A 57,171-nucleotide genomic window follows, 5' to 3' on the forward strand; every position below is an offset into this window, starting at 1 on the left:
CTTCGCCAGCGGCATGGCCGCCCTCACCGCCACTCTGCTCGCCGCCACCTCCGACGGCCGCCGCCACGTCGTCGCCGTCCGCCCCCTCTACGGCGGCACCGACCACGTCCTCGCCACCGGCCTGCTCGGCACCACCGTCACCTGGGCCCGCCCGCACGAGGTCGCCGCCGCCGTCCGCCCCGACACCGCACTCGTGGTCCTCGAGACGCCGGCCAACCCCACTCTCGACCTCGTCGACATCGCCGCCGTCGCCGACGCCGCCGGCGACGTGCCGCTGCTCGTCGACAACACCGTCGCCACCCCGGTGCTCCAGCGACCCGCCCGGCACGGCGCCGCGCTCGTCCTGCACAGCGCCACCAAGAGCATCGGCGGCCACGGCGACGTCCTCGCCGGCGTCGTCGCCTGCGACACCGGCTGGGCCACCCGGCTGCGCCAGGTCCGCGCCCTCACCGGCGCCATCCTGCATCCGCTCGGCGGCTACCTGCTGCACCGCGGCCTGCAGACCCTCCCGGTCCGGGTACGCGCCCAGCAGGCCGGCGCCGAGAAGCTCGCCGGCTGGCTCGCCGACCACCCCGCCGTCGTCCGCGTGCACCACCCCTCGCTGCATGACCCCGCCGGCCTCGTCGGCCGGCAGCTGACCGGCACCGGCAGCCTGCTCGCCTTCGAGGTACGCGGCGGCGCCCCCGCCGCGGCCGCCGTGGCGAACGCCTGCCGGCTGATCACCCACGCGGTCTCGCTGGGCGGCGTCGACACGCTCATCCAGCACCCGGCCTCGCTGACCCACCGCCCGGTCGAAGGGGAGGCCAAGCCGACCGGCGGGCTGCTGCGCGTCTCCGTCGGCCTGGAGGACCCGGAAGACCTGCGCGACGACCTCGCCCGGGCGCTCGCCGAACTCGGCTGACCGCTGCCGGCCTTGGCCGTCAACTCCCGGCGGTTGGGCCCGAGCGGTCAGGCCCGGCGGTCGGCGGCGGTTGCCGATGGCCGGCGAGGCTCAGCTCAGGACTTCGGGCCGACGTGCCGGTCGAGGGCGGCGACCGCCTCCCGGCGCGCCACCGAGAGGGACCACGGCAGGTTCATTCGCCAGGGGATTCCGAGCAGGTCGAGTGCCCACTGGCACAGCGACATGATGTCGGTGGACCGGTTGGAGAACATGTAGCGCGGATAGACGTACTCCCTGCCGCGGACGGTGACCCGGTTGGTGAACCGGCTGCCGTCGGAGTGGAACAGCCCACGCAGGAAGTGACCGGGGTGTGCGGTGACGATCTCCCGCTGCCAGTCGGCGAGGACGATCGGCCGCTGGTGCTTCTTGCCTGGGCCGTGCTGGGGGAACAAGCATGGCCAGTGCTTGCCGGTGCTCTGCACCGCGACGCAGCCGCGCTTCTGTATGCGCTGGACCTTGTTCGCCAGCACCGCTCGCATGGCGCTCTCGCACGCCTCGATGAGATGGGGCCATGAGTCGGAGCAGTAGATCCGCAGGACCGGCACCCGATCCGAGGTGACCAGGTGCCCGTCGCCGAGGTAGAGGCCGAGCAGGTAGGCGTAGGCGGCGGGATCTGTCTGATTCTCGACCGTGGGGGAACAGCGGAAACACCGGGCAGCGGTGCCGACGACGGCGGGTTCGGGCCGGTCGACGCACCAGTGCCAGACGGTCGTGTAGGGCAGGGAGAGGGCGCGGGCTATCGAGCGGATGTTGTCGCCACGAGCGCGGAGAGCGCGGGCGCGCGTCCGGAATTGGGGTGGATGCACACCCGGATCATCGAACAGGTGTATGACAGAAGTGCCGGGAGCGGGACTTGAACCCGCACGCCCTCTCGGGCAGATGCTTTTGAGGCATCCGAGTCTGCCGATTCCTCCATCCCGGCATCCGCCCCTCGGGCGGGTGTCGCTCACTGTACCCGACTAGGCTCATGCGGGAGCATGGGTGGTAGCCGTGCCGAGATCGATGGTGGGGGTAGGGCTCGTGGCCGAGACGCAGACGGATGCCGAGCGCAGGCGGGTACTGATCGCCGAGGACGAGGCGCTCATCCGGCTGGACCTCGCCGAGATGCTGGCCGAAGAGGGCTACGAGGTGGTGGGGGAGGCCGGCGACGGCGAGACCGCCGTCCGGCTGGCCGAGGAGCTCAAGCCGGACCTGGTCATCCTCGACATCAAGATGCCGATCATGGACGGGCTGGCCGCCGCCGAGCGGATCGCCGGCGCCCGGATCGCCCCGGTGATCATCCTGACCGCGTTCAGCCAGCGGGACCTGGTGGAGCGGGCCCGGGCGGCCGGCGCGATGGCGTACCTGGTGAAGCCCTTCCAGAAGAGCGACCTGGTCCCGGCGGTGGAGATCGCGCTCTCCCGCTACTCGGAGATCGCCGCGCTGGAGGCGGAGGTCGCCGGGCTGACCGACCGGCTGGAGATCCGCAAGACGGTCGAGCGCGCCAAGGGCGCGCTGATGACGACGTATGGGATGACCGAGCCGCAGGCGTTCAAGTGGATCCAGCGCACCGCGATGGACCACCGGATGACCATGAAGGAGGTCGCCGAGCGGATCCTCGCCGAGACCGCCGGCGGCGAGGTGGCCCAGCCGAGCGCCTGAGGTACGCCGGTTCGGGGGGCACCGCGCCGGCCCGGTGATCGATAGCATCGGATCCATGCGTGGTCGGCGGTTGATGGCGGTGCTGGGCGGGTTCGCCCTGCTGCTCGCCGGTTGCGAGGGCAGCACCGCGCACGATGGCGACAACCCGCAGCCGGTCAGCCCGGCCTGGCAGGAGCTGACCCTCCCGGCGCCACCGGGCCCGCCGGGGCGGCTCCTGCTGCGCGACGCGGTCGCCTGCGCCGGCCGCTGGTACGTGGTCGGCGGGGTGGCCGACGCCGCGGGCGCGACCCGGCCGGCGGCCTGGACGAGCGGGGACGGCACCTCGTGGAGCGCGGTGCCGATCGCCGCGGATTCCTTCTACGGCAAGCAGAACGTGCTCTACGCGGTTGGTTGCCGCGACGGGGTGGCCGCCGTGGTCGGGGCGAAGGTCGGCGGCGCGCACGGCTACCCGCGGGTGAGCACCTGGCGGCAGCGCGACGACGGCGCGCTGGTCGAGGTGGCGGCGTCGTTCGAGACGTACGGCGGGCCGACGGCGATCAACGTGGCGCGGCTGGCCGGCGGGCCGGCGGGTTGGTTGATCGTGGGCAACCGGTCCAGCGGCGCGGCGGCCTGGGTCTCGCCGGACGCGGCGGACTTCGTGCTGATCGAGGGCGCGCCGGAGCTGGCGTCCGACACCCGCGGGGTGAGCTGGGCGTTCGACGCGGTGGCCGGCGCGGGGGGTTGGCTGGCCGTGGGCGGCGTGCTGCCGGCGGGCCGGATCGACCGGGACCCGGCGGTGTGGACGTCGGCGGACGGGCGGTCCTGGCGGCGAACGACCCTGCCGGGCAGCGCCGACCACGAGGAGTTGCAGCGGGTGGTGCTGGCCGGCGACACGGCGGTCGCGGTGGGGTTGCGCGGCCGGACGTTCGGAACGTGGCGGCAGTCGCCGGGCGGTGACTGGGTGGCGGCGGGTGGCTTCGGTGCGCTCGGCGCGGGCGGGGTGCCGTCGGTGAGTTCGCTGGGCGCGGCCGGCGGTCGGCTGGTGGCCGCGGTGTCCGACGGGGCGCGGCACAGCCTGTGGACGTCGTCCGACCTCGGCGGCTCGTGGCACGAGGTGGTCCCGGCGACGGGGTTGCCGGCCGGGGCGGACCGGGACGTCAGCGTGCTGGCGGTGGGGGAGCGCTGGTGGCTGGCGGTGGACGACGGCAGCCGCAGCGGGTTCTGGTGGGCGCCCGCCGGGCCGGCGCCGGGGTGAACGGTCGGCCGGTCGCCGGCTGATCGATTCGGGTCACTGACCGGCCCGGAACCGGCCGGTGAGCCGGGGTCGGGCCGTCCCGCGATTCGGTCAGCCAACCGCCTAAGGACCGGTCAGGGGATTGACCTGTTACGGCAAATGTTTGGATCCCGTGCTTCTTCGTAACGGTTTCGCAGACCCCGGCTCCAGGCCTTCCGAGACGGTATGAGTGTCGGTACGCTCCGCCATCACGAGCCGTAACGCAGGGGGCGTCCCTGCGGGGTGGGTGGAACTGCGGGTTGCTGGCTGTCCCCGTTGGTGGGGTTGGTCGGGCCCGCATCTGGAGGAGGTCAGGAAGCCGTGAGGCGAAGCTATGTACGGGCGCTCGGCACCGCCGCGCTCGCCGCGACCCTGGTTGTCGCAGCTGGTTGCCAGGACTCGGGTGGCGATGGCGGCACCGCGTCCGGCGACTGTGGCGGCAAGATCGCGATCTTCGGCGCGTTCACCGGTGACAACGCGGGTCTGGTGATCCCGTCGCTGAACGGCGCGAAGCTCGCCGTGAAGCAGCACAACGAGAAGAACCCGGACTGCAAGGTCGAGATGGTCGAATTCGACACGCAGGGTGACCCGGCGCAGGCGACCCCGGTCGCCAACCAGGTCGCGGGCGACGCGTCGTTCCTCGGCGTCATCGGCGGTCACTTCTCCGGCGAGTCGGACGCGACCATGCCGGTCTACGAGGCCGCGGGTATGGCGATGGTCGCCCCGTCGGCGACCCGGACCGACCTGACCCAGAAGGGCAACAAGTCGTTCTTCCGGGTGGTCGGCAACGACGGCACCCAGGCTGGCGCGGTGTCGACGTACCTGAAGGCGCAGAACGCGTCGAAGGTCTTCCTCATCGACGACGGCAGCGCGTACGGCGCCGGCATCACCGCCGAGCTGACCAAGAACCTCGGTACCGCGCTCGCCGGCAGCGACAAGATCCAGGAGCGGCAGTCGCAGTTCGACGCGACGATCTCGAAGATCAAGGCCGCGGGCGCCGACTACGTCTTCTACGGCGGCTACACCCGTGAGGCTTCTCCGCTGGTGCGGCAGATGCGCCAGGCGGGCGTCCAGGCCAAGTTCGTCGGCCCGGACGGTCTCTACGACCCGGCGTTCCCGCAGGGTGCCTCCGGCGGTGCCGAGGGCTCGATCATCACCTGCCCGTGCCTCCCGGCCGACAAGGCCGGCGGCACCTTCTCCGCGGACTACCAGAAGGAGTACGGCCAGGCGCCGGGTTCCTACGGTGCTGAGGGCTTCGACGCCGCGCAGATCTTCGTGGACGCGTTCAAGGACGGCAAGAAGAGCCGGGCGGACATCCTGGCCTACGTGAAGGCCTACGACAAGCAGGGCGTGTCGAAGTACATCAAGTTCGCCGACAACGGCGACGTCGACCCGTCCAAGGTCGTCATCTGGTCGTACCAGATCAAGGGCACGGCGTTCGAGCCGCTGCAGGAGCTCAAGCTCAGCTGACGACAGCACGGAGTACGGCCGGGGTGTTCGCCCCGGCCGTACTCGATGCAAGGAGACCCCGGTGAATTTCGACGACCTCTTCGGCCACATCGGCCAGCACACCGTCGACGGACTGTCCAAAGGAGCGATCTACGCACTGATCGCCCTGGGCTACACCCTCGTCTACGGCGTCCTGCGTCTGATCAACTTTGCCCACTCCGAGGTGTTCATGGTCGGCACCTTCGCGGTGCTCGGACTGTGGACCGCGTTCGGCGTGGAGAACAACCCGCCGATCGGCCAGGCGGTGCTCTTCCTGGTGCTCGGCCTGATTGTCGCGGCGCTCGCCTCCGGCGGCACCGCCCTCGCGATCGAACGCATCGCGTATCGGCCGCTGCGGCGCAAGAACGCGCCGCCGCTCATCTTCCTGATCACCGCGATCGGCCTCTCGCTGGTGCTGGTCGAGGTCTTCGGTCTGGTGCTGCCGAGGCTCCTGGGTGACCTGGTGCCCTCGATGTTCGCCCGGGAGCGGATCATCCTCGGCATGCCGACGATCATCGAGCAGAAGACGCTGTTCACGATCGCCGGCACGGCGATCACCAACATCCAGCTGATCGTCTTCGTGGCCGCCGTGGTGATGATGGCGGTGCTGGACTGGTTCATCAACCGCACCCGGTACGGCCGGGGCGTGCGGGCGGTGGCGCAGAACCCGGAGACCGCCGCCCTGATGGGGGTCAACCAGGAGCGCGTGATCATGCTGATCTTCGTGCTCGGCGGCATCATGGCCGGCGCCGCCGCTCTGCTGTGGAGCATGCGGTTCGGCTTCACGCAGAGCAGCATCGGCTTCGTGCTCGGCCTCAAGGCGTTCACCGCGGCCGTGCTCGGTGGCATCGGCAACCTGCGCGGCGCGCTGCTCGGTGGCCTGGTCCTCGGCATCGTCGAGGTCTACGGCGCCACGCTCTTCAAGTCCAGTTGGGAGGACGTCATCGCCTTCATCGTGCTGATCGTGGTGCTGATGTTCCGTCCGACCGGTCTGCTGGGCGAGTCGCTGGGGAGGGCCCGCGCATGATCGACAAGATCAGGGACCTGGACCGCGGCCGGGTGGGCGCCCTGCACGCGGTCGGCGACCGGTGGCGCGCGCTGCCGAAGTGGCAGCGGGGCCTGGGGTTCGTCGCCTTCGTGGTGTTCCTCTACTACCTGCCGCTGCTCGGCATCCCGGGCCTGACCTGGCTGCGGACCGACTCGATCTCCGGCGGCAGCAACTGGGCCGGTGTGCTCTTCACCTGCGCCATCTACGTGCTGGTGGCGATCGGCCTGAACGTCGTGATCGGTCTCGCCGGTCTGCTCGACCTCGGTTACATCGGCTTCTTCGCCATCGGCGCGTACGCCGTGGCGCTGTTCGGCTCGGTGAACTCGCCGGTGGTCAAGTGGTTCCAGCGGGAGTTCGACCTGCCGCAGACGTGGGCGGTCACCTGGGCGGTCTGCGCGTTCATCGCGCTGGTGCTGGCGCTGATCTCCGGGGTGCTGCTGGGCTGGCCGACGCTGCGGCTGCGCGGTGACTACCTGGCCATCGTCACGCTGGGCTTCGGCGAGATCATCCGGATCGTCGCCCGGAACCTGGAGAACGTCACCAACGGCCCGCAGGGCATCTCGGCGATCCCCGGCCCGGAGGGGCCGCCGTCGGCGGACAACGGGGTCTTCGGCCTGGTGGACGTGAAGCCGTGGTACTGGCTGGCGTTGACGCTCGTTCTGGTGATGGTGTTCGCGGTGCGCCGGCTGGAGCACAGCCGGGTCGGCCGGTCCTGGCTGGCGGTCCGCGAGGACGAGGACGCCGCAGCGGTGATGGGCGTGTACCCGTTCAAGTTCAAGCTGTGGGCGTTTGCCATCGGCGCGGCGCTGGGCGGCCTGTCCGGCTTCCTGTTCGCCAGCCGGTACGCGTTCATCGACCCGACCCAGTTCAACGTGAACCTGTCGATCCTGTTCGTGGCGATGGTCGTGGTCGGTGGCTCCGGCAACATGGTCGGCGTGTCGCTGGGCGCGGTGCTGCTGGCGTACCTGCCGGAGCGGTTCCGGGAGGTCGCCGACTACCGGTGGCTGGCCTTCGGTCTGGCCATGGTGCTGGTGATGGTCCTGCGCCCGCAGGGTCTGATCCCCAGCCGGCGGCGGGCCCGCGAGTTGCAGGACCGCGCGGCGGAGGCAGAGGAGGCGCCCGCTCATGTCTGACCAGAGCACCAGCACCACGGCGCCGAAGATCCCGACCCAGGCCGGGCCGCGACCCGTGCTGCTCGAGGTCGACAACGTCACGCTGCGGTTCGGCGGCGTGGTCGCTCTCGACGGGATCAACTTCCAGATCAACGAGGGCGAGATCCTCGGCCTGATCGGCCCGAACGGCGCCGGCAAGACCACCACCTTCAACGTGATGACCGGGGTGTACAAGCCGACGTCCGGGGCGGTGCGGTTCCGCGGCGAGCGGGTCACCGGCCGCAAGCCGCACCAGATCAGCCGGCTGGGCATCTCCCGGACGTTCCAGAACATCCGGCTGTTCCCGGAGATGACGGCGCTGGAGAACGTCATGGTCGGGACGGATTCCCGGCACAAGACCAGCGTCCCCGGCGCGCTCTTCCGGCTCTACCGGCTGCGGCCGAAGCCGGAGGAGTTGCCGCAGGTCACGGCGGAAGCCGGGATCGCGCGGACGTGGCAGGAGATGCGCCGGACGTTCGCCAAGACCTTCGGTCTGTCCCGGCACATCCTTGAGGAGCGGGCGGCCGAGGCCAAGGCGATGGAGTTGTTGCGCTTCGTCGGCATCGCCGACCGGGCCAACGACGCGGCGCGCAACCTGCCGTACGGCTACCAGCGCCGGTTGGAGATCGCCCGGGCGCTGGCCACCGAGCCGAAGCTGATCTGCCTGGACGAGCCGGCCGCCGGCTTCAACCCGGCGGAGAAGGAGGAACTGCTCGCCCTGATCCGCAAGATCCGTGACAAGGGGCTGACCGTGCTGCTCATCGAGCACGACATGCGGCTGGTCATGGGGGTCACCGACCGGATCGTGGTGCTGGAGTTCGGCCGGAAGATCGCCGATGGCGCGCCGGCCGAGGTCAGCCGGGATCCGAAGGTGATCGCGGCCTACCTGGGGGAGTCCACCGATGACGCTGCTTGAGCTCGAGAACGTCACCGTCGCCTACGGCCGGATCGAGGCGCTGCACGGCATCAGCCTCACCGTCAACGAGGGTGAGGTGGTGGCCCTGATCGGCGCGAACGGCGCCGGCAAGACCACCACCATGCGGGCCATCTCCGGCACCCGTTCGCTCTCCGCCGGAAAGATCACCTTCAACGGGGAGGACATCAGCAAGCTCCGGGCCGACCTGCGGGTGGTCCGGGGGTTGTGCCAGTCCCCGGAGGGCCGGCAGATCTTCCCCGGCATGACGGTGATGGAGAACCTGGACATGGGGGCGTACACCCGGCGGGACTCCGCCGGCATCGCCGCCGACCTGGACCGGGTGCTGACCCTGTTTCCGCGGCTCGCCGAGCGGCGCAAGCAGGCCGGCGGCACGCTCTCCGGCGGCGAGCAGCAGATGCTCGCCGTCGGCCGGGCGTTGATGAGCCGGCCGAAGCTGCTGCTGCTGGACGAGCCGTCGATGGGTCTGGCCCCGATGGTGATCCGGCAGATCTTCGACATCATCGTGGAGATCAACCAGCAGGGCACCACGGTCCTGCTGGTGGAGCAGAACGCCCAGCAGGCGCTGTCCCGGGCGCACCGGGGCTACGTGCTGGAGACCGGGCGGATCGTGAAGGAGGGGTCCGGTCAGGACCTGCTGCACGACCCGGCGGTCAAGGAGGCGTACCTCGGCGTGGCCTGACCGCGTCGTAGCGCCGGCGGCCGTCCGTCCCGATGGGGGCGGGCGGCCGCCGCGTTTTTCCGTCCGGGCCCGGTGCCGCCGGGTCGGGCTTGTCGGTGGTACGGACTAGAGTCGCCTCCGTGACAGCTACGACGCCGCGCTTGCTCCTCGTCGACGGACATTCCCTGGCATACCGGGCCTTCTTCGCCCTGCCGGTGGAAAACTTCTCCACCACGACGGGTCAGCCGACCAACGCGGTCTACGGCTTCACCTCCATGCTGATCAACGTGCTGCGCGACGAGCAGCCCACCCACATCGTCGTCGCCTTCGACGTCTCCCGCCGCTCCTTCCGCACCGAGAAGTACGCCGAGTACAAGGCCGGCCGCAGCGAGACCCCGACCGACTTCAAGGGCCAGGTCAGCCTGGTCAAGGAGGTGCTCGCGGCGCTGCGCATCCCGGTGGTCGAGAAGGAGGGCTACGAGGCCGACGACGTCATCGCCACCCTCGCCTGCCAGGCCCGCGACCAGGGCATGTCGGTCCTGATCACCACCGGCGACCGGGACGCGTTCCAGCTGGTCGGCGAGAACATCACCGTGCTCTACCCGCGCAAGGGCGTCTCCGACCTGGCCCGGATGGATCCGGCAGCGGTCGAGGCGAAGTACGGCGTGCCCCCGCAGCGCTACCGCGACCTGGCCGCGCTGGTCGGCGAGACCAGCGACAACCTGCCCGGCATCCCCGGCGTCGGCCCGAAGACGGCGGCGAAGTGGATCACCACGTACGGCGGGGTGGAGGGCGTCGTCGCCCGGGCCGACGAGATCAAGGGCAAGGCCGGCGACAGCCTGCGCGAGCGGCTCGCCGACGTGATCCGCAACTACGACATCAACTGCCTGGTCTCCGACCTGGAGCTGCCGCTGCGCCCCGAGGACGCCCGCTGGGCCGGCTGGGACCGCGAGGCGGTGCACCAGGTCTTCGACACCCTGGAGTTCCGGATCCTGCGCGACCGGCTCTACCAGTACCTGGAGGCGGTGGAGCCGGAGGCCGAGGCCGGGTTCGACCTGGCCGGCGAGGTGCTCACCGAGCCGGGCGCGCTGGCCCGCTGGCTGGGCGCGCACGCTCCGGCCGGCACCCCGGTCGGCCTGGCGGTCACCCTGGACACCGGCCCCAACCGGCGGCACACGGCCACGGTGACCGCCCTGGCGCTGGCCACCGCCGGCGGGGCGGCGGCCTGGGTCGACCCGGCCCGGCTGGACGCCGGCGACGAGGCGGCGCTCGCCGGCTGGCTGGCCGACGCCGAGCGGCCCAAGGTGCTGCACGACAGCAAGCCGGCCGTGCTCGCCTTCGCGGCGCACGGCTGGTCGCTGGAGGGCATCGTCCGCGACACCCAGATCGCGGCCTACCTGGCCCGCCCCGACCAGCGCTCCTACGACCTGACCGATCTGGCGCTGCGCTACCTGCACCGCGAGCTGCGGGTCGACGCGCCGGACGACGGCCAGCTCACCCTCGACGGGCTGGGCGACGAGGGTGCGGTCGAGCAGAACCTGATGCTTCAGGCCCGGGCCACCCTCGACCTGGCCGACGCGATCGACGCCGAGCTGTCCCGCGACGGCGAGCAGTCGGCCCGGCTGATGGCCGGGGTGGAGCTGCCGCTGATGCGGGTGCTGGCCGGGATGGAGCGCACCGGCATCGCCGCCGACACGCACTACCTCTCGGAGCTGGAGGCGCACTTCGCGGCCGAGGTGAAGGCCGCCGCGCAGGGCGCGTACGCGGCGGTCGGGCGGGAGTTCAACCTGGGCTCGCCCAAGCAGCTGCAGGAGATCCTCTTCGGCGAGCTGGGGCTGCCCAAGACCAAGAAGATCAAGACCGGCTACACCACCGACGCCGACGCCCTGCAGTGGCTCTACGCGCAGAACCCGCACCCGGTGCTGGCCCACCTGCTGCGCCACCGGGACGTGGCCAAGCTGAAGTCCACCGTGGACGGGCTGCTCAAGTCGGTCTCCGACGACGGCCGGATCCACACCACCTTCAACCAGACGGTGGCGGCCACCGGCCGGCTCTCCTCGACCGAACCCAACCTGCAGAACATCCCCATCCGCACCGAGGAGGGGCGGCGGATCCGCCGCGCCTTCGTGGTGGGCGAGGGCTACGAGTGCCTGCTCACCGCCGACTACAGCCAGATCGAGATGCGGATCATGGCGCACCTGTCGTCGGACGAGGCGCTGATCGACGCGTTCAACTCCGGGGCCGACTTCCACGCCGCCACCGCCTCGTCGGTGTTCGAGGTGCCGGTCGCCGAGGTCACCGCCGACCAGCGTCGCAAGATCAAGGCGATGAACTACGGCCTGGCGTACGGGCTGAGCGCGTTCGGCCTCTCCCAGCAGCTCGGGATCAGCACCGAGGAGGCGCGCGGGCTGATGGAGAACTACTTCGCCGGCTTCGGCGGGGTGCGCGACTACCTGCACGAGGTGGTGGCCCGGGCCCGGCACGACGGCTACACCTCCACCATCCTGGGCCGCCGGCGCTACCTGCCCGACCTGGGCAGCGACAACCGGCAGCGCCGGGAGATCGCCGAGCGGATGGCGCTCAACGCCCCGATCCAGGGCTCCGCGGCCGACATCATCAAGGTCGCCATGCTGCACGTGGAGACCGCGCTGCGCGAGGCCGGGCTGCGTTCCCGGATGCTGCTGCAGGTGCACGACGAGCTGGTCTTCGAGGTCGCCCCGGGCGAGCGGGAGGCGCTGGAGGCGCTGGTGCGGCGCGAGATGGGTGGGGCGTACCCGCTGTCGGTGCCGCTGGAGGTGTCCGTCGGCGAGGGCCGCGACTGGAACAGCGCCGACCACTGACCCGCGACGTCCGCCGGGGTACGCCACCCGGCGGGCGCCTCCGCGTGGCCGAGACAGCCACGCTGCCGGGCACGGGTAGCCGGACGGATGCGGCGGCCAGGGCGTCGACCAGGTCGGCCCGGCCAGGGCGACCAGGCCCGACCGGTCGGCCTCCGGCGCCAGTGCCAAGGGCACGCTGCCGGGGGTGCCCGTCCCCGCAGCTTCGGGCGGCAGATTCGGTCAGCGGCCCGGTCCGCGGCGCGCCTCCGGTGGCTTGCCGTGCCGCTCCAGGGCCTGCCGGGACCGGCCACCCGGCGCCGGAAGCGGCGCCTTGAGCGGGTCGTGCCCCCAGTTCATCAGCGAGTACCGCCACCGGGTGTCGCGCACGTCGCCGCTGGGCCGCTGGGCCATGTGCCGGCGCACGTACCCGACGACCTTGCGCATGTGCCGGTAGTCGGTCTCGGAGAGCTCGCCGCGCTTGCGGCGCAGCAGGTCGATGATCCGGCGGCCCGACTCGTGGCCCACCGACTCGCCGCCCTTGGTGGCCTTGCGCCAACCGACGTGCTTGGACTCGTCGGTCTCCAGCCAGGACTTCAGCTCACCGGGCTTCATGTTCACCGCCTCGGTGAACTCCTGGTACGTCTGCTGCGGGTCCTCACTTCGGCTCATGGCGAAGCACCTCCGGTCGGTGGGCGACGTCCCGGCCCGAGTCGTCGTTGCGGATCCGGTACTGCGGGTGCTCCGGGGACGCGTTCACGGCGTGCCCGCGCACGTGCGTCCGGTCGATGAGCTTCTCCTTCACCACTCCGTACGCGCGGCCGCTGTGACTGGCCCAGGAGACGTGGTCGCCCTCGCGGAATTCCCTCTTCTCGGCCATACGCCCTGGCTACCCGGCGCCGGTGGCCGGAAACGGCTGCTACCCCCGCGCCGGCTTCTCGGCGACGAAGATCGCGCTGCCGGGGAAGAGGCGGCCGCGCAGCGGGCTCCACTGCCCCCAGATCCCCTCGTGTCCCTCCGGCCACTCCGGTTCCACCAGGTCGAGCAGGCGGAACCCGGCGCCGACCAACTCGCGGATCCGGTCGCCGAGGGTGCGGTGCTGCTCCACGTAGGTGGCGGTGCCGGTCTCGTCCTGCTCGACGTATGGCGAGCGGTCGAAGTACGAGTGCACGGCGGTCAGCCCACCCTCGCCCGGATCGTCGAGGAAGATCCATCGCATCGGGTGGGTGACCGAGAACACCCAGCGGCCGCCGGGGCGCAGCACCCGGAACACCTCGCGCATCACGGCCGCCGAGTCGGCCACGAACGGGATCGCGCCGAACGCCGTGCAGGCGGTGTCGAACGCCTGGTCGGCGAAGGGCAGGGCCAGCGCGTCGGCCTGTACCAGCGGCACCCGTACGCCGGTGCGGGCGGCGGCGAGCGCGGCGTGCCGCAACATGCCGGCGGAGAGGTCCAGGGCGACCGGCCGGGCGCCCTGGGTGGCCAGCCAGCGGGCCGCGGCGGCCGCGCCGCAGCCGAGTTCCAGCACCCGACGACCGGGCAACGCGCCGAGCAGCTCCACGTCGGCCTCGCGCACCCCCTCCGGGCACCAGACGAAGTCGAGGTCGCCGAGGAAGGCACCGTGCTCGGCCTGGTAGTCGTCGGCGTCCGCGTCCCACCAGCGGCGGTTGGCCCGGCGGGCCTCGGCGTCGCCGACCCGGCGGCGGGTCACCCGGCTGTCGTCATCCACCCGCTCACGCTAGGCCCCGGCGTCGGCGTCCCGGCGCTCGGGCTCGTACCACCGACGCCCGCCGACGACGGACCGCGACCGGGCTGGGCCACCCGCCGGTCGCGACCGGCGGGTCGGCCGGACGGTCGGGGTCGGTGGTCGGGGCGGGCGAGGAGCGGGCTCCGGGCGGACGAGGCCGGTTCGACCCGGAGGCTGATGGGGCTGCTGTGACGGACGAGACAGTCGTGGTGCTTTCCGGGCGATTTCTCGGCTTTCGCAGGTCACCAGGCGGCGAGGAGACGGGAGGGCTTGCACGCTGTGGTAATGCGCACGGTAGGCTAGACGATGCGCTCGCGGATCGTGTGCCTCGGCAGGGAGCAGGTGCGCGGTCTCCGGAGCCACATCAGGATCTCACTTGGCGATCGTTCGGTGTGCCCGGCGACGGATCCGCTGGCGCGAACAGGTCACCGCGACGCAAGCCTGCGATGACACACCATCCGACCGGAGCAACCGCCCACATGACGAGCAGCATCGAGGCCCCCTCGAGCGCCACCAAGGTCACCGTCGACGACCTCGGCTCCGAGGAAGCTTTCCTCGCCGCGATCGACGAGACCATCAAGTACTTCAACGACGGCGACATTGTCGAAGGCACCGTCGTCAAGGTCGATCGGGACGAGGTCCTGCTCGACATCGGCTACAAGACCGAGGGCGTCATCCCCTCTCGGGAGCTGTCGATCAAGCACGACGTGGACCCGGCCGAGGTGGTTTCGGTCGGCGACCACATCGAGGCCCTTGTCCTCCAGAAGGAGGACAAGGAGGGGCGTCTGATCCTCTCGAAGAAGCGCGCGCAGTACGAGCGGGCGTGGGGCACCATCGAGAAGATCAAGGACGAGGACGGCGTCGTCCGCGGCTCGGTCATCGAGGTGGTCAAGGGTGGCCTCATCCTCGACATCGGGCTGCGTGGCTTCCTGCCCGCCTCCCTGGTCGAGATGCGGCGCGTGCGTGACCTGCAGCCGTACGTCGGCCGCGAGCTCGAGGCCAAGATCATCGAGCTGGACAAGAACCGCAACAACGTGGTCCTGTCCCGCCGGGCCTGGCTCGAGCAGACGCAGTCCGAGGTGCGCACCGAGTTCCTCAACAAGCTCCAGAAGGGCCAGGTCCGCAAGGGCGTCGTGTCCTCGATCGTCAACTTCGGCGCGTTCGTCGACCTCGGCGGCGTGGACGGTCTGGTGCACGTCTCCGAGCTCTCCTGGAAGCACATCGACCACCCGTCCGAGGTCGTCGAGGTGGGCCAGGAGGTCGAGGTCGAGGTCCTGGACGTCGACCTGGACCGCGAGCGGGTCTCGCTGTCGCTGAAGGCGACCCAGGAGGACCCGTGGCGGCAGTTCGCCCGCACCCACGCGATCCAGCAGATCGTGCCGGGTAAGGTCACCAAGCTGGTGCCGTTCGGCGCCTTCGTCCGGGTGGACGACGGCATCGAGGGCCTGGTCCACATCTCCGAGCTGGCCGAGCGCCACGTGGAGATCCCGGAGCAGGTCGTCCAGGTCGGCTCCGAGGTCATGGTCAAGGTCATCGACATCGACCTGGAGCGCCGCCGGATCTCGCTGTCGCTCAAGCAGGCCAACGAGGGCTTCGTCGAGGGCGAGGAGCACTTCGACCCGACCCTCTACGGCATGGCCGCGACCTACGACGCCGAGGGCAACTACATCTACCCGGAGGGCTTCGACCCGGAGACCGGGGAGTGGCTCGAGGGGTACGAGAAGCAGCGCGAGACCTGGGAGCAGCAGTACGCCGAGGCGCGTCAGCGCTGGGAGGCCCACACCAAGCAGGTGCAGACCTCCCGGGCCGCCGACGCCGAGGCCGCTGCCAACCCGGCCCCGGCGGTCACCGGTGGCGGCGCCACCTCGACCACCCCGGCCCCGAGCCGGCAGGCCGAGGAGCCGGCCGGCACCCTGGCCACCGACGAGGCGCTCGCCGCGCTGCGGGAGAAGCTCGCCGGCGGTAAGTGACCCGCTGAACGACGACGGGCCCCGTCCCCGCGATCCGTGAGATCGCCGGGGGCGGGGCCCTCGCCGTCCCCGCCCCGCCGGTCCCGCCGGCCGCGCCGTTCCCGCGGCGTGTCGCCGTTGCCGGGAGGCGTGCCCCAGGAATGGGGAAGGGTGGTGAGCGGCCGACTTGGCGGCCTGATCGTGATCAGGTTGACTGGTGGTCGTGCTGAGGGTGGGACTGACCGGAGGAATCGGCTCCGGCAAGAGCGCGGTGGCGGCCCGGCTGGCCGAGCGCGGCGCGGTGGTGATCGACTCCGACCGGATCGCCCGGGAGGTGGTCGCGCCGGGCACCGAGGGGCTGGCCGAGATCGTCGCCGCCTTCTCCGAGCGGGTGCTCGACGCCGACGGGGCGCTGGACCGGGCGGCCCTCGGGGCGGTGGTCTTCGCCGACGAGGCGGCCCGCCGCCGGCTGGAGGCGATCACCCACCCCCGGGTTCGGGCACGGACCGCCGAACTGGCCGCCGCGGCGGGACCCGACGCGATCGTGGTGAACGACGTACCGCTGCTGGTCGAGGTGGGGCTCGCGCCCACGTACCACCTGGTGGTCGTGGTGGAGACGGACGTGGCGCTGCGGTTGGAGCGGCTGGCCCGCGACCGGGGGATGGAGCGGGCGGAGGCGGAGCGGCGGATCGCCGCGCAGGCCGACGACGCCCGCCGCCGAGCGGCAGCGGACGTGCTGCTGAGCAACGACGGCAGCCTGGCCGACCTGCACGCGGCCGTCGACGCGCTCTGGTACGACCGGCTGCTGCCCTTCGCGGCGAACCTGCGCGAGCGGCGGGTGGTCCGGCCGGCGCGGGTCGAGCTGATCGAGGCCGACCCGACCTGGCCGCGGCAGTACGCCCGGCTGGCCGCCCGGATCCGGCACGCGCTCGCCCCCGCCGAGCCGCGGATCGACCACATCGGCTCCACCGCGGTGCCCGGACTCGCGGCCAAGGACGTGATCGACATCCAGCTCGCCGTGCCGACCCTCGCCGACGCGGACGGCGCGTTCGCCGAGCGGCTGGCCGAGGCCGGCTTTCCGCGGCTGCCCGGCGAGTGGTGGGACAACCCGCGCCCGCCCGGCAGCGCCCGGTGGCCCAAGCGGCTGCACGGCAGCGCCGATCCGGCCCGCCCGGTCTACCTGCACATCCGCGAGGTGGACTCGCCGGGCTGGCGGTACGCCCTGCTGATGCGCGACCACCTGCGTGCCGACCCGGACCAGCGGGCGGCGTACCTGCAGCTGAAGCGGGACCTGGCCGCCGCCGCCCCGGACAGCGTCACCTACAGCACCGCCAAGGATCCCTGGTTCGACGAGGAGCACCTGCGGGCCGAGGCGTGGGCCGCGCAGACCGGCTGGCGCCCCTGACGACGGGCACCGTCCCGGCCGGAAACCCGCCGCCCGTGCTCAGCCGCCGCGCCAACCCGCTGGGTCGGCCTGCTGATGTCGCCGCCCGGTGCGCAGCCTCCGGCCGTGCGCACTGGTCGGCCGTGCTCAGCCACCGCCCGTGCTCAGCCGCCGCGCGCCCACCCCGCGGGTCGGCCTGCAGGTGTCGCCGGCCGTGCTCAGCCGTCGGCCGGGCGGGCGCGGCCCGGTGCCGGGGCGGTCCACCGGGGCACCGAGCCGGGCGTCAGGTCGAGCTGGGCCCAGGCGCCCGGTCGGGTCCGTAGCTCCAGCCGGCGCAGCAGCCCGGACCGGTCGATCCAGTAGCGCAGCAGCGCCCGCGAGGTGCGCAGCTCGACGACGTCCACGGTCCGGCCGGCCAGGCTGTCGCCCCGGACCCGTACCGCTTGGCCGCGCTGTCCGGCCGAGCCGCCGGCCCGCAGCGCGGCGTCGACCAGCAGGTCGAGGTCGTCGGCTCGGGCCGGGCCGGCCCGCCAGCCGTCACTGTGCCGGGGCAGCGGTGGCCGGCCCGGTGCCTCGGCGGGGCCGGGCACCGCGGTGGCTGGCAGCTCCGCCCGGGCGGTGCCGTCGGGACCGTGGTGCAGCAGCGTACGGCGGTTCGGCCGGCCCAGGTCGGCGACCGTCAGGTACGCGGTGCGCCGGGTCCAGCTCAACCAGCCGGCGCCGCGCAGGTTCGTGTCGGTGCCCACTGGCGCGGTCAGGGTGACGGTGGCGCCGCCGCGGGCGCGTAGCCGGCCCGCCAAACGGTTCAGCCGGTCCTGCTCGGCGGCGGTGAGGGCCCGCGGCAGCCCGGGCCGCCCGCCCAGCGCGTCGACCGGACGCAGGGTGGGCCGGTTGGCGCGGTTCAGCTGTACGGTCACCGGACCCACGTCGGCCAGCCGGGTTTCCAGCCGGTGCAGCCGGGCGGACTGGTCGAGCCAGTAGCGCGGGTGCTCGGCGGTGGTCAGGCCGCTCGGCGGTGGAGCCTGGAGGATGTCCATTGGTTCCGCTCCGATGGTCTCCCGCCCCAGCCAGCGTGCCGCCTCGGGTGCCGCGCCGGCCGGCTCGGGGCGGTCGGCGGCGAGGCGGAAGAGCAGGTCGAGCAGCCGCGCGAGGCCGTGCCCGGCCGGCAGGTCGTGCAGCCGCCAGCGGTCCGCCGGGGGTACCAGCGGCGGCGGGGCGGGCGTCGGCACCGCGGTGGGATCGGGGCGCAGCAGCACCACCGTCGGCGTGGCCTGGAGCAGGCCCCGCTCCGCGCCGGCGCCCGGCCCGCCCACGTCCAGGTAGACCAGCGGCCGGGACCAGTCCACCCAGCCGATCAGTTCGGTGCGGGCGGCGCCGTCGCCGGTGGTCACGTGCAGGCCGGAGCGCAGGTCCCGGTAGTTGGTGACCCGCATGGCGGCGAGCCGCTCGTGCTCCGCGGCGGTCAGCGTCCGGGCCTGTTCCGGCGGGTCGGGCGCCCAGCTCAGCAGCCCGGCGACCAGCGCGGCGGCGGAGATCGTGGCGACCACGGCGAGCGCCAGGAGGGTGGTCCGGCGGCGTCGGACGAGACCTCGGCGCAGACCGCCCGGGCCGCGTCGGATCCGGTCCGGCCCGCCGTCGAGCACCCGTCGGATCGCCTCCTGGTCCCGGTTCAGGATCCGGCGGGCGGCCCCCGGCGTCACGGCCTCCGTGGGCGTGGCACGGGCGGTCATGGGGCCGTGATGGCGGGGAGCCGCGCCCGACGCGGGATGGCCTGCCCGAGGCCGATCGGGCCCGGAGCGGGCACCCTCGGGAGGTGCGGTCCGGGCAGTCGCCCGGCCGCGGTGACGGCGTGCCGCGCCCCGGGCCACCGCTTCTGGTCCGGGTTCGGTGACGGCGGCGGCCGGCTCGCGGCGGCGTGCCGGGCCCCGGGTCGGGGCTTCGGTGGGTTCGGTGGGGATCGCCGGATCGCGGCGGCCTGCGGCGGCCCGGGTCGCGGCCTCCGGGGGCTCGGTGGGGGCGGCCGCGGGGTCGTCGGGCTGCGGGACGGCGCCCGGCGTCACGGCCTCGGTAGGGGCGGGCGCCGGGTCGCGGTGGCGGCGGGCTCCGCCACGGCGCAGAAGCCCGGTCCACCGGCCGGCCGGCTCGGCCGGTACGGCGTGCTCGGGGCGTTGGCCGCGGGGCGGATGGCTGTCGTCGGGCCTGCCGTCGGCGTCGCGGCTGCGCGCCGGTCGTGAGGTCTCCACAGGTAGTTGAACGGGCCGGAGCGGGCCGGGGTGACGAGCATTGCGGGGCCGACGTCAGGGCGTGGGCTGTGCCGTCGGTCAGCGGCCGGGAGGCGGGGGGTGACGGGCAGGGGCGCTCGCGGCGGCCGGTCTGCGCGTCACGCGCGACCACACGGGTGCGCACGCCGGACGGACCGGGTGCTGCGACCCCGGTGCCGGGGGCGGGCCCGGCCGTTGACGGCCTGGCCACCGGCCCGGTCGGCCGCCGCGAGCGGCCTACACGAAGAGCCTAGCCGGGTGAGATGGGCCACACAATGGGAATATCGAAGCCGATCAGGGACCGACCGTAGTCGCCGCGGAGTGTCGGACCCCCGGCGTACCGTTGGGGTCATGGCGCTCGACATTCCCCGTCTCGACGGCCGGTTCCAGGTCGTCAGCGAGTTCCAGCCCGCCGGCGACCAGCCGGCCGCGATCGACGATCTGGAGCGTCGGGTCCGCGGCGGCGACCGCGCCACGGTGCTGCTCGGCGCGACCGGCACCGGCAAGAGCGCCACCACCGCGTGGCTGATCGAGCGGTTGCAGCGGCCGACGCTGGTGCTCGCGCCCAACAAGACGCTCTGCGCGCAGCTGGCCAAGGAGTTCAGCGAGCTGCTGCCGCACAACGCGGTCGAATACTTCGTCTCGTACTACGACTACTACCAGCCCGAGGCGTACATCCCGCAGACCGACACCTACATCGAGAAGGACTCCTCGATCAACGAGGAGGTGGAGCGGCTGCGGCACTCGGCGACCATGTCGCTGCTCACCCGGCGCGACGTGATCGTGGTGGCCACCGTCTCGGCGATCTACGGCCTGGGCACCCCGGAGGAGTACCTCGACCGGGCCGTGCGGGTCGCCGTCGGCCAGGAGCTCGACCGCGACCAGCTGCTGCGCCGCCTGGTCGACATCCAGTACACCCGCAACGACATGGCCTTCAACCGCGGCACCTTCCGGGTCCGCGGCGACACCCTGGAGATCATCCCGGCGTACGAGGAGCTCGCCGTCCGGATCGAGCTGTTCGGCGACGAGGTGGAGAAGCTCTACTACCTCAACCCGCTCACCGGCGACGTGGTCCGCGAGGTCGACCACCTGCTGATCTTCCCCGCCACGCACTACGCGGCCGGGCCGGAGCGGATGGAGCGGGCGATCCGCGACATCGAGACCGAGCTGGGTGAGCGGCTGGCCGAGCTGGAGCGGCAGGGCAAGCTGCTGGAGGCGCAGCGGCTGCGGATGCGCACCACGTACGACATCGAGATGATGCGCCAGGTCGGCTTCTGCTCCGGCATCGAGAACTACTCGATGCACATCGACGGCCGGCTGCCCGGCAGCCCGCCGCACTGCCTGCTCGACTACTTCCCCGACGACTTCCTCACCGTGGTCGACGAGTCGCACGTGACCATCCCGCAGATCGGCGGCATGTACGAGGGCGACGCGTCCCGCAAGCGGATGCTCATCGACCACGGCTTCCGGCTGCCCAGCGCGGCCGACAACCGGCCGCTGCGCTTCGACGAGTTCCTGGAGCGGGTCGGCCAGATGGTCTTCCTCTCCGCCACCCCCGGCCCGTGGGAGCTGGAGCAGTCCCAGGGCGAGTTCGTGGAGCAGGTGATCCGCCCGACCGGCCTGATCGACCCGGAGGTCATCGTCAAGCCGACCAAGGGGCAGATCGACGATCTCATGCACGAGATCAAGCTGCGTACCGAGCGGGACGAGCGGGTGCTGGTCACCACGCTGACCAAGAAGATGGCCGAGGACCTCTCCGACTACCTGCTCGAGAACGGCATCCGGGTGCGCTACCTGCACTCCGAGGTGGACACCCTGCGCCGGGTCGAGCTGCTGCGCGAGCTGCGCAAGGGCGACTACGACGTGCTGGTCGGCATCAACCTGCTGCGGGAGGGTCTCGACCTGCCCGAGGTGTCGCTGGTGGCGATCCTGGACGCCGACAAGGAGGGCTTCCTGCGCAGCGGCCGGTCGCTGATCCAGACCATCGGCCGGGCGGCCCGGAACGTCTCGGGCCAGGTGCACATGTACGCCGACAAGATCACCCCGTCGATGGCGGACGCGATCGAGGAGACCAACCGCCGGCGGGCCAAGCAGATCGCGCACAACGAGGCGCACGGGATCAGCCCGGAGCCGCTGCGCAAGAAGATCCACGACATCCTCGACGACATCTACCGCGAGGCGGAGGACACCGAGCAGAACACCCGGGTCGGCGGCGCGGTGCGGCAGCTCTCCCGGGGCAAGGCCCCGGTCAAGGAGACCCGCAGCCGCGGCCGGGCGGGCGGCGCCGCGCCCGCGCGTGAGGGCATGGCCCGGGCCGAGCTGGCCCAGCTCATCCAGGAGCTGAACGACCAGATGCTGGCCGCCGCGCGGGAGCTGCAGTTCGAACTGGCCGCCCGGATCCGCGACGAGGTGGCCGACCTGAAGAAGGAACTGCGGGGAATGGACGCCGCCGGCGTGAAGTGACGCGCGGGCGGTCGCCGGGTCGACGGGACGAACGGGCGGTCGGGGATGGACGCGGTCGAGGTAGCGGTCGACGAGATCGTCCTCGGGGCGCCCGACGCCCGGCTGCGGCCCTTCGTCGACCGCTACATCGGCTATCGGGAGCGGGCGGCGCTGCCGCTGGTCCGCCGCGAGGTGGCCGGTGCCTTCGTGGTGGTCATCCTCGGCTGGGGCGCCCCGCTGGACGTGGTCGACCCGCGGGACGCCGCCCGGGGCGCCCACGCGGTGGACTCCTTCGTCGCCGGCACGTTCGACGGCCCCTGCACCACCCGCCTGGTCGGCGTCGGCGAGGGGGTGGAGCTGCTGCTGGCCCCGTTGGCCGCCCGGCGGATCCTCGGCCTGCCACTGGCCGAACTGACCAACCGGGCGGTAGGGGTGGCGGCGCTGCCCGGTGGCTGGCTCGACCGGCTCCGCGTCCGGCTGGCCGTCGCCGCCGACTGGCCGGCCCGGTTCGCGCTGCTCGACGCCGCGTTGGCGGCCCGGCTGGCGGCCACCGAACCGGTCGACGCGCGGCTGGCGTGGGCGTGGCGGCGGCTCGCCGAGACCGGTGGCCGGGTCGCCGTCGGCGCCCTCGCCGGCGAGCTGGGGTGGAGCCGTCGGCACCTCGCCGCCCGGTTCCGCGACGAGGTCGGGCTGACGCCGAAGACCACCGCGCGGCTGCTCCGCTTCCAGCGGGCCTACGCGACCCTGACCGCCGGGTCGGCCCTCGCCGTCGATCCGACGGCCGCTCGGGGCGTCCAGAGCGGCGTGACCGACCAGAGCGGTGCGACCGGCCTGAGCGGTGCGACCGGCCTGAGCGGCGTGACCGGCCAGGGCGGCGTGACCGGCCTGAGCGGTGCGACCGGCCTGAGCGGCGTGACCGGCCAGGGCGGCGTGACCGGCCTGAGCGGTGCGACCGGCCTGAGCGGCGTGACCGGCCAGGGCGGCGTGACCGGCCTGAGCGGTGCGACCGGCCTGAGCGGTGCGACCGGCCTGAGCGGCGTGACCGGCCAGAGCGGTCAAGGCGACCCGGGCGGCGCGACCGGCCAGCGCGGCCCAGGGGGTTCGGGCGGGTCCGCCGGTCCGCTGCCGGGCGGCTGGGCCGAGATCGCCGCCCGCTGCGGGTACTACGACCAGTCCCACCTGATCCGCGACTTCCGGGAGTTCGCCGGCGACACCCCGACCGCGCTCGGGTCACATTCGTCCAATCCGGGGTGACCGGGCCGGCGGCAGACTCGGGGCATGCGAACCATCTATCCGATCTTCCGCTACCCGGACGCCAGCTCAGCCATCGACTGGCTCTGCGCCGCCTTCGGCTTCACCGTGCACGCCCGGCACGACGCGCCCGATGGTTCGGTCGCCCACGCCGAACTCACCCTGGACACCGGCATGATCATGGTGGGCGAGCTGCCCGACCCGCGACCCCGGCCGGGGGACGAGGACTGGTCGGTCTACGTGGCGGTCGACGACGTCGACGCGCACTGCGCCCGGGCCAGGTCGGCCGGCGCCGAGATCGTCCGGGAGCCGTTCGACACCGACTACGGCTCCCGCGACTACACCGCCCGTGACCTGGCCGGCAACGTCTGGTCCTTCGGCACGTACCGGCCCTGACCCCGGCGGCCGGCCCGGCGGCCGGCCCGGCGGCCGGCCGCCAGGCGGTCAGCGGCGAGGCACGACGCCAGCCGAGTGGACAGGGAGCGGTGATTGCGGTGAGCGAGCATGGTATTGCGCTGGGTGATCGTCCTGCGTACTCTCCCTCGGTGGGGAGGCGGGGATGCCGTTGCCAACGAGTCCGGTCATTCGACGTGCGCGGCTCGGCGCCGAGTTGCGCCAACTGCGCCGGCGGGAGGCGCTCACCCTGGAACAGGTCTGCGACCGGCTGGGCTGGGCTTCGACCTCCAAGCTGTCCCGCATCGAGCTGGGGCAGAGCCGGCCGGACCTCGCCGACGTGCTCGACCTGCTGGACGTCTACCAGGTGCCGGCGCCGCAGCGGGACGCGCTGATCGTCATCGCCCGGGACGCGGCCACCAGCCGGGGCTGGTGGAAGGCGCTCGGCGAGATGGGCGAGCGGCAGCGCACCTACGCGGAACTGGAGGCGGGCGCGGCGAGCATCGTGGACTACCAACCCGCGGTGGTGCCCGGGCTGTTGCAGACCCCGGCGTACGCCCGGTTGCGGATCGCCGCCGGACGGCTGCTGGACGGCGGCGTCGACGTCGAGGCCGACGTACGGGCCCGGATCGCCCGGCACGAGGTGCTCCGTCGCCCCGAACCACCCCGGTACACGGCGCTGCTCGCCGAGGCCGCCTGTGACCCCGCCGGCGTCCCGCACGAAGTGTGGCGGGAGCAACTGGGGCACCTGGTCGACCTGGCCGAGCTGCCGAACGTGACGATCCGGCTGCTGCCCCGGGGTGTCGCCGGGCAGGGCGTGCAGCCGCTCACCCCGTACTCGTGCTACTCGTTCCCGGACCCGGCCGACCCGCGCACCGTCATGCTGGAGGCGCTGACCACCGACGTGCGCCTGGTGACGCCGCCGGACGTCGACAGGTACGAGCGGATCACCGGGTGGCTGCTCGGCGCGGCCCTGCCGGTCGAGGAGAGCGTCGCGGAGCTGGCCCGCCGCGCCGCCGGCTGATCGGGCAGGGCGCGGGTCACACGTGGCGGCGGAAGCCGCCCTCGGAGTCGATCACCTGGCCGGTGATCCACCCGGCGTCCGGCGAGCAGAGGAATCGCACCAGCCGGGCGGCGTCCTGCGGGCTGCCCCAGCGCCCGCCGGGGAAGAGCCGCGCCACCGCCTCGTGGACCTCGGGCGGGGCGTAGCCGGTGTCGGTGGGCCCGGGATTGACACAGTTGACGGTGATGCCGGTCGGCATCAGCAGCGGAGCGAGCTGGACGGTCAGGTTCTCCACCGCCGCCTTGCTCGCCGCGTACGCCAGCTCGCCGGGCATCGGGCCGAGGCGCTGCCCGCTGGAGAAGAGCACCAGCCGGCCATCCGATCCGGCGGTGAACGCCGCCGCGAACGCCTCGGCCAGCAGCAGGGTGGCCCGTACGTTGACCAGCAGGTGCCGGTCGATCTCGGCGGCGTCCAGCGCCCCGAGCGGGGTGTGCGTGGAGTAGGCGTGCACCGCCACCACCGCGTCGAGCCGGCCGTGCCGGCGCACCGCCTCGCCGACCAGCGCGGCCGGCGCCGCCGGATCGAGCAGATCCGCCCGCTGGTAGGCCGCCGCGTCGCCCAACTCGCCCAGCAGGGCCGCCACGCCGTCGGGATCGCCACCGTAGGGCTGCGCCTCGTCGAACTCCGGCAGGCCGCTGAGCAGCAGCCGCCAACCGTCCGCGGCGAGCGTGCGGGCGACCGCCGCGCCGATGCCGATCCGCCGGCTCACGCCGGTCACCAGGGCCACCCGCTGCGTCATGGCCGCCAGTCAACCGGCACCGGCGATCGAAGATCAACCGATATTGCCGCGCGAGTCACCGGGCCCGGCGCCCCCGAGCCCGTCGGGACCGGCGACCGGCGCGTGCGAGCGGACCTTAGAACGGGGTACGACAACCTCAGGCGGGCACGTCCACGAAGTGCTCGACCAGCGGCGGGTTGGCGAAGTACGGGCCGATCAGTTCCCGCCACCGGGTGAACCGGTCGCTGCCCCGGAAGTTCTCGTTGTGCGCCTCGACGGAGTCCCACTCGACCAGCAGCACGAAGCGGGACGGCGACTCGACGCCCCGGGTCATCCGCACCGACCGGCAGCCGGGGGTGCCGGCGAGCACCGGATGCCCCTTGGCGTACGCGGCGGCGAACTCGTCCTCGTGTCCCGGTAGTACGTCGATGAGCGCGACCTCTAGCACCATGCCGGCAGCCTTTCACGGCGCCCCGGCGGGGGAGCGCCGCGGGGGGCTGTTCCCGGGGATCGGGCGCGCCTAGGGTGGGCGCGCGGAAAGGGGAGCGGCATGATCGACTGGCTGACCGGCACGGCGTTCACCGTGGCGGGCACCGGCACCACCCGGGCCGAGTTGCTGGGCTTCGCCACCGGGGCGCTCAACGTCTGGCTGGTGGCCCGGCAGCGGATCGCCAACTGGCCGGTCGGCATCGTCAACGTGCTGCTGCTGATGCTGCTGTTCTGGACGGCTGGCCTGTACGCCGACGCCGGCCTCCAGCTCGTCTACGTCGCCCTCGGCCTGTACGGGTGGTGGGCGTGGCTGTACGGCGGCGAGCGGCGCTCCCGGCTCACGGTCAGCCGGACCGGTCGCCGGGAGTGGTGGGTGCTGGCGGCTGCCGGCCTGGCGCTGACCGTCGGGCTCTGGGCACTGCTGACCCGGGCCACCGACTCCACCGTGCCGCTGCCGGACGCGCTGACCACCGCGCTCTCGTTGCTGGCCACGTACGGGCAGACCCGCAAGCGGGTGGAGAGCTGGTGGCTGTGGATCACCGCTGACCTGATCTACATCCCGCTCTACGCCTACAAGGGCCTCTACCTCACCGCGCTGCTCTACCTGGTCTTCCTCGGGCTCTGCGTGCTCGGCCTGCGCGAGTGGCGGGCGGACCTGCGCCGCCAGGCCAGCGCGACGCCGGTACCGCCCGGCCCGGCCCCGGTGGCGGCATGACCGACGCGACGCCCCGGCCTCCGGCGGCGGTCGTTGACGGCGCGCTCGAAGCGACGCCCCGGCTCTCGGCGGCGGCCGCCGACGGCGCGGCGGCGGCGCGGCCCCCAGCGGATCGCGCCGACGGTGTGGCGGACGCGGTGCCGGTCGGCCGGCAGCGGCACGCGCCGGGTGTTGGGCCGGCGGCGCCGGAGTTCCGGCACGGGATGGTGGTGGGCAAGTTCTACCCGCCGCACGCCGGCCACCACGCGCTGATCGAGGCGGCCGCCGCGCGTTGCGCCGCGGTCACCGTGGTGGCGGCGCCGTCGCGCCGGGAGTCGATCCCGCTCGCGTCCCGGCTGGCGTGGCTGCGCGAGGTGCACGCGGACACCCCGTGGGTCCGCTTCGTCGGCCGGTACGACAACCACCCGGTGGACTACGCCGACCCTGCGGTGTGGGACCTGCACTGCGCCGTGTTCCGCGACGCGCTGGGCGGCCGGCCGGTCGACGCCGTCTTCTCCTCCGAGGCGTACGGCGCCGAGCTGGCCCGGCGCTTCGACGCCGTACCCGTCGCGGTGGATCCCGCGCGGCGGCGGGTGCCGGTCTCGGGGACCGCGGTGCGCGCGGACCCGGTGGGCCACTGGGACCAGCTCAGCGCGCCGGTGCGCGCCTGGTTCGTCCGGCGGGTGGTGGTGGTCGGCGCGGAGTCCACCGGCACCACGACGATGGCCGCCGCCCTCGCGGCCCACTTCGGCACCCGCTGGGTCCCCGAGTACGGCCGGGAGCTGACCGCGCGGAAGCTGGCCCGGTTGCGCGAGCGCGACCCGGCGGCCACCGTCTTCGACGTCAGCTGGGACCGCGACGACTTCGCCGAGGTGGTCCGGGAGCAGCAGGCGGCGGAGGACGCGGCGGCCCGGTCCAGCGGCCCGCTGCTGTTCTGCGACACCGACGCCCGGGCGACCGCCGTCTGGGAGGAGCGCTACCTGGGCTCGTCGTCCGCGCCGGTGCGCGCGGCGGCCCGCCGGCCGGCGCTCTACCTGCTCACCGACCACGTCGGGGTGCCCTTCGCCGACGACGGGCTGCGCGACGGCGAGCACCTGCGGGCCTGGATGACCGACCGGTTCCGGACGGAGCTGGCCGGCTGCGGAGTGCCGGTGGTCGAGCTCACCGGGCCGCACGAGCGGCGGCTGGCCCGGGCGGTCGCCGCCTGCGAGGAGCTGCTGGCGGTCGGCTGGTCGCTGGCCGACCCGCTGGTCGCACCGCCCGACCCGGAGCACCTAGCCTCCTAGGACGCCCTACGGGATGTGCGCTCCGACACCCGGTCGGCCGCCGCGGCCGGGACGGCGGCTGGCGGAGGCGCGGTGCCGGCGAGGCGATCACTGGCGTGATCGCGGTGGGGCAGGACTTCAACGGTGTCCGCAGCCGGCGACCCGCGGCAGGCGCGCGTCAGGCCCGGGCCCCACACGCGCATGAGGCTCCGCAGCCCACGGCCGTCGCGGCGCTACGACCGGGTCTGCGGCGATTCGTGGTGGTGCCGGATACGGGGTGGGGGAGGACACCGAGCGCCCAGGGTGCAGTCACTGGTCGCAGTGGTGAAGAATGATGCTTGAGGAGGGGAGTATTCCCCCGCGACGGAGTCGTCAGCACGGTCGAACGCCGGCCCCCCGGTGGCGCGACCCGGCCCCGTCGGTCACCGCCCCGCTCCCGGGACGGTGACGGAAGAGACCTCCGACAGTCACCAGAGTCAGCGTCACCGGCACGCCGCGCCCCTGTGGGGCGTACGGTGTGCCGGACGTTGCGTGTCTGCCGGAGGAATGAACGTTGGACGTGTCCGGACTGGTGTGGGCGGGGACCCTCGTCGCACTGACCGCGATCCTGCTCGTCGACCTGCTGATCATCGGTCGGCGGCCGCACGAGCCGAGCGTGCGGGAGTCCAGCCTGTGGGTGGGCTTCTACGTCGCCCTGGCCCTGGTCTTCGGCGCCGGGGTGTGGCTCGCCTCCGGCCCGAGCGCGGCCGGGCAGTTCTACACCGGCTGGCTCACCGAGTACAGCCTCTCGGTGGACAACCTCTTCGTCTTCGTGATCATCATGGCCCGCTTCGCGGTGCCCCGGCAGTACCAGCAGAAGGTGCTGCTCATCGGCATCGTGCTGGCGCTGGTCATGCGCGGTGGGTTCATCGCCGCCGGCGCCGCGCTGATCTCCCAGTTCTCCTGGGTCTTCTACATCTTCGGCGCGTTCCTCATCTACACGGCGGTCAACCTGGCCCGCCAGGGTGAGCCGGACGAGGACGAGTTCACCGAGAACGTGCTGATCCGCTGGAGCCGCAAGGCGCTGCCGATCTCCAAGGACTACGACGGCGCGAAGCTCACCACGCACGAGAACGGCCGCCGGCTGTTCACCCCGATGCTGATCGTCATGATCGCGATCGGCACCACCGACCTGATCTTCGCGCTCGACTCGATCCCGGCCATCTTCGGCATCACCCAGGAGCCGTACCTGGTCTTCACCGCGAACGTGTTCGCGCTGATGGGGCTGCGGCAGCTCTACTTCCTGCTCGGCGGCCTGCTGGACCGGCTGATCTACCTCAGCTACGGGCTGGCCGTGGTGCTCGGCTTCATCGGCGTCAAGCTCGTGCTGGAGGCGCTGGCCGACAACAACCTGCCGTTCATCAACAACGGCGAGCACGTGGGCTGGGCTCCGCACATCCCGATCTGGCTCTCGCTCACGGTCATCCTCGGCACCCTGCTGGTGGCGACCATCGCCAGCCTGGTGAAGTCGTCCCGGGACCGGCGCCGGATGCTGGCCGAGGCGCGCCGCTGACCGCGCGCCGCTGACCGCGCGCCGCCGCGGGGCGGCCGAGACGTGAACGAGGGGCGCTCCCACCAGGGAGCGCCCCTCGGGCGTACGAGGTGGGTCAGACCCGGTGCGCGCCGACCAGGGTGGCGGTGCGGTCGGCGGGCAGCCGCTCCTCCAGCACCCGCCGCCGCAGGTAGCAGGCGTGCAGCATGCGGCGGTCGTCACCGGGGCGCGGCGTGGCGGTCACGATGCCGATGTGGTGGATCTTGCGGCCGGGGCGGGCGAAGAAGTAGAGGTCGCCGGGGCGCTCCGCGCCGAGCGGGACCGGGGTGGTCGCCTGGGCCTGGTCGTCGGCGTCGCGGGGCAGCACCACGCCGAATCGCCGCCAGGCCAGGTGCACCAGGCCGGAGCAGTCGATGCCGTACGCCGACACGCCGCCCCAGATGTAGACGACGTCGAGCAGCCGGGCGGCGACGGCGAGCACGTCGCCGGCCGTCGGCGGCGTGGTGGGCACCGGGACCGCGTGCGCGGCCGGCAGCCAGAGCGGGCGGGAGTGGCCGGGGGCGTGCACCGGGCGCCAGCCGTCGACGGGTGGCCCGGCCGGCGTCAGCCGGGTGCCGAGGATGACGTCGGGGAGGACCACCTCGCCATTCGGGGTGGCGCGCAGCGCGGTGACCGTGGCGTCGACCACCAGCGGGTCGACGCCGGCCGGCGCGGTGGCCGGGGCGAGCTGGTCGGCGGGCAGCCAGCCGGGGTAGCCGCGCGGGTCGAGCTTGGCCGCCGGCTGCTGCACCGCCACCACGTGCGCCCAGCCGTCCGGGCGCAGCTCGGTGACCAGCACCCGCTCGCCGAGCAGCAGTTGGCTGAGCACGCAGTCGCCGACCTGCTGGTCGGTGTTCATGCCGGAGATCCAGGCCGGGATGTCGGTGCGCGCGGCGAGGGCGGGCCGGTCGACGGGGCGTACCGCCTCGGGGGAGGTCCACAGGGTCGCGACCGCGACCCGGACCACGGCCTCGCGGCCCGGTTGCAGCTCCACGGTCCACCCCCACCTCGCGCCGCCTGTCACCGCGACCCTATGAAAGATTCCAACGACCATCAACTACGAGATTGCACTTTTGCTTCAGTGACGGTGCTGATTCCGAGGCCCGGCGCGTCCGGCAGCACCACCGTGGCGCCGTCGTACCGGATCCCGTCGCGCACCGGTGACCAGGCCAGCCACCACGCCGCGTCCAGGTCGGAGACGGCGGTGGTGCGGTAGGCGGCGACCAGGCTCGCCGCGGCCCCGATGCCCACCTGGCTCTCCATCATGGACCCGACGATCGTGCCGAGGCCGTGCGCGGCGGCCAGGTCGAGCAGGGTCCGGGCCGGGTGCAGACCGCCGCACTTGGCGAGCTTGACGTTGACCATGTCGGCCGCGCGGCGGCGGATCACCTCCACCAGGTCGCGGACGCCGAAGACCGCCTCGTCCGCGAGGATCGGCACCTGCACCCGGTCACTGACCCAGGCCAGGCCGTCCAGGTCCCACCGGGGCACCGGCTGTTCGACCAGTTCCACGTCGAGGCCGGCGTCCTCGATGCCGCGGATCACCCGGACCGCCTCGCGGGGCGTCCAGCCCTGGTTGGCGTCCAGCCGGATGCGTACCCCGTTGCCGACGGCGGCGCGTACCGCCCGGACCCGCTCCAGGTCGCCGGCGGCGTCAATGCCCACCTTGAGCTTGAGCACCCCGAACCCCTCGGCCCTGCGCTGCCGGGCCGCGGCCGCCAGGTCCACCGCGTCGCCGGCGGCGAGCGTGACGTCCGTGGGCACCCGCAGGGTGGTGCCGCCGAGCAGCCGCACCAGCGGTACGCCGAGCCGCCGGGCGGCCAGGTCGTGCAGGGCCACGTCGACGGCGGCCTTGGCGGCCTCGTTGCCGGCCACCGCCCGTTGCACCTCGGCGCAGCGGGCCACCAGGTCGTCCGGGTCCCGGCCGGTGAGCATCGGCCCGAGCAGGTCCTTTACGCACGCCTCGGCGCCGGCGACCGAGGCGCCGGTGACCTGCCAGACCTGCGGCGCCTCGCCGAACCCGGAGCGGCCGTCGCCGTCGACCAGTTCGACGACCAGGGTCTCCACGGTGGTGGTGCGGCGCAGCGCGGTGACGAACGGGGTGTGTAAGGGGGCGCTGAGCCGGTGGGTGCGTACCGCGGCGATCGTCATGTGCGGCACCCTATATCCAGCACGGGTGGCGACAGGGGAGGCCGGATGAGCGAGGGTCACCGAGCGGATCGTGGACGCGGTGGGGCGACGGCTCGCGCCAGCGGCGAGCGGAACGGGGTGGCGGCGTGAGGGAACGCGACTGGGCACTGGTGGGCGCACCCAACGCGCGTGACCTCGGCGGCATGGTCGGCGCGGGCGGCCGGCGGGTGCGGCCCGGGGTGCTGATCCGCACCCCGGCGCTGGGCCGGCTCACCGACGAGGACCTGCCGGTGCTGGCCAAACTCGGCCCGGCCTGCGTGATCGACCTACGGGACCACTCGGAGCAGGCGGTCGCCCCGCCGGACCGGCTGCCCGGCGAGCCGCGGGTGCTGCACCTGCCGGTGCACGACGCGGAGCACCCGGTCTTCACGTACGTCTCGGCGGTGCTGCTCGGCCACGACCTGGCCGCGTACGCGGAACTGGCCCGGCAGGGCACGCCGGCGGCGATGGCCGCCATCTACCGCTGGTTCGTCAGCGGAGCGGTGGCCCGGGCCAGGTTCGCCGAGGCGGTGCGGGCGGCGGCCCGCCCGGAGAACCTGCCGTTGCTGTACCACTGCTCGGCGGGGAAGGACCGCACCGGCTGGCTGACCGTGGTGCTGCTGCACGCGCTCGGCGTGGACGAGGCGGTGATCCGGGCCGAGTACCTGGCGAACAACCCGCTGACCGCGAGCCTGCGGGAGGTGATCCTGGAGGCCATGCGGCAGCGGCAGCCGGCGCTGGACGAGGCGGCGGTGCGGCCGGTGCTGGAGGTGCGCCCCGAGTACCTCGACGCGGCGTACGGGGAGGTGCGCCGGGTGCACGGCTCGTTCGGGGCGTACCTGCGCGACGGGCTGGGGCTGACCGACGAGGTCATCGAGTCGCTGCGGGCGCACCTGCTGGAGTGACCGGCGCCGGATGCGGCGTGCCGCGGGCGGCCCAGCCGGTGACGATCAGCGCCTGCCCGGCGGCGTAGGTCGCCATCACCCAGATCGGCGGGCCGGGCAGGGTGGCCACCTCGGCCACGCCGGTCGCGATGAGCAGGTCGGAAACGAGGAAGAGAGCGCCGCCGAGGCCGACCCGCCAGCCGTGCGCCGCGGCGGTGGCGGCCATGGTGGCCAGGGCGGCCGCGTAGCCGGCCACCGGCACGGCCAGCCCGGCGTCGGTGAGCCCGCCCCACATCCAGGCCAGCGCGGCGACGGTCAGCACCGCGTAGGCCACGCCGACGGCGACCAGCGGCGGGCGGAGCAGCGCGGCCGCCGCGCCGCCGCGGGTGAAGGCCGCGATGTAGCAGAGGTGCGCGGCGAGGAAGAGCGCCATGCCGGTGAGGAAGGCGGCGGTGCCGTCGCCGAGCAGCGCGACGTCGCCGCCGGTGGAGAAGGCCAGCGCGGCGAGGACCAGCCGGGTCGCGGGCACGCCGCGGTCGGCGGCAGCCCGCCAGAGGTACGCGGCCAGCAGCGGCATCAGCAGCGGCTTGCTGAGCAGCACACCGAGGTCGCTGCCGGTGGCGTTGGCGAACAGGTTCGCCGCCGTCGCCACGACGAAGGCGGTCAGGATGGTGCGGCTGCTGGGCATCGGCGGCTCCTCCGGGGGCGGTGGCCAGCAGCGTAGGCGGTGCGGGGGCCGGAGGCCATCGGTCGGTGCGCGCTCGCCCGGTGGCTGACCGTTCCGAAGGGCGGCTGTCGGCGCCGGCGCGCCGCTTCGTTCGCCACCGGCGGAGCCGTCCGGTGCGGCGGGGCGGCGGCTATCCGTCGCTGCGCAGGTCGTGGCGGGCGGCCCAGACGGCGGCGGAGACGTCGGCGATCAGCTGGCAGGCGTCGTCCTCGGCCCCCTCGCCGCTGGGGCCGCCGTCGGCGAGGTCGGTGGTGGTGCAGACGACCACCGCGTACGGGGGCGCGTCGGCGGGGAAGACCACGCCCGCGCCGTGGCGCACCCCGCGGACCCAGCCGTTCTTGTGCGCGATCCGGGTGCCCGGGGGCAGCCCGGCGGCGAGGTCCTCGCGGTGTTCCTGGGCGAAGAGCACGTCGAGCATGGCGGCGCAGCCGGCGGGGGAGGCCAGCGGGCCGGGCCGGGTGGCGCCGGTGGCCAGCGCGGCGAGCAGCGCGGCCAGGTCGGCGGCGGTGACCAGGTTGGTGACGCCGGCGTCGCGGGCGGCGAAGTCCTCGATGCCGCGGCCGGTGACGGCGTGCCGGGCCCCGGCCAGCGTCCAGACCTCGGCGACGGCGGGCAGGCCGACGTGCCCGATGACCAGGTTGGTGGCGAGGTTGCTGGAGCGCACGATCATCCGGTGGGCGAGCCAGCGCAGGGTGGCGGTGCCGCCGACCCGCTCCCAGACGGCGTCGTCGTTGTCGTAGTGGCGGGCGCAGGCGAAGCGGGGGGTGTCCGGCAGCGCCGAGTCGAACGAGTTGCGCACCGGGACCGGGGCGTCCAGGTCGAGGGTGCCGGCCTCGGCGGCCCGGTGCAGGGCGGCGAGCACGCCGACCTTCATGGTGCTGGCCGCGTAGTGGGTGGCGTCGGGCAGCCGGGTCCAGGTCGCGGCCGCGTCGAGCCGGCCGGCGTACGCCGAGACGGTGCCGGGCACCCGGTCCAGCCGGGCGTCGAGGTCATCCCAGGTCATGCCGGTGACCGTAGCCGATCATCCGGGCGGTGCCGGCGGCGGTCGTGGGGCGGCGGGCCGGCCGGGCGGTGTCTAGGGTGCGGGGATGACGGTCGCCGCATACGACGCCTACGCCGACTGGTACGAGGACTACGTCACCGACACGTCCGCCGACTACATGTCCCGGGTCCGGCAGCGCCTCGGCGAGCTGTTGGGCACCGGCCCCGGCCGCTGCCTGGACGTCTGCTGCGGCACCGGGGTGCACGCGGCCGAGCTGCGCCGGTTGGGCTGGGCCCCGGTCGGCGTCGACCTGTCGACCGGTCAGCTGCGCCACGCCCGGGGCCGGCTGCCGGTGTCGGTGGCCGACGCCGCGGCGCTGCCGGTCGCCGACGCGGCGATGCCGGCGGCGGTGTGTGTGCTCGCGCACACCGACGTGCCCGACTACGCGGCGGTGGTCGCCGAGGTGGCCCGGGTGCTGTCGCCCGGTGGCCGCTTCGTGCACCTGGGCGTGCACCCGTGCTTCGTGGGGGCGTTCGCCGACCGTTCCGACCCGGCCCGGATCCTCATCGACGGCGGGTACGCGGAGCGTGAGCGCAGCTTCCGGGCGTGGGCGCCGCACGGGGTACGGGCCCGGGTCGGCGCCTGGCACGTGCCGCTGGCCGACCTGCTCAACGCCGTGACCGAGGCCGGTCTGACGGTGACCCGGGTGGTGGAGTCCGGCTCGGGTCCGGTGCCGGACGTGTTCGGCCTGGCCGCGGTGAAGCCGGCCTGACGGGCGCGGACGACGGCGGGGCCGGCCCGCGCGTGGCGGACCGGCCCCGGTCGGTACGGCGGTGTGTCAGCCGGCGTGCTTGCGGCGGGCGGCGGCCCGGGCGCGGGCGGTCTGGTCGAGCACCACCTTGCGGATGCGGACCGCGGCCGGGGTCACCTCGACGCACTCGTCCTCGCGGCAGAACTCGAGGGCCTGCTCCAGCGACAGCTTGCGCGGCGGGATCAGCTTCTCGGTCTCGTCGGCCGTGGACGAGCGCATGTTGGTGAGCTTCTTCTCCTTGGTGATGTTGACGTCCATGTCGTCGGAGCGGGAGTTCTCCCCGACGATCATGCCCTCGTACACCTCGGTGCCCGGCTCGACGAAGAGCTGGCCGCGCTCCTGCAGGTTGGTCATCGCGAAGGCGGTGACCGCGCCGGAGCGGTCGGCGACCAGCGAGCCGTTGTTGCGGGTCCGCAGCTCGCCGAACCACGGCTCGTAGGACTCGAAGACGTGGTGCAGGATGCCGGTGCCGCGGGTCTCGGTGAGGAACTCGGTGCGGAAGCCGATCAGCCCGCGGGCGGGTACCAGCCACTCCATCCGGATCCAGCCGGTGCCGTGGTTGACCAGCTGCTCCATCCGGCCCTTGCGGCTGGCCAGCAGCTGGGTGATCGCGCCCAGGTACTCCTCGGGGGCGTCGATGGTCAGCCGCTCGACCGGCTCGCAGGTCTTGCCGTCGATCTCCTTGGTGACCACCTGCGGCTTGCCGACGGTCAGCTCGTAGGACTCGCGGCGCATCTGCTCGACCAGGATGGCCAGCGCCAGCTCGCCGCGGCCCTGCACCTCCCAGGCGTCCGGACGCTCGGTGGGCAGCACCCGCAGCGACACGTTGCCGACGAGTTCCTTGTCGAGGCGGTCCTTGACCATCCGGGCGGTGACCTTGGCGCCCTTGACCCGGCCGACCAGCGGCGAGGTGTTGGTGCCGATGGTCATCGAGATGGCCGGCTCGTCGACGGTGATCAGCGGCAGCGGCTGCGGGTTCTCCGCGTCGGCGAGGGTCTCACCGATCATGATCTCGGGGATGCCGGCGACGGCGATGATGTCGCCCGGCCCGGCCGAGTCGGCCGGCTTGCGCTCCAGGCCCTCGGTCATCAGCAGTTCGGAGATGCGCACCCGCTGGGTGCTGCCGTCGGTGCGGCACCAGGCAACGGTCTGGCCCTTGCTGATGGTGCCCTGGCGCACCCGGCACAGCGCGAGCCGGCCCAGGAACGGGGAGGCGTCGAGGTTGGTGACGTGCGCCTGCAGCGGCGCGTCCTGCTCGTACGCGGGCGGCGGGATGGTGTCCAGCAGGGTGCGGAACAGCGGTTCCAGGTTGTGGCTGTCGTCGGGCACCGCGCCGTCGGCGGGCTGGGTCAGCGAGGCGATGCCGTCGCGGGCGCAGGCGTAGACGATCGGGAAGTCGATCTGCTCCTCGTCGGCGTCCAGGTCGAGGAAGAGTTCGTAGGTGTCGTCCACGACCTCCTTGATCCGGGCGTCCGGCCGGTCCACCTTGTTGATCACCAGGATGATCGGCAAGCGGGCCTTGAGCGCCTTGCGCAGCACGAACCGGGTCTGCGGCAGCGGGCCCTCGCTGGCGTCGACCAGCAGCACCACGCCGTCGACCATGGTCAGGCCGCGCTCCACCTCGCCGCCGAAGTCGGCGTGGCCGGGGGTGTCGATGATGTTGATGGTGACCGGGTCCGAGCCGTCGGCCGGCAGGTAGCGCACGCCGGTGTTCTTGGCCAGGATGGTGATGCCCTTTTCCCGTTCCAGGTCCATGGAGTCCATCACCCGGTCGGCCATCTCGGCCCGGGCGCTGAACGCGCCGGCCTGCCGCAACATGGCGTCGACCAGGGTCGTCTTGCCGTGGTCGACGTGGGCGATGATGGCGACGTTGCGGAGGTCGGTGCGAAGCTGCATACCCTCCATACTCTCCTGTCTGCGGTTGCCGGGGTCGGGTCGGGGTCAACCCCCAGATGGCCCCGGTCTGTGGCGAAACTGCTGTCCCAGCCGCTCCGACGGCTGGCATGCTGACCCTCGTGTTCATGGGGGCCGAGTGCACGACCTGCTGACGTCTCTGCAGGGCCTGCCGGCCCTGCTGATCTACCTGGTCGCCGCGCTGATCGTCGCGGCGGAAACCGCCGTGATCTTCGGGCTCCTGGTGCCGGGCGAGGCGACGCTGCTGCTGGTCGGCTTCCTAGCGTACGCGGGGACGTTACGGCTCGCCCCGGCGCTGCTGGTGATGGTGGGCGCCGCCGTGATAGGCGACACACTCGCGTTCCGCGCCGGCCGGCGGTACGGGTCGCGGCTGCGCGCCAGCCGACTCGGCGCCCGGGTCGGCCCGCACCGGTGGCGGCGGGCGGAGACGATGCTCGGCCGGCTCGGCGGGCGGGGGGTGTTCACCGCCCGCTGGGTGGCCTTCGCCCGCACCCTGGTGCCCCGGCTGGCCGGCGCGGCGGGCATGCCGTACCGGCGGTTCGCGCCGTGGAACGCGGCCGGGGTGGCCAGCTGGGTGGGCGGATCGGTGCTGGTCGGCTACCTGGCCGGCGAGTCGTACGAGACGGTCTCCCGGCTGCTCGGCCGGGCCACCGGCGCGGTGCTGGTGCTGCTGGCCGCGCTGGTCGCGGTGGTGCTGGGCGGGCGGTGGCTGGGTCGCAACCCGGACCCGGCCCGGGCGCTGCTGTCCCGGGCCGCCGGGCTGCCGCCGGTGCGCTGGCTCAGCGCCCGGTACGGCATCCTGTTCTTCCTGCTCGCCATGCGGATCGGGCCGGCCTGGACGCTGCTGATCAACCTGGCCGCCGGGCTGCTGCTGCTCTTCGCCGCCGGGCTGGCCATCGCCTGGCTGCTCGGCGCGGTGGTGCGGCACAGCGGGCTGGCCGTCGTCGACGGGGCGATCGCCGGCTGGATCGCCGACCGGCGTACCCCCGGGACGGTCGACGCCACCCTCGCGGTGGTCTCGGTGCTGCGCGGCTCGGTCCTGATCGTGGTGGTGGCGGTGCTGGCCGCGGTGCTGGCCTGGCGGCACCGGCCCTGGCAGGCCGACCTGCTCAGCGTGGTCGGCACGGCCGGCGCGTTCATGCCGCTGGTGGTGCTGGCCGTGGTGACCGATTTGACCGGTCCCGGCGGCGGCGCTGTCGTCTTCCCGACGCAGACCGCGGTGGTGACGGCGAGCCTGTGCACCCTCGCCTGGCTGGTGTCCCGGCACGCCCGCTGGCCGGTGGCGGTGGCCGCCTGGACGGCCGCCGCGGCCGGGGTGGTGGGCCTCGGCGGCGCCCGCCTCTACCTGGGGTTCAGCACCGCCAGCGGCACCGCCGGCTCGGTGCTGCTCGGGGTCGCCTGGACGACCGTGTTCATGGTGGCCTGGGCCACCCGGGACCGGGCGGTGGGCACCGCCGGGCAGCCGGTGGACGGAGCGGAGGAGATGTCGTCCGGGCCCCGCCGGCCGGTCCAGCCCTGCTAGTGGCGGCGCCCGGTGCGGCGACGCCGGCCCCACTCCCGGTGGAAGCGCACCCGGCTTCCGGGGGCGGCGACGCCCCCGGCCCGCTCCGGGCGGCGCGGCGGGCCGGGAGCGCGCGCCCGAGGCCGCCCTGGCTCACCGCCGGGCGGCGACCGGCTCGGGGTGCGGCGGGGCGGGCTCGGTCCGCTTGATCCGGCCCGGCCACCAGAACCGGTCGCCGAGCAGGAACGCCAGCGCCGGCACCAGCACCGTACGGACCAGCAGGGTGTCGAGCAGGACACCGATGCAGACGATGATCCCGATCTGGGTGAGCAGGATCAGCGGCAGCACGCCCAGCACGGCGAAGACCGCGGCGAGCAGCACCCCGGCGCTGGTGATCACCCCGCCGGTGACCCGCAGCGCGGAGCGCATGCCGGCGCGGGTGCCGGCGGCGCGGGCGTCCTCGCGGGCCCGGGTGACCAGGAAGATGTTGTAGTCCACCCCGAGCGCCACCAGGAACACGAAGGCCAGCAGCAGCACCTGACTGTCCAGCGCCGGGAACCCGAGCAGGTGGTCGAAGAGCAGCCACGCCGCGCCCAGGCTGGCGAAGAACGACGCGATGACGGTGAGCACCAGCAGCACCGGGGCGAGCAGGCCGCGCAGCAACAGCACGAGCACGGCGCCGACGAGCAGCAGGATGATCGGCAGGATCAGCCGCAGGTCCTTGCCGTTGGCGGCGTCGGAGTCGTAGGTGGCGGCGACCGTGCCGCCGACCACCGCCCCGGTGAAGGGGTCGGCGCCGTCGACGGCGGGCGGCGCGGAGCCGGGCACCGCGGCGACCGCGTCCCGCAGCGCCTCGATCGTCCGGTCGGAGCCGGCCGTGCCCGGCTCGGCGTCGAGCACCACGTCGACCTGGGCCACCTCGGCGCCCGCCTCGCCGGGGCGCGCGGACGCGACGCCCGGCACGGCCGCGGCGGCCTGGGTGACGGCGGGCACCGCCGCGGGTGCGGTGAGCACGGCGACCGGCTGGGTGGTGCCGGCGGGGAAGGCCCGGGCGAGGGTCTCGGCGCCGGTGACCGCCTCGGGCTTGACCCGGAACTGCTCGGTCTCCGACAGGCCGGTGCGGATGCCGAGCGCGCCGAGGGAGAGCGTGGCAAGCAGCAGCACGGCGAGCGCCGCGACCGGCGCGGGGCGGCGTTCGACGGCGGCGCCGAGGCGGCCCCACAGCCGGCCCTCCCGGACCGCGCCGCCGACCCGGGGCACGAACGGCCAGAACAGGCCGCGGCCGAAGATCACCAGCGCGGCGGGGAGGACGAACAGCGCCGAGGCCATGGCGAGGACGACGCCGGTGGCGCAGGCCACCGCGAGGGCCCGGTTGAGCTCCTGCTCGGACAGCAGGAGGGTGAGCACGCCGAGCACGACGGTGAAGCCGCTGGCGAGGATGGGCTCGGCGGTGCGGCGCAGGGCGGCGCGCATCGCCACGAACCGGTCCTCCTCGCGCCGCAGTTCCTCCCGGTAGCGGGCGATGAGCAGCAGCGCGTAGTCGGTGGCCGCACCGAAGACGAGGACGCTGGCGATGCCGGTGACGGCCCCGCCGGGCAGGTTGATGCCGACCGCCGGGACGATGGTGTCCAGGGCGCGCAGGGTGAGCTGCTCGGTGGCGGCGACCACGACGAGCGGCACGATCCACAGGAACGGGCTGCGGTAGGTGACCAGCAGCAGCAGCGCGACCACGGTGGCGGTGACGGCGAGCAGCGTGGTGTCCGCGCCGTCGAAGACCTTGGTCAGGTCGGTGGTGAAGGCGGGCCCGCCGGTCACCGCGACGGTGAGCGCTTCGGGCGCGTCGTCGAGGGCGGCGCGGAGCTGCTCGACCCGGTCGGCGACGTCCTGCTGCCCGCCGGCGGTCGACAGCGGTACGACGACCAGGGCGACCGTGCCGTCCGGGGAGACCTGCGGTGGGCTGACCCGACCGCCGGCGGCGAACCGGCCCAGCTCGCCGGCCTGGCCGCCGATCGTCGCGCGGTCGGCCTCGGTGAGCGGGCCGCCGTCGGCGCGGCTGGTGACCACGATCGCCGGCTGCACGTCGCGGGAGGGCAACTGGTCCTGGAGCCGTTCGACCTGGGTCGACTGCCACTGCACGGACAGCCCGGTGGCCGAGACGGGTTCGGGGTTGTCCGGCGTGGGCAGCCCGAAGACGGCCGCGCCGAAGACGAGCGCGGCGACCACGGTGAGCCACGCGGCCAGCCGGCCACGGGCGACGCGGGTGAACACGGACATGGCGGGCGCCTCCCGGTCTGCGGCCGGGCGGGGCGCGTCCGTGGACGGGCGGACCTATCTCCCGGCTGCCAAGTATCTCGAAGACCGAGATTATCGACCGCTGAGTTATGCTGCAACTCGACACCGACGGGTCGACAGGGAAGGCGGACGTGGCGACGCACGGCATGTACCGGCCGCGGGACACCCGGCGCGAGTGGCTGGTCGCGGAGATCACCGCCGAGCTGCGCCGGTACTCCAGCGACGCGCAGCACATCGGGCACGCCTTCGCGGCGCTGCACGGGCTGAACGCCACCGACCTGCAGGCGCTGATCGCGGTGATGGACGCCGAGCTGGTCGGCCAGCCGATCACTCCCGGGCGCCTCGGCGAGCAGCTCAACCTCTCCTCCGGCTCGGTCACCGCCCTGATCGACCGGCTGGAACGGGCCGGGCACATCCGCCGCGACCGGGACACCGCCGACCGGCGGAAGGTCTTCCTGCACTACGCCGACCGGGGCGCCGAGCTGGCGATGGACTTCTTCCGGCCGCTCGGGCGGCGTACCGACGAGGTGATGTCCGGGTTCACCGACGACGAACTGGCGGTGGTGCACCGGTTCATGTCGGCGATGAGCGCCTCCATGCGCGAACACCGGGACGCCGTCCGCTCGACCCGCCCCGCCCCGGCCCGCCGCCCGGGCTGACCGCGGTGCTGGACCGGCTGGCCACCCGGGTCGCCACCGCGGTGCTGCGGCTGCCCGCCGCGCGTACCCGGCGGGTCACCCTCACCCGCGACATCCCGGTACGGGTCCGCGACGGGGTGCTGCTGCGCACCGACCACTACGCCCCCGACCTGCCCGGCGCGCCGGCCGTGCTGATCCGCACCCCGTACGGGCGGAGCGGGCCGATGCGGCTGCTCGGCCGCCTCGCCGCCGAACGGGGCTTCCACGTGGTGATCCAGTCCTGCCGCGGCACGTACGGCTCGGGCGGGGTGTTCGAGCCGCTGGTGCACGAACGCGATGACGGACTGGACACCCTGGACTGGCTGCGCCGCCAGCGGTGGTGGACCGGGGCGTTCGGCATGTTCGGCGCCAGCTACCAGGGGTTCGTGCAGTGGGCGCTGGCCGCCGACGCGGGTGACGACCTGCGGGCGATGGTCGCCGTGGTGACCGCCTCGGCCACCCGCGACTCCACCTACGCCGGGGACTCGTTCGCGCTGGACACCGTGCTCACCTGGGCCGAGCTGCTGCAGGCGCAGACCGTGCCCTGGCTGGCCCGGCAGTGGGAACTCAAACGCGGGCAGCCCCGGCTGGCCGCCGCGCTGGCTCACCTGCCGCTGGCCGAGGCGGACCGGATCGCCACCGGGGTGCGGGTGCCGTTCTTCCAGGAGTGGCTACGCCACCACACCCCGGCCGCCGACTACTGGCGTACCCGGGTCTTCGACGACCGGATCGCCCAGGTGCGCGCGCCGGTGGCGATGGTCAGCGGCTGGCACGACATCTTCCTGCCGGCGCAGCTGCGCGACTTCGCGGCCCTGCGCGCGGCCGGCGCCGCGCCCCGGCTGACCGTCGGGCCGTGGACCCACGGCAGCCCGGGGCTGTTCGTGGCGGCCCTGCGCGACGGGCTGGACTGGCTCGACGAGCACCTCGCCGGCCGCCCGGTGGCCCGGACCTCGCCGGTGCGGGTGCACGTCGGCGGGGCCGGCGGCGGCTGGCGGGACCTGCCGGACTGGCCGCCGCCGGCCACCCCCGTCCGGTGGCACCTGCACCCGGCCGGCGCGCTGGCCACCGAGCCGGCGGCGCCGTCCGCCCCGGACGGGTTCTGGTACGACCCGGCCGACCCCACCCCCTCGCTCGGCGGCCCGCTGCTGGTCGCCCAGCGCGCCGGACCGGTCGACAACCGCCCGGTGGAGGCCCGGCCCGACGTGCTCACCTGGACCAGCGCGCCGCTCGCCGACCCGGTCGAGGTGGCCGGCCCGGTGCACGCCGAGGTGCACGTGCACAGCGAGCTGTCCTATCTCGACGTCTTCGTGCGACTGTGCGACGTGGACCGGCGCGGCCGGTCCTGGAACGTCTGCGACGGACTGGTCCGGGTCGAGCCGGGCCGCTATCCGACCGACCCCGCCGGTGTCGTACGGGTGCCGGTGGAGCTGTGGCCCACCGCGCACCGGTTCGCGCCCGGGCACCGGTTGCGCGTGCAGGTCTCCGGTGGCGCCCACCCCCGGTACGCGCGCAACCCCGGCACCGGTGAGCCGCTCGGCACCGCCATCACGCTGCGTGCGGGTCGTCGGGAGATCCTGCACGATCCCGAGCACCCGTCGGCGATCGTCCTGCCCGTGCTGAGTTCTGTTCCGCCGCTCCGTCCACGCTGAACAGACCCCATCTGAACTGGGCGTTTGTCCATCGACCGAGTTATGGTTGGGCAACGCCCGGCGTTGTGCACCAGTTGGCCGGGCGCGCGCGTGCAGCCCCCTCGCCGCGTACGCGGCGTCACTGTCGTGTCCGGCCCCCGACCCGACGAGGGGGACCAATGACGCGCGCACCCACCAACCTGTTGACCGTGCGCAACCTGCTGCTCGCCCATCTCAACGTCGATCCCGACCGGGTGCGGAGCCAGGACCTCGAACCGGCCGAGGTCGGCATCGTCGGCGACGCCTCGCACCGCGGCGGCTACCACTGCGGCTCCGACCGGGTGGTCGCCGGCGACTACTCGGTGGTGGAGTCGCCCCGGGACCGCAACGGGCTGACCCTGGACGCCGCGGCGCTCGACGTGGGGCAGTTCGAGGTCCGCTCCGGCGGACGCACCCACGACCTGCGCAGCTTCTCCGTCTGGTGCGTCGGCCAGTGCGCCGCCAACGCGCCGGACACCCGGGACATCCGCGAGATCATCTACTCCCCGGACGGCAGGGTCGTCCGGCGGTGGGACCGGCTCAACCGGCGCAGCACCGGCGACAACTCCCACCTGTGGCACACCCACTTCAGCTTCTTCCGCGACGCGATCAAGGCGGGCCGGGACCAGACCCCGCTGTTCCGCCGCTACCTGACGACCATCGGCCTCATCGAGGGAGACGACATGACCCCGCAAGAGCATGCCTGGCTGGAGACCATCCACCGCAACCTGACCGTCCTGGACGGCCGCAACCCGGTCGGGCAGGTCTACACCCGGATGGCGATGGGGGAGGACCACCTCAACACCAGCTACGTGGTGCCGCACCCGAGCCTGCAGAGCCTCGGCGCACAGCTCAGCGCGGTGCAGACGGCGCTGAGCCAACTCGCCGGCAAGGACGTCACCGACGAACCGGCGATCATCGCGGGCGTGCTGGCCGGGCTGACCCCGGAGAAGATCGCCGCGGCGATCCCACCCACGCTGGCCCGCCAGGTGGCCGAGGAACTGGCCCGTCGGCTCGCCTCCTGAGCCGGCCACAGCGGGCCGCGGTGCGCGCTGGACGGGCGGTGCGGCCCGGGTCGCGGGTGCCGGCACGGGTTGCCGGCGCGGCGCGGGTCGCGCCGGTGCTGCCCGGCGAACCGGATACCGCAGCGTCATCACGATGACTCTGCGGTATCACCGTCCTTGCCGCGTGGTTCCCGCCGCCCGGGCCCGAGACTTCCGCCGTCGCGACCGGCCCCCGCAAGAGCAGTTGCGCAATAGCTCTTGCGAAATCGCTCTTGCGAATGGCAGGCTGGCGGCATGCCGGACCCCGACGTACGCCAGGTGACCGACTCGCGCGTCCTGGCCGCGCTCGCCCACCCGCTGCGCCGACGCCTGATGGACGTGCTGAAGGTGCACGGGCCGTCGACGGTCGGCGCGCTCGCCGAGCGCACCGAACAGGCCCCGGCCAACGTCAGCCACCACCTCAAGGTGCTCGCCGCCGCCGACCTGGTCGCCGAGGCGCCGGAACTGGCCCGCGACCGCCGCGAGCGGTGGTGGCGCCTGGTCAGCCGGTCAGTGGCGTGGTCGAGCGCCGACTTCGACGCCGACCCGGCGACCCGGGCGGTGGCCGACGCCGCCACCTCGCTCAACCTCGACCGGCACGTCGCGCTGGCCCGGGCCTGGCACGCCGCCGGCGACGACGCGCACGAGGCCTGGGGTGACGGACCGTTCTCCACCGACCGCTGGCTGCACCTCACCCCGGCGGAGCTCGCCGAGCTGAGCCGCGAGCTGAACGACCTGCTGGCCCGCTGGGCCGAGCGGAAGGCGCTCGACGACGGCCACCGCCGCGAACCGGTCTTCCTGTTCGCCCACGGCTTCCCGGCCCGGCCGTGAGCCCGGCGACGGCCACCCGGCCCGCCGGGCAGGACGCCGACAGCCGCCCGGCCGGGGAGCTGCGCGGGCACCGCGACTTCCGGCTGCTCTGGGCCGCCCAGACGGTCAGCAGCCTCGGCAGCAACGTCACCGCGGTGGCGCTGCCCCTGGTCGCGGTGACCGTGCTCGACGCCAGCACCTTCGCGGTCGCGGTGCTCACCGCCGCGGCCTGGCTGCCCTGGCTGCTGATCGGCCTGCCGGTGGGCGCCTGGGTGGACCGGCTGCGCCGACGGCCCGTGATGATCGCCTGCGACGTGGCCTCGGCGCTGCTGTTCCTCAGCGTGCCGCTGGCCGCCGTGCTGGAGGTGCTCACCGTCGGGCAGCTGCTGGTGGTGGCTCTCGGCGGTGGGGTGTCCCGGGTCTTCTTCGAGACCGCCGACCAGGTCTACCTGCCGGTCCTGCTGCGCCCGGAGCAGCTGCCGGCCGGCAACGCCCGGATCCAGGCCACACACACCGCCAGCTACGTGCTGGGCCCGGGGATCGCCGGCCTGGTGGCGCAGCTCGCCGGCGCGGTCACCGCGCTGCTGCTGGACGCGCTGAGCTTCCTGGTCTCCGCGGTCTGCCTGCTGCGCATCCGGCGGGTCGAGCCGCGGCCGGAGCCGGCCGGGCGTACGTCGTCGTTGCGCCGGGAGATCGCCGCCGGGATCCGGTTCGTCGCCGGCGACCCGTATCTGCGGGTGCTGACGCTGTTCGGCGCGGCCAGCAACATCGGACTGGTCGGCTACCAGGCCGTCCTGGTGGTGTTCCTGATCCGCGAGGTGGGGGTGGCGCCCGGCCCGGTCGGCGTGCTGGTCGCGGTGATGAGCCTCGGCGGCATCGTCGGCGCGGTGCTGGCCACCGGGCTCGGGCGCCGCCTCGGCACGGCCCGGACGATGCTGGTCGCGGCGGCGTTCACCGGGCCGCCGGCGCTGTTGATCCCCCTCGCCGGGCCGGGGGCCGGGTTGGTCTGGCCGGCGCTCGGCGGGGTGCTGGTCAGCCTCGGCGTGGCGGTGGGCAACGTGCTCAAGAGCAGCTTCCGGCAGGCGTACCCGCCGCACCACCTGCTCGGCCGGGTGACGGTCACCATGCAGCTGCTCAACTACGGGACGATCCCGCTCGCCGCGGTGGCGGCCGGCGCGCTCGGCGCCGCCTTCGGCACCCGCGCCGCGCTCGGGGTGATGACCGGCTGGCTGGCGCTCACCCCGCTGATCCTGCTGGTCGGGCCGCTGCGCCGGCGGCGGGACCTGCCCACCGCGCCCGGAAGATCCTGACGCGCTGCGGCGGCGGCCGGTCCCCGGCCGCCGCCACCGGCATCGGTCACATCGGGCGGACGTTGTCCGCCTGTGGACCCTTCTGCCCCTGGGTCACCTCGAACTCGACCTTCTGGCCCTCGCTCAGCTCCCGGTAACCGCTCGTCGCGATGGCCGAGTAGTGGACGAACACGTCCGGACCCCCGCCGTCCTGCTCGATGAAGCCGAAGCCCTTTTCCGAGTTGAACCACTTAACCGTGCCGGTTGCCATGCATCTCTCCTGTTCGAAGCGGCCGACCGCCGGCCGTCGGCCGATGATCGCCCTGTACCTTTCCGACAGTAACCGGCCAAACGCCGATCTGCCGGGCGAAGTGCCGCAGGCGATGCGAGCAGTTCCGCGGGCCGGCATCGCGAAAGCCGCGCGGCGGCCGGCCCGCTACGGCATGCTTGCGCCGGTGACCGAAGTCGCGAACGCCGCCCTCACCGACCTGGAGCGGGAGATCCTCGCCCCCGGCGGTGGGCTGGACCGGCTCCGGCTGGTGCGTACGCCGTTCGTGCCCGAGGTGCGGCTGCACCTGGCCGAGGACGCCATCGTCTGGTGGGCCCGGATGGAGGCGCACGCCGGACGCCACCTCCCACCGCCGTACTGGGCGTCGGTCTGGGCCGGTGGCCAGGCCCTCGCCCGCTACCTGCTCGACCACCCCGAACTGGCCGCCGGCCGCCGGGTGCTCGACCTGGCCGCCGGCTCCGGACTGGTGGCCATCGCCGCCGCGCTCGCCGGCGCCCGGCGGGTGGTCGCCAACGACATCGACCCGTACGCGGTCGCGGCGGTCACCGTCAACGCCCGGGCCAACCGGGTCACCGTCGCGGCCACCGGAGGCGACCTGCTCGACACCGACGGCGCCGGGGTGGACCTGCTGGTGGCCGGGGACGTGTTCTACGACGCGCCGCTGGCCGCGCGGATGCGGGCCTTCCTGCACCGGGTCGCCGCCACCGGCGCCGACGTGCTGGTCGGCGACCCCGGCCGGGGTCACCTGCCGGCGGGGCTGACGGTGGTCGCCGACTATCCGGTGCCGACCACCGAGCCCAGCGTCGACTCGCCGGTGCGCCGGGTGCAGGTGCTGCGCCCCCGCTGACGCCCGGGCCGCGACTCAGGGACCACCCGGAGGGGGATTCAGGGGCGCGTGGGGGAGCAAACCCGATGTCCACGGTGGTCCGTGGGCCATAGCGTACGGGGCATGGCGGATTGGTTGACCCAGGTCGGAGAGCTTCCCACCACCCTGCTCATGGGGGTGCTCGGGGTGGTCATGCTCTTCGACGCCGTACCGCTGCTCGGGGTGCTGGTCCCGGGCGACGTGGCGATCCTCGCCGCGGTCGGGGTGGGGCGGCCGGCGACCGGCCTGGCCACGTTCGCCGCCGTGGTGGTCGGTTGCCTCGCCGGCTGGTCGCTGAGCTTCCTGGCCGGCCGCCGGTGGGGCGACCGGCTACGGCACAGCCGGGTCGGCGGCTGGATCGGCGAGTCGCGCTGGGCGGCCGCGGAGCGGATCCTGCGCCGCGGGGGCGGCCGGATGGTGCTGGTCGCCCCGTTCCTGCCGGTGTTCAACGCGCTGCTGCCACTGGCCGCCGGCGGGCTGCGGATGTCGTACCGACGCTTCCTCGGCTGCGCGACCCTCGGCGCCGCGGCCTGGGCCGGCCTCTACCTGGTGCTCGGCACCGCCTCCCGGTCACTCGCGGGGCTGCTGCCCGGGCCGGCCAGCCCGATGCTGGTGACCATGGCGGTCGGGCTGCTGCTGGCCACGTTGGTGCTGCTGGGTACGCGGCGGCGGCTGCGGTCGCTGACTGCGTGACGGGTGGTTCTCGGATGACCGTGGTTGCGGTGGGGGGAGGGGGCCTGCCGTGCCCGGCTCCGGGCGGTCAGGCTTGATCCCTGCGCCGGGCACGGCAGGCCCCCTCCCCGGCGTGGGCCGGGTTCGTCCGGGGTGTGGCGGGTGGTCGCCGCCGCCGGGATGGGGGTGATCTTTTGAGCTGGTTGGTTGGTTGGGTGGTTGGGTGGGTGGGTGGCTGTTCCGGGTGGGTGGGGTTACCAGCCGCGGGTTCGCCACTGGGGGAGGGCGGGGCGTTCGGTGCCGAGGGTGCTGTCCTTGCCGTGGCCGGGGTAGAACCAGGTCTCGTCGGGCAGCCGGTCGAAGAGCTTGTGCTCGACGTCGTCGATCAGCGCGGCGAACCGCTGCGGGTCCTTGTTGGTGTTGCCCACCCCGCCCGGGAAGAGGCTGTCGCCGGTCCACAGGTGCGGGGTGCCGGCCGGGTCGCGGTAGAGCAGCGCGATCGAGCCCGGGGTGTGCCCGCGCAGGTGGATGACCTCCAGCGGGCAGTCGCCGACCCGCACCGTGTCGCCGTCGGCGAGCGGCTCCGACTCGATCGGCAGCCCGGCCGCGTCGTCGGCGTGCGCCAGGGCGCGGGCGCCGGTCTTGGCGACCACCTCCTCCAGCGCCACCCAGTGGTCCATGTGCTGGTGGGTGGTGACCACGGTGGCCAGGCCGGCGTCGCCGACCAGTTCCAGCAGGCGCGGGGCCTCGTTCGCGGCGTCGATCAGCAGCTGCTCGCCGGTCGACCGGCAGCGCAGCAGGTAGGCGTTGTTGTCCATCGGGCCCACCGACACCTTGGTGATGGTGAGCTGGTCGAGCTCGCGTACGGCCGGCGCGCCGCCGGGTGAGACGTCTCCGCGGTAGGTCATGACGGTGTCTATATCCATTCCGGTGGCTCGGGGAGCGGACCGTCCGGGGTGACGGTCAGCACGTCGCCGCGGCTGCGTCCGATCAGCCAGGCGGCGAGTTCGGGGGCGGCGCCGGTGACCACGGGCGCGCCCGCCCGGTCGCCGATCACCAGTTCGTGCCGGCTGCCGTCGAACCGCAGCACCATCGGCGGCGCGTCGCCGCGCTCGACCAGGTCGGTCGCCACCTCGTGCAGCAGCCGGTGGCCGAACGCCTCGGGCCAGTCGGCCGGGCGGTGCCCGGCGGCCAGGTCGACGTGGTGCACCTCCAGCTCCCGCAGCCGGCCCCAGACCAGCAGGGCCGCGACCCTGGGCCCGCGCGGCGTGTCGACCGTCGCCGTCCACGCCTCGGCGGGCATCGCTGCCACCGCCTCGGCGAACCGGTCCGCCGAGCGGCGCAGGTCGTCCAGGTGGGCGTCCGGCGGGCGGCCGGCGCCGGCCTCGATGTCCGCCGCCCGGGCCGCCGCCGAGGCGTACATCGGCACCTGCTCACCGGTACGGGCCGCGGTCAGCAGGTTGACGAAGCCGTCGGCGTTGCGGGCCAGGTGCGTCAGCACGTGCCCGCGGGTCCAGCCGGGCAGCAGCGACGCGGCGGCGATGTCCGTATGGTCGAAGGTGGCCGCGGTGCGCAGCAGGCGCGCCGTGGCGTCGTCCACCTCACCGGTCAGCAGGAGCGGATCCGTGGTCACGTCCCGACCCTAACGGTCGCCCGCCCGCACGTCGCCGGGGAAATCGCTTTCGGCGCGTCGCCGGGACCCCTACCGTCGGCTCGAACGCGGCACCGGGCTCGGAGGAGGTGGTGATCATGCCGGACTCAGCGCGCGTGCGTCACCCACTCCGATACCGATGAGGATTTCATGACCATCGACCTGACCGCCCTCGGCTGGGACGCCGACCGGGCGGCACACCTGCGCCGTCGTACCGACCACCGCCCGGGCCGGGTGGCCCGGGTCGACCGCGGCGTCTGCACCGTGCTCTGCGCGGACGGCCCGGTCCGCGCCACCCTGGGCGGGGCGGTGCTGGCCGCCGCCGCCCACGACCTGACCCGGCTGCCCTGCGCCGGGGACTGGGTGCTGCTCGGCACCTGGCCCGACTCGCGGATCACCGTCGAGACGGTGCTGCCCCGGCGCACCGCGCTGATCCGGCGGACCGCCGGCAAGGACGCCAGCGGCCAGGTGCTCGCCGCGAACCTGGACGCCGCCGCCGTGGTGGAGCCGGTGCACCCCGAGCCGGACGTCGGCCGGATCGAGCGGCTGCTCTCCCTCGCCCACGAGTCGGGCGCCCGGCCGCTGGTGGTGCTCACCAAGGCCGACCTGGCCGCCGACCCGGCGGCGATCGCCCGGCAGATCGCCGCCGTCGCCCCCGGGGTGCCCGTGCTGCCGGTCAGCGCCGAGCGGGGCACCGGCCTGGACCCGTTGCGCGCCGAGGTGGCGCCCGGCCGCACGCTGGGCCTGCTCGGCCCGTCCGGTGCCGGCAAGTCGAGCCTGGTCAACGCGTTGGCCGGGGCGCTGGTGATGCCGACCCAGGCGATCCGCCGGGTCGACGGCAAGGGCCGGCACACCACCACCTGGCGGGCCCTGGTCGCGGTGCCCGGCGGCGGGGCCGTGCTGGACACCCCCGGGGTGCGGGCGGTCGGCCTGCTCGACGGCTCGGCCGGGCTCGACCGGGCCTTCGCCGACATCGCCGCGCTCGCCACCGGCTGCCGGTACGGCGACTGCGGGCACGACGGGGAGCCCGGCTGCGCGGTGCGCGAGGCGCTGGAGAGCGGCGAACTGCCGGCGCGACGCTGGGAGAGCTGGCGGCGCCTGCAGCGGGAGGTGGCGTACGAGACCCGCCGCCGGGAGACCCGACTGGCCGCCGAGCGCCGCGGCGGCTGGCGTGGCGCCCGCCGGCGGGCCAACCGGCCGGCCCGACCGCCCTCGTCCGGCGGGTTCTGACCCGCGGCGCCGGTGACCGAGAGTGGATCACCGGCGACCGGTCGCTCGACCGCCCTCGCCGCCGCACCGGGCCCGGCGAGGGCGGTCGTCGTCGCCGTACCGGGGGCGGACGGCCGCGGTCGTCGCCGCACTTGCGGGGCGCGGCCGACCGGGCTGAGCTGCGGGAATGCGCCGGTCGGGAAAAGTGTCGTACCTCGGGGCTAGAGTTGCCGAGGCGCTTTTCTGCGCCCGCACAACCGCTCAGAATCACCACGGAGCGGGACAGATCCTCCTCTCTTCTTCACCCGGGAGTACACGGACAGTGGCCGACCGACTGATCATCCGTGGCGCGCGCGAACACAACCTGCGTGACGTCAGTCTCGACCTGCCCCGGGACGCCCTGATCGTCTTCACCGGGCTCTCCGGGTCGGGCAAGTCGAGCCTGGCCTTCGATACGATCTTCGCCGAGGGGCAGCGCCGCTACGTCGAGTCGCTCTCCTCGTACGCCCGGCAGTTCCTCGGCCAGATGGACAAGCCGGACGTCGACTTCATCGAGGGCCTCAGCCCGGCCGTCTCGATCGACCAGAAGTCCACCTCGCGCAACCCGCGCTCCACCGTCGGCACGATCACCGAGGTCTACGACTACCTCCGTCTGCTCTTCGCCCGCATCGGCGAGCCGCACTGCCCGGTCTGCGGCGAGCGGATCTCCCGGCAGAGCCCGCAGCAGATCGTCGACCGGGTGCTCGCCATGGCCGAGGGCACCCGGTTCATGGTGCTCGCCCCGGTGGTCCGCGGCCGCAAGGGCGAGTACGTCGACCTCTTCGCCGAACTCCAGGCCAAGGGCTACGCCCGGGCCCGGGTCGACGGCGTGGTGCACCCGCTGACCGAGCCGCCGAAGCTCAAGAAGCAGGAGAAGCACACCATCGAGGTGGTGATCGACCGGCTCACCGTCAAGCCGAGCGCCAAGCAGCGGCTCACCGACTCGGTCGAGGCGGCCCTGGGCCTCTCCGGCGGGCTGGTGCTGCTCGACTTCGTCGACCTGCCCGAGGACGACCCGGAGCGGGAGCGCCGCTTCTCCGAGAACCTGGCCTGCCCGAACGACCACCCGCTGGCCATCGAGGACCTGGAACCCCGGGTCTTCTCCTTCAACGCCCCGTACGGCGCCTGCCCCGAGTGCACCGGCCTGGGCACCAAGAAGGAGGTCGACCCCGAGCTGGTCGTGCCCGACCCGGAGCGCACCCTGCGCGAGGGCGCCATCCAGCCCTGGGCCACCGGGCACAACCTGGAATACTTCCTGCGGCTGCTGGAGGCGCTCGGCGAGGCCGAGCACTTCGACGTCGACACCCCGTGGCGGGCCCTGCCCTCCCGGGCGCAGAAGACCATCCTGCACGGCTCCGACGACCAGGTGCACGTGCGCTACCGCAACAAGTACGGCCGCGAGCGCTCCTACTACACCGGCTTCGAGGGCGTGGTGCAGTGGATCGAGCGCCGGCACGCCGACACCGAGTCGGACTGGTCGCGGGACAAGTACGAGGGCTACATGCGGGACGTGCCCTGCGCGGCCTGCGGCGGCGCCCGGCTCAAGCCCGAGGTGCTCGCGGTCACCATCGCCGGCAAGAGCATCGCCGAGGTCTGCAACCTGTCGGTGGGTGAGTGCGCCGAGCTGCTGGCCGGCATCGAGCTGACCGACCGACAGAAGATGATCGCCGAGCGGGTGCTCAAGGAGATCAACGCCCGGCTGCGGTTCCTGCTCGACGTCGGCCTGGACTACCTCTCCCTGGACCGGCCAGCCGGCACCCTCTCCGGCGGCGAGGCGCAGCGCATCCGGCTGGCCACCCAGATCGGCTCCGGCCTGGTCGGCGTGCTCTACGTGCTGGACGAGCCGTCCATCGGGCTGCACCAGCGCGACAACCACCGGCTGATCGAGACCCTGGTCCGGCTGCGCGGCCTGGGCAACACGCTGATCGTCGTCGAGCACGACGAGGACACCATCCGTACCGCCGACTGGATCGTCGACATCGGCCCGGGCGCCGGCGAGCACGGCGGCAAGATCGTGCACAGCGGCTCGGTGCCGGCGCTGCTGGAGAACCAGGATTCGGTGACCGGGGCGTACCTGTCCGGCCGCAAGTCGATCCCGACGCCGCGGTCGCGCCGCCCGCAGACGCCGGGCCGCGAGCTGGTGGTGCACGGCGCGCGGGAGCACAACCTGCGCAACCTGACCGTGTCGTTCCCGCTCGGTCAGCTGATCGCGGTCACCGGGGTCAGCGGCTCCGGCAAGTCGACCCTGGTCAACGACATCCTCTACGCCGTACTGGCCAACCAGATCAACGGCGCCCGGCTGGTGCCCGGCCGGCACACCCGGGTCTCCGGGCTGGAGCACGTCGACAAGGTCGTCGGCGTCGACCAGTCGCCGATCGGGCGGACGCCGCGGTCCAACCCGGCCACCTACACCGGGGTCTGGGACCACGTCCGCAAGCTCTTCGCCGAGACCACCGAGGCCAAGGTCCGGGGGTACGGCCCAGGGCGGTTCTCGTTCAACGTCAAGGGCGGCCGCTGCGAGGCGTGCTCCGGCGACGGCACCATCAAGATCGAGATGAACTTCCTGCCCGACGTGTACGTCCCGTGCGAGGTCTGCAAGGGCGCCCGCTACAACCGGGAGACCCTGGAGGTGCACTACAAGGGCAAGACCGTCTCCGACGTGCTGGAGATGCCGATCGAGGAGGCGGCCGAGTTCTTCTCCGCCATCCCGGCCATCCACCGACACCTCAAGACGCTGGTCGACGTCGGCCTCGGCTACGTCCGGCTCGGGCAGCCGGCGCCCACCCTCTCCGGCGGCGAGGCGCAGCGGGTGAAGCTCGCCTCCGAGCTGCAGAAGCGTTCCACCGGGCGGACGGTCTACGTGCTCGACGAGCCGACCACGGGCCTGCACTTCGAGGACATCCGCAAGCTGCTGATGGTGCTCGAGGGCCTGGTCGACAAGGGCAACACGGTGATCACCATCGAGCACAACCTCGATGTGATCAAGTCGGCGGACTGGCTGATCGACATGGGCCCCGAGGGCGGGCACCGGGGCGGCACGGTGCTGGCCACCGGCACCCCGGAGGAGGTCGCCGAGGTAGCCGAGAGCCACACCGGCCAGTTCCTGCGCCAGGTGCTCAAGCTCGACGGCGCGGCGAAGGGCGCGACCGCGGCCACCACCCGGGCGGCCAAGGCCAACGGCGCCACCAAGCGCACCACCCGTAAGACCGCCGCCGCGGCCCGCTGACGCCCGACGGCCGCATCCTGCTCGCCGACCAGGCCGGCCTGGCCGATCGGGTCGGGTTGGCCGATCGGGCCGGCTTGGCTGACCGGGCCGGCTTGGCCGATCGGGCCGGCTTGGCTGACCGGGCCGGCCGGGGCGATCGGGCAGGCCTGGCCGACCTGGGCAGCCTGGCCCGCTCGGACGACGCCTGCCGGTCACGAGGTTGGCGACGGTCGCCGTGATCGTCCGCCCGGTTAACCTCGTGATCAGCGGAAGTTGCCCCGGGCGAGCAGGGGCAGCGGCCGTCGTCGATCGGGTGAACCGGTGGGGACCGTGGTGCGTGTCCCAAGGTGTGGCCGCGGGATCTCCAGGGGCGGCGGCAGCCGAGAGAAAGGCGAGGCATGAGTGACGATCAGGAGCTGACCGGGCCGGTCACCCAGACCCGGCGGGCCCTGCTCACCGGCGCGGGAGCGGTCGGGGCGGCGGTGGTCCTGGCGGCCTGCGGCGGCGAGGACTCCGGCGACGGGTCCGCCCCGACCAGCGGCGGGCCGGCCGTATCGAGCTCCGGCGACGCCGGCGGGGGCGACCGCCAGGGGGCGCAGTCGCTGGTCCGGACCGCTGACGTCCCGGTCGGCGGCGGCGTGGTCCTGGCCGCGGAGGGCGTCGTGATCACCCAGCCGTCCGCCGGCGAGTTCAAGGGCTTCGACCCGATCTGCACGCACCAGGGCTGCCCGGTGACGAACGTCGACGGCGGCACGATCAACTGCACCTGCCACGGCAGCAAGTTCTCCATCGCCGACGGCTCGGTCAAGGCCGGTCCGGCCACCAAGCCGCTGCCGCCGAAGGACGTCAAGGTCACCGGAGACCAGATCTCCTTCGCCTGACCACCCGGGCGCGATCGTCTCGGGTTGCGGTGTCCCGGGGTGTCCCCGGTGGGGCGACACCCCGGGATGCCGCATCCCGGGGAGCGCCGAGCCGCCCCGGGGCGTCCGTCGCGCCGGCCGAGGGCTGTCGGGGGTGCGGACTAGGCTTGCTGCCGTGGCAGACCCCTCGACCTACCGTCCCGCGCCCGGCACCATTCCGGAGTCGCCCGGGGTCTACCGCTTCCGCGACGGCACCGGCCGGGTGATCTACGTCGGCAAGGCGAAGAACCTGCGCAGCCGGCTCAACTCCTACTTCGCCGACCTGTGGGGCCTGCACCAGCGCACCCAGCAGATGGTCACCACGGCCGAGTCGGTCGACTGGGTCACCGTCGGCACCGAGGTCGAGGCGCTCCAGCTCGAATACACCTGGATCAAGCAGTACGACCCCCGGTTCAACGTCCGCTACCGCGACGACAAGTCGTACCCCTATCTCGCGGTCACCCTCGACGAGGAGTTCCCCCGCCTGCAGGTGATGCGGGGCGCCAAGCGCAAGGGGGTGCGCTACTTCGGGCCCTACTCACACGCCTGGGCCATCCGCGAGACGCTCGACCTGCTGCTGCGCGTCTTCCCGGCGCGTACCTGCTCGGCCGGGGTGTTCAAGCGGGCCGGCCAGGTCGGCCGGCCCTGCCTGCTGGGCTACATCGGCAAGTGCTCGGCGCCCTGCGTGGGCAGCGTCTCGGCCGAGCAGCACCGCGAGATCGTCGACGGCTTCTGCGACTTCATGGCCGGCCGCACCGACACCATGGTGCGCCGGCTGGAACGCGAGATGGCCGAGGCCAGCGAGCAGTTGGAGTTCGAGCGGGCGGCCCGGCTGCGCGACGACATCGCCGCGCTGCGCCGGGCGATGGAGAAGCAGACCGTGGTGCTCGGCGACGGCACCGACGCCGACGTGGTGGCGTTCGCCGACGACCCGCTGGAGGCGGCCGTCCAGGTCTTCCACGTCCGCGACGGTCGGGTGCGCGGCCAGCGCGGTTGGGTGGTGGAGAAGACCGAGGACCTGACCACCGGCGACCTGGTGCACCATTTCTGCACCCAGGTCTACGGCGGCGAGCAGGGCGAGGCCGACGTGCCGCGCGAGCTGCTGGTGCCCGAGCTGCCCGCCGACGCCGACGCGCTGGCCGACTGGCTGAGCAGCCACCGCGGCAGCCGGGTGACGCTGCGGGTGCCGCAGCGCGGCGACAAGCGGGCCCTGCTGGAGACGGTTGCCCGTAACGCCAAGGACGCGCTGGCCCGGCACAAGCTGCGCCGCGCCGGCGACCTGACCACCCGCGGCAAGGCGCTCGACGAGATCAGCGAGGCGCTCGGCATGCGTACCTCGCCGCTGCGGATCGAGTGCTTCGACGTCTCGCAGATCCAGGGCACCGACGTGGTGGCCAGCATGGTCGTCTTCGAGGACGGGCTGCCGCGTAAGAGCGAGTACCGCCGGTTCATCATCCGGGGCGCCACCGACGACCTCTCCGCGATGTCCGAGGTGCTGCGCCGCCGGTTCGCCCGCTACCTGGACTCGCGGGCCGAGACCGGGGAGGCGGGTGTGGAGTCCGCCGACGACCCGGGCGCCCCGGCCGGCCAGGCCGACGGGGACGAGCCCCGGGTCGGCGCGTTGGTGGATCCGACCACCGGCCGGCCCCGCAAGTTCGCGTACCCGCCGCAGCTGGTGGTGGTCGACGGCGGGGCGCCGCAGGTCGCGGCGGCCGCGCAGGCGCTCGCCGAGCTGGGCATCGACGACGTCGCGCTCTGCGGGCTGGCCAAGCGGCTGGAGGAGGTCTGGTTGCCCGACGACGAGTTCCCGGTCATCCTGCCGCGCACCTCCGAGGGGCTCTACCTGCTGCAACGGGTCCGCGACGAGGCGCACCGGTTCGCCATCACCTTCCACCGGCAGCGGCGCTCCAAGCGGATGACGGAGTCGGCGCTGGACAAGGTGCCCGGCCTGGGGGAGGTGCGGCGCAAGGCGCTGCTGCGGCACTTCGGCTCGCTCAAGCGGCTCTCGGCGGCCACCGTCGAGGAGATCGCCGAGGTGCCCGGGGTGGGTCGCCGGACGGCCGAGGCGGTGCTGGCCGCGCTCAACGGCGACCCCGCCAAGACCCCCTCGACCGACTGACCGCCCGCGTGCCCGCGCGCCGGCGGGCTGAGCCACACCAGATCGCCGATGTGGCGGTATCGGCGCGGTCGGGGAAGGTGATCCACACGGGATCGGCGAAATGGCGGTGTCCGCGTGCGCTCCGGACACCCCCACATCCGGGATCTGGAGTCGATCACCCTGATCCCCACGGTGCCGAGCGTGAGCGGGCTGCCTCGCGACCGGTGCGGCGGCGGGGTCAGGCGGGGGCGTCGGCGAGCACGCCGAGGATCTGGTCGCCGTACTTGGTTAGCTTGTTCTCCCCGACGCCGCTGACCCGGG

General features: G+C 73.6%; 49 protein-coding genes and 1 tRNA gene (2 of these 50 running past the window's edge). 32 read left to right on the forward strand and 18 right to left on the reverse strand.

Translation table 11 applies throughout. The features are described 5' to 3' along the window. Positions 1-901, forward strand: the 3' portion of a protein-coding gene (locus GA0070609_RS05810) for a trans-sulfuration enzyme family protein (protein ID WP_088992845.1). Its footprint begins 278 nt before the window's first position; the window shows 901 of its 1,179 coding nt (coding positions 279-1,179); its start codon lies off the left edge, out of view; its stop codon occupies positions 899-901. Between the two features lie 95 nt (positions 902-996). On the opposite strand, the gene GA0070609_RS05815 is transcribed toward GA0070609_RS05810, so the two are convergent. Both GA0070609_RS05815 and GA0070609_RS05820 read right to left on the reverse strand, forming a co-directional pair. Continuing rightward, positions 997-1,746 (reverse strand): transcriptional regulator, encoded by a 750-nt coding sequence (locus tag GA0070609_RS05815; protein WP_088992846.1) that lies wholly within the window; start codon positions 1,744-1,746, stop codon positions 997-999. Between the two features lie 32 nt (positions 1,747-1,778). Further along, positions 1,779-1,862: transfer RNA gene (locus tag GA0070609_RS05820), tRNA-Leu, on the reverse strand. A 98-nt stretch (positions 1,863-1,960) separates the two neighbouring features. Here GA0070609_RS05820 and GA0070609_RS05825 point away from each other — a divergent pair. The 8 genes from GA0070609_RS05825 to polA all read left to right on the forward strand — a co-directional run bounded on the left by GA0070609_RS05825 (position 1,961) and on the right by polA (position 11,955). Beyond that, positions 1,961-2,581, forward strand: coding sequence for an ANTAR domain-containing response regulator (locus tag GA0070609_RS05825; RefSeq protein WP_088992847.1), 621 nt, complete (start codon positions 1,961-1,963; stop codon positions 2,579-2,581). Between the two features lie 55 nt (positions 2,582-2,636). After that, complete coding sequence (locus GA0070609_RS05830) at positions 2,637-3,815, forward strand: hypothetical protein (protein WP_157748065.1); 1,179 nt, start codon at positions 2,637-2,639, stop codon at positions 3,813-3,815. Between the two features lie 339 nt (positions 3,816-4,154). Further along, positions 4,155-5,303 (forward strand): branched-chain amino acid ABC transporter substrate-binding protein, encoded by a 1,149-nt coding sequence (locus tag GA0070609_RS05835; protein WP_088992849.1) that lies wholly within the window; start codon positions 4,155-4,157, stop codon positions 5,301-5,303. A 61-nt stretch (positions 5,304-5,364) separates the two neighbouring features. After that, the gene (locus tag GA0070609_RS05840; RefSeq protein WP_088992850.1) at positions 5,365-6,348 is read left to right on the forward strand and encodes a branched-chain amino acid ABC transporter permease; all 984 of its coding nucleotides are present in this window, start codon (positions 5,365-5,367) and stop codon (positions 6,346-6,348) included. Continuing rightward, positions 6,345-7,502 carry a branched-chain amino acid ABC transporter permease gene (locus GA0070609_RS05845; protein WP_088992851.1) on the forward strand — a complete coding sequence of 386 codons (1,158 nt, stop codon included), beginning with the start codon at positions 6,345-6,347 and terminating at the stop codon, positions 7,500-7,502. Before GA0070609_RS05840 ends, GA0070609_RS05845 begins: the two co-directional genes overlap by 4 nt. Next, positions 7,495-8,436 (forward strand): ABC transporter ATP-binding protein, encoded by a 942-nt coding sequence (locus tag GA0070609_RS05850; protein WP_088992852.1) that lies wholly within the window; start codon positions 7,495-7,497, stop codon positions 8,434-8,436. Before GA0070609_RS05845 ends, GA0070609_RS05850 begins: the two co-directional genes overlap by 8 nt. Beyond that, positions 8,423-9,136 carry an ABC transporter ATP-binding protein gene (locus tag GA0070609_RS05855; protein WP_088992853.1) on the forward strand — a complete coding sequence of 238 codons (714 nt, stop codon included), beginning with the start codon at positions 8,423-8,425 and terminating at the stop codon, positions 9,134-9,136. Before GA0070609_RS05850 ends, GA0070609_RS05855 begins: the two co-directional genes overlap by 14 nt. A 119-nt stretch (positions 9,137-9,255) precedes the next feature. Then, positions 9,256-11,955, forward strand: a complete 2,700-nt coding sequence (gene polA, locus GA0070609_RS05860) for a DNA polymerase I (protein WP_088992854.1) — start codon at positions 9,256-9,258, stop codon at positions 11,953-11,955. A gap of 219 nt (positions 11,956-12,174) precedes the next feature. On the opposite strand, the gene GA0070609_RS05865 is transcribed toward polA, so the two are convergent. The 3 genes from GA0070609_RS05865 to GA0070609_RS05875 are packed head-to-tail and all read right to left on the reverse strand — an operon-like array spanning position 12,175 to position 13,660. Next, a complete protein-coding gene (locus tag GA0070609_RS05865; RefSeq protein WP_088992855.1) occupies positions 12,175-12,603 on the reverse strand; it encodes a DUF3140 domain-containing protein in 429 nt (142 codons plus the stop codon). Then, positions 12,590-12,811, reverse strand: a complete 222-nt coding sequence (locus GA0070609_RS05870; RefSeq protein ID WP_088992856.1) for a hypervirulence associated TUDOR domain-containing protein — start codon at positions 12,809-12,811, stop codon at positions 12,590-12,592. Before GA0070609_RS05870 ends, GA0070609_RS05865 begins: the two co-directional genes overlap by 14 nt. A 39-nt stretch (positions 12,812-12,850) precedes the next feature. Further along, positions 12,851-13,660: a class I SAM-dependent methyltransferase gene (locus tag GA0070609_RS05875; RefSeq protein WP_088992857.1), complete on the reverse strand. Its 810-nt coding sequence runs from the start codon at positions 13,658-13,660 to the stop codon at positions 12,851-12,853. Between the two features lie 497 nt (positions 13,661-14,157). Here GA0070609_RS05875 and rpsA point away from each other — a divergent pair, with 497 nt between their 5' ends. Both rpsA and coaE read left to right on the forward strand, forming a co-directional pair. Further along, positions 14,158-15,648: a 30S ribosomal protein S1 gene (gene rpsA / locus GA0070609_RS05880; protein WP_088992858.1), complete on the forward strand. Its 1,491-nt coding sequence runs from the start codon at positions 14,158-14,160 to the stop codon at positions 15,646-15,648. Positions 15,649-15,850: 202 nt separating this feature from the next. Next, complete coding sequence (coaE, locus tag GA0070609_RS05885) at positions 15,851-17,032, forward strand: dephospho-CoA kinase (protein WP_088997521.1); 1,182 nt, start codon at positions 15,851-15,853, stop codon at positions 17,030-17,032. A gap of 197 nt (positions 17,033-17,229) precedes the next feature. On the opposite strand, the gene GA0070609_RS05890 is transcribed toward coaE, so the two are convergent. Further along, positions 17,230-18,741 (reverse strand): hypothetical protein, encoded by a 1,512-nt coding sequence (locus GA0070609_RS05890; protein ID WP_157748066.1) that lies wholly within the window; start codon positions 18,739-18,741, stop codon positions 17,230-17,232. Positions 18,742-19,623: 882 nt separating this feature from the next. Here GA0070609_RS05890 and uvrB point away from each other — a divergent pair. The 4 genes from uvrB (at position 19,624) to GA0070609_RS05915 (ending at position 24,382) form a co-directional block, all read left to right on the forward strand. Next, complete coding sequence (uvrB, locus tag GA0070609_RS05900; RefSeq protein WP_088992860.1) at positions 19,624-21,735, forward strand: excinuclease ABC subunit UvrB; 2,112 nt, start codon at positions 19,624-19,626, stop codon at positions 21,733-21,735. Positions 21,736-21,780: 45 nt separating this feature from the next. Continuing rightward, positions 21,781-22,968: a helix-turn-helix domain-containing protein gene (locus GA0070609_RS34090; RefSeq protein WP_088992861.1), complete on the forward strand. Its 1,188-nt coding sequence runs from the start codon at positions 21,781-21,783 to the stop codon at positions 22,966-22,968. Positions 22,969-22,992: 24 nt separating this feature from the next. Further along, a complete protein-coding gene (locus GA0070609_RS05910) occupies positions 22,993-23,361 on the forward strand; it encodes a VOC family protein (protein ID WP_088992862.1) in 369 nt (122 codons plus the stop codon). Between the two features lie 163 nt (positions 23,362-23,524). Continuing rightward, entirely contained in the window at positions 23,525-24,382 is an 858-nt protein-coding gene (locus GA0070609_RS05915; RefSeq protein WP_088992863.1) for a helix-turn-helix domain-containing protein, read from the forward strand. Between the two features lie 16 nt (positions 24,383-24,398). On the opposite strand, the gene GA0070609_RS05920 is transcribed toward GA0070609_RS05915, so the two are convergent. Together GA0070609_RS05920 and GA0070609_RS05925 are read right to left on the reverse strand one after the other, a co-directional pair. After that, the gene (locus tag GA0070609_RS05920) at positions 24,399-25,160 is read right to left on the reverse strand and encodes an SDR family oxidoreductase (RefSeq protein WP_088992864.1); all 762 of its coding nucleotides are present in this window, start codon (positions 25,158-25,160) and stop codon (positions 24,399-24,401) included. Between the two features lie 136 nt (positions 25,161-25,296). Beyond that, a complete protein-coding gene (locus GA0070609_RS05925) occupies positions 25,297-25,590 on the reverse strand; it encodes an antibiotic biosynthesis monooxygenase family protein (protein WP_088992865.1) in 294 nt (97 codons plus the stop codon). Between the two features lie 99 nt (positions 25,591-25,689). Between GA0070609_RS05925 and pnuC the strand changes: the two genes are divergently transcribed. From pnuC to GA0070609_RS05940, 3 genes are all read left to right on the forward strand, one after another. Continuing rightward, entirely contained in the window at positions 25,690-26,343 is a 654-nt protein-coding gene (gene pnuC / locus GA0070609_RS05930; RefSeq protein ID WP_088992866.1) for a nicotinamide riboside transporter PnuC, read from the forward strand. Beyond that, positions 26,340-27,608, forward strand: coding sequence for an AAA family ATPase (locus tag GA0070609_RS05935; RefSeq protein ID WP_231928546.1), 1,269 nt, complete (start codon positions 26,340-26,342; stop codon positions 27,606-27,608). The genes pnuC and GA0070609_RS05935 overlap by 4 nt, the downstream gene beginning before the upstream one ends. Before the next feature lie 532 nt (positions 27,609-28,140). After that, on the forward strand, positions 28,141-29,139 hold the full coding sequence (locus GA0070609_RS05940) for a TerC family protein (RefSeq protein ID WP_088992867.1): 999 nt from the start codon (positions 28,141-28,143) through the stop codon (positions 29,137-29,139). A 94-nt stretch (positions 29,140-29,233) separates the two neighbouring features. On the opposite strand, the gene GA0070609_RS05945 is transcribed toward GA0070609_RS05940, so the two are convergent. Next, positions 29,234-30,151: a C40 family peptidase gene (locus tag GA0070609_RS05945; protein WP_088992868.1), complete on the reverse strand. Its 918-nt coding sequence runs from the start codon at positions 30,149-30,151 to the stop codon at positions 29,234-29,236. A 59-nt stretch (positions 30,152-30,210) separates the two neighbouring features. After that, the gene (locus GA0070609_RS05950; RefSeq protein WP_088992869.1) at positions 30,211-31,308 is read right to left on the reverse strand and encodes a mandelate racemase/muconate lactonizing enzyme family protein; all 1,098 of its coding nucleotides are present in this window, start codon (positions 31,306-31,308) and stop codon (positions 30,211-30,213) included. A gap of 125 nt (positions 31,309-31,433) precedes the next feature. On the opposite strand from GA0070609_RS05950, the gene GA0070609_RS05955 reads away from it, so the two are divergent. Beyond that, complete coding sequence (locus GA0070609_RS05955; protein ID WP_088992870.1) at positions 31,434-32,231, forward strand: tyrosine-protein phosphatase; 798 nt, start codon at positions 31,434-31,436, stop codon at positions 32,229-32,231. Here the strand turns inward: GA0070609_RS05955 and GA0070609_RS05960 are convergent. After that, on the reverse strand, positions 32,197-32,898 hold the full coding sequence (locus GA0070609_RS05960; RefSeq protein ID WP_088992871.1) for a lysoplasmalogenase: 702 nt from the start codon (positions 32,896-32,898) through the stop codon (positions 32,197-32,199). The genes GA0070609_RS05955 and GA0070609_RS05960 overlap by 35 nt on opposite strands. Before the next feature lie 169 nt (positions 32,899-33,067). Continuing rightward, a complete protein-coding gene (locus GA0070609_RS05965; RefSeq protein WP_088992872.1) occupies positions 33,068-33,940 on the reverse strand; it encodes a serine hydrolase in 873 nt (290 codons plus the stop codon). A gap of 85 nt (positions 33,941-34,025) precedes the next feature. Here GA0070609_RS05965 and GA0070609_RS05970 point away from each other — a divergent pair, with 85 nt between their 5' ends. Next, positions 34,026-34,691 (forward strand): class I SAM-dependent methyltransferase, encoded by a 666-nt coding sequence (locus GA0070609_RS05970; RefSeq protein ID WP_088992873.1) that lies wholly within the window; start codon positions 34,026-34,028, stop codon positions 34,689-34,691. A gap of 66 nt (positions 34,692-34,757) precedes the next feature. Here the strand turns inward: GA0070609_RS05970 and typA are convergent, their stop codons facing one another. Beyond that, entirely contained in the window at positions 34,758-36,626 is a 1,869-nt protein-coding gene (gene typA / locus GA0070609_RS05975) for a translational GTPase TypA (RefSeq protein WP_088992874.1), read from the reverse strand. Between the two features lie 136 nt (positions 36,627-36,762). Here typA and GA0070609_RS05980 point away from each other — a divergent pair, with 136 nt between their 5' ends. Further along, positions 36,763-38,166, forward strand: coding sequence for a DedA family protein (locus GA0070609_RS05980; protein ID WP_088992875.1), 1,404 nt, complete (start codon positions 36,763-36,765; stop codon positions 38,164-38,166). A 132-nt stretch (positions 38,167-38,298) separates the two neighbouring features. On the opposite strand, the gene GA0070609_RS05985 is transcribed toward GA0070609_RS05980, so the two are convergent. After that, a complete protein-coding gene (locus tag GA0070609_RS05985; RefSeq protein ID WP_088992876.1) occupies positions 38,299-40,419 on the reverse strand; it encodes an MMPL family transporter in 2,121 nt (706 codons plus the stop codon). A gap of 164 nt (positions 40,420-40,583) precedes the next feature. Between GA0070609_RS05985 and GA0070609_RS05990 the strand changes: the two genes are divergently transcribed. The 5 genes from GA0070609_RS05990 to GA0070609_RS06010 all read left to right on the forward strand — a co-directional run bounded on the left by GA0070609_RS05990 (position 40,584) and on the right by GA0070609_RS06010 (position 45,944). Beyond that, positions 40,584-41,096 (forward strand): MarR family winged helix-turn-helix transcriptional regulator, encoded by a 513-nt coding sequence (locus GA0070609_RS05990; protein WP_088997523.1) that lies wholly within the window; start codon positions 40,584-40,586, stop codon positions 41,094-41,096. 5 nt (positions 41,097-41,101) lie between these two features. Then, a complete protein-coding gene (locus tag GA0070609_RS05995) occupies positions 41,102-42,763 on the forward strand; it encodes a CocE/NonD family hydrolase (RefSeq protein WP_088992877.1) in 1,662 nt (553 codons plus the stop codon). 158 nt (positions 42,764-42,921) lie between these two features. After that, complete coding sequence (locus tag GA0070609_RS06000) at positions 42,922-43,806, forward strand: hypothetical protein (RefSeq protein ID WP_088992878.1); 885 nt, start codon at positions 42,922-42,924, stop codon at positions 43,804-43,806. A 273-nt stretch (positions 43,807-44,079) separates the two neighbouring features. Next, on the forward strand, positions 44,080-44,655 hold the full coding sequence (locus tag GA0070609_RS06005) for an ArsR/SmtB family transcription factor (protein WP_088992879.1): 576 nt from the start codon (positions 44,080-44,082) through the stop codon (positions 44,653-44,655). Continuing rightward, positions 44,652-45,944, forward strand: coding sequence for an MFS transporter (locus GA0070609_RS06010; RefSeq protein ID WP_231928547.1), 1,293 nt, complete (start codon positions 44,652-44,654; stop codon positions 45,942-45,944). The genes GA0070609_RS06005 and GA0070609_RS06010 overlap by 4 nt, the downstream gene beginning before the upstream one ends. Positions 45,945-45,990: 46 nt before the next feature. On the opposite strand, the gene GA0070609_RS06015 is transcribed toward GA0070609_RS06010, so the two are convergent. Then, positions 45,991-46,194: a cold-shock protein gene (locus tag GA0070609_RS06015; RefSeq protein ID WP_088992880.1), complete on the reverse strand. Its 204-nt coding sequence runs from the start codon at positions 46,192-46,194 to the stop codon at positions 45,991-45,993. 172 nt (positions 46,195-46,366) lie between these two features. On the opposite strand from GA0070609_RS06015, the gene GA0070609_RS06020 reads away from it, so the two are divergent. Beyond that, entirely contained in the window at positions 46,367-47,059 is a 693-nt protein-coding gene (locus GA0070609_RS06020) for a class I SAM-dependent methyltransferase (RefSeq protein WP_088997525.1), read from the forward strand. Positions 47,060-47,161: 102 nt separating this feature from the next. Further along, entirely contained in the window at positions 47,162-47,770 is a 609-nt protein-coding gene (locus GA0070609_RS06025; RefSeq protein ID WP_088992881.1) for a DedA family protein, read from the forward strand. A gap of 233 nt (positions 47,771-48,003) precedes the next feature. Here GA0070609_RS06025 and GA0070609_RS06030 read toward each other — a convergent pair whose 3' ends face one another. After that, complete coding sequence (locus GA0070609_RS06030) at positions 48,004-48,657, reverse strand: MBL fold metallo-hydrolase (RefSeq protein WP_088992882.1); 654 nt, start codon at positions 48,655-48,657, stop codon at positions 48,004-48,006. Positions 48,658-48,665: 8 nt separating this feature from the next. Next, positions 48,666-49,382, reverse strand: a complete 717-nt coding sequence (locus GA0070609_RS06035; RefSeq protein WP_088992883.1) for a maleylpyruvate isomerase family mycothiol-dependent enzyme — start codon at positions 49,380-49,382, stop codon at positions 48,666-48,668. A gap of 168 nt (positions 49,383-49,550) precedes the next feature. Here GA0070609_RS06035 and rsgA point away from each other — a divergent pair, with 168 nt between their 5' ends. The 4 genes from rsgA to uvrC all read left to right on the forward strand — a co-directional run bounded on the left by rsgA (position 49,551) and on the right by uvrC (position 56,871). After that, on the forward strand, positions 49,551-50,630 hold the full coding sequence (gene rsgA / locus GA0070609_RS06040) for a ribosome small subunit-dependent GTPase A (RefSeq protein ID WP_088992884.1): 1,080 nt from the start codon (positions 49,551-49,553) through the stop codon (positions 50,628-50,630). 301 nt (positions 50,631-50,931) lie between these two features. Further along, a complete protein-coding gene (gene uvrA, locus GA0070609_RS06045) occupies positions 50,932-53,874 on the forward strand; it encodes an excinuclease ABC subunit UvrA (protein WP_088992885.1) in 2,943 nt (980 codons plus the stop codon). 377 nt (positions 53,875-54,251) lie between these two features. Continuing rightward, positions 54,252-54,734 (forward strand): Rieske (2Fe-2S) protein, encoded by a 483-nt coding sequence (locus tag GA0070609_RS06050; protein WP_088992886.1) that lies wholly within the window; start codon positions 54,252-54,254, stop codon positions 54,732-54,734. Positions 54,735-54,888: 154 nt separating this feature from the next. Then, complete coding sequence (gene uvrC / locus GA0070609_RS06055) at positions 54,889-56,871, forward strand: excinuclease ABC subunit UvrC (RefSeq protein WP_088992887.1); 1,983 nt, start codon at positions 54,889-54,891, stop codon at positions 56,869-56,871. 217 nt (positions 56,872-57,088) lie between these two features. Here the strand turns inward: uvrC and recQ are convergent, their stop codons facing one another. Next, positions 57,089-57,171, reverse strand: partial view of a DNA helicase RecQ gene (gene recQ / locus GA0070609_RS06060; RefSeq protein WP_088992888.1) — the 3' end only. 1,765 nt of this gene lie beyond the right edge of the window; only the last 83 of its 1,848 coding nucleotides appear in the window; the start codon falls outside the window, past its right edge — the gene reads right to left on this strand; it ends in the stop codon at positions 57,089-57,091.

Origin of the sequence: Micromonospora echinaurantiaca, assembly GCF_900090235.1 — a bacterium.
GTDB classification, from domain to species: domain Bacteria; phylum Actinomycetota; class Actinomycetes; order Mycobacteriales; family Micromonosporaceae; genus Micromonospora; species Micromonospora echinaurantiaca.

What these genes read in the sequence shown, in the direction of transcription:
- GA0070609_RS05830 (WP_157748065.1), top strand. Translation starts at nt 2,637, where the DNA reads ATGCGTGGTCGGCGGTTGATGGCGGTGCTGGGCGGGTTCGCCCTGCTG.
- GA0070609_RS05845 (WP_088992851.1), top strand. Translation starts at nt 6,345, where the DNA reads ATGATCGACAAGATCAGGGACCTGGACCGCGGCCGGGTGGGCGCCCTG.
- GA0070609_RS05850 (WP_088992852.1), top strand. Translation starts at nt 7,495, where the DNA reads ATGTCTGACCAGAGCACCAGCACCACGGCGCCGAAGATCCCGACCCAG.
- GA0070609_RS05855 (WP_088992853.1), top strand. Translation starts at nt 8,423, where the DNA reads ATGACGCTGCTTGAGCTCGAGAACGTCACCGTCGCCTACGGCCGGATC.
- GA0070609_RS05865 (WP_088992855.1), bottom strand. Translation starts at nt 12,603, where the DNA reads ATGAGCCGAAGTGAGGACCCGCAGCAGACGTACCAGGAGTTCACCGAG.
- GA0070609_RS05870 (WP_088992856.1), bottom strand. Translation starts at nt 12,811, where the DNA reads ATGGCCGAGAAGAGGGAATTCCGCGAGGGCGACCACGTCTCCTGGGCC.
- rpsA (WP_088992858.1), top strand. Translation starts at nt 14,158, where the DNA reads ATGACGAGCAGCATCGAGGCCCCCTCGAGCGCCACCAAGGTCACCGTC.
- GA0070609_RS05890 (WP_157748066.1), bottom strand. Translation starts at nt 18,741, where the DNA reads ATGACCGCCCGTGCCACGCCCACGGAGGCCGTGACGCCGGGGGCCGCC.
- uvrB (WP_088992860.1), top strand. Translation starts at nt 19,624, where the DNA reads ATGGCGCTCGACATTCCCCGTCTCGACGGCCGGTTCCAGGTCGTCAGC.
- GA0070609_RS34090 (WP_088992861.1), top strand. Translation starts at nt 21,781, where the DNA reads ATGGACGCGGTCGAGGTAGCGGTCGACGAGATCGTCCTCGGGGCGCCC.
- GA0070609_RS05910 (WP_088992862.1), top strand. Translation starts at nt 22,993, where the DNA reads ATGCGAACCATCTATCCGATCTTCCGCTACCCGGACGCCAGCTCAGCC.
- GA0070609_RS05915 (WP_088992863.1), top strand. Translation starts at nt 23,525, where the DNA reads ATGCCGTTGCCAACGAGTCCGGTCATTCGACGTGCGCGGCTCGGCGCC.
- GA0070609_RS05920 (WP_088992864.1), bottom strand. Translation starts at nt 25,160, where the DNA reads ATGACGCAGCGGGTGGCCCTGGTGACCGGCGTGAGCCGGCGGATCGGC.
- GA0070609_RS05925 (WP_088992865.1), bottom strand. Translation starts at nt 25,590, where the DNA reads ATGGTGCTAGAGGTCGCGCTCATCGACGTACTACCGGGACACGAGGAC.
- pnuC (WP_088992866.1), top strand. Translation starts at nt 25,690, where the DNA reads ATGATCGACTGGCTGACCGGCACGGCGTTCACCGTGGCGGGCACCGGC.
- GA0070609_RS05935 (WP_231928546.1), top strand. Translation starts at nt 26,340, where the DNA reads ATGACCGACGCGACGCCCCGGCCTCCGGCGGCGGTCGTTGACGGCGCG.
- GA0070609_RS05950 (WP_088992869.1), bottom strand. Translation starts at nt 31,308, where the DNA reads ATGACGATCGCCGCGGTACGCACCCACCGGCTCAGCGCCCCCTTACAC.
- GA0070609_RS05960 (WP_088992871.1), bottom strand. Translation starts at nt 32,898, where the DNA reads ATGCCCAGCAGCCGCACCATCCTGACCGCCTTCGTCGTGGCGACGGCG.
- GA0070609_RS05965 (WP_088992872.1), bottom strand. Translation starts at nt 33,940, where the DNA reads ATGACCTGGGATGACCTCGACGCCCGGCTGGACCGGGTGCCCGGCACC.
- GA0070609_RS05970 (WP_088992873.1), top strand. Translation starts at nt 34,026, where the DNA reads ATGACGGTCGCCGCATACGACGCCTACGCCGACTGGTACGAGGACTAC.
- typA (WP_088992874.1), bottom strand. Translation starts at nt 36,626, where the DNA reads ATGCAGCTTCGCACCGACCTCCGCAACGTCGCCATCATCGCCCACGTC.
- GA0070609_RS05985 (WP_088992876.1), bottom strand. Translation starts at nt 40,419, where the DNA reads ATGTCCGTGTTCACCCGCGTCGCCCGTGGCCGGCTGGCCGCGTGGCTC.
- GA0070609_RS05990 (WP_088997523.1), top strand. Translation starts at nt 40,584, where the DNA reads ATGTACCGGCCGCGGGACACCCGGCGCGAGTGGCTGGTCGCGGAGATC.
- GA0070609_RS06000 (WP_088992878.1), top strand. Translation starts at nt 42,922, where the DNA reads ATGACGCGCGCACCCACCAACCTGTTGACCGTGCGCAACCTGCTGCTC.
- GA0070609_RS06005 (WP_088992879.1), top strand. Translation starts at nt 44,080, where the DNA reads ATGCCGGACCCCGACGTACGCCAGGTGACCGACTCGCGCGTCCTGGCC.
- GA0070609_RS06015 (WP_088992880.1), bottom strand. Translation starts at nt 46,194, where the DNA reads ATGGCAACCGGCACGGTTAAGTGGTTCAACTCGGAAAAGGGCTTCGGC.
- GA0070609_RS06020 (WP_088997525.1), top strand. Translation starts at nt 46,367, where the DNA reads ATGCTTGCGCCGGTGACCGAAGTCGCGAACGCCGCCCTCACCGACCTG.
- GA0070609_RS06025 (WP_088992881.1), top strand. Translation starts at nt 47,162, where the DNA reads ATGGCGGATTGGTTGACCCAGGTCGGAGAGCTTCCCACCACCCTGCTC.
- GA0070609_RS06030 (WP_088992882.1), bottom strand. Translation starts at nt 48,657, where the DNA reads ATGACCTACCGCGGAGACGTCTCACCCGGCGGCGCGCCGGCCGTACGC.
- rsgA (WP_088992884.1), top strand. Translation starts at nt 49,551, where the DNA reads ATGACCATCGACCTGACCGCCCTCGGCTGGGACGCCGACCGGGCGGCA.
- GA0070609_RS06050 (WP_088992886.1), top strand. Translation starts at nt 54,252, where the DNA reads ATGAGTGACGATCAGGAGCTGACCGGGCCGGTCACCCAGACCCGGCGG.